This is a genomic window from Shewanella sp. WXL01 (assembly GCF_012263345.1).
Taxonomy (GTDB): Bacteria; Pseudomonadota; Gammaproteobacteria; order Enterobacterales; family Shewanellaceae; genus Shewanella; species Shewanella maritima.
This window is the reverse complement of the sequence record NZ_JAAIKQ010000001.1, coordinates 807,402-865,072: the sequence shown is the minus strand read 5'-3', so window position 1 is coordinate 865,072 and position 57,671 is coordinate 807,402. Positions and strand designations below refer to the sequence as shown.

57 protein-coding genes (2 of these 57 cut by a window edge) are annotated in these 57,671 nt (G+C 44.5%); 22 read left to right on the top strand and 35 right to left on the bottom strand.

Translation table 11 applies throughout. From position 1 onward, the window contains the following. Window positions 1-170, top strand: partial view of a DMT family transporter gene (locus tag G3R49_RS03750; RefSeq protein ID WP_167868675.1) — the 3' end only. It extends 730 nt beyond the left edge of the window; 170 of the gene's 900 nt are visible here — the last part of the coding sequence; its start codon lies beyond the left edge, outside the window; the stop codon is at window positions 168-170. A 213-nt stretch (window positions 171-383) separates the two neighbouring features. Then, window positions 384-707, top strand: coding sequence for a hypothetical protein (locus G3R49_RS03745; protein ID WP_130598199.1), 324 nt, complete (start codon window positions 384-386; stop codon window positions 705-707). A gap of 152 nt (window positions 708-859) precedes the next feature. On the opposite strand, the gene G3R49_RS03740 is transcribed toward G3R49_RS03745, so the two are convergent. From G3R49_RS03740 to G3R49_RS03725, 4 genes are all read right to left on the bottom strand, one after another. Then, on the bottom strand, window positions 860-2,137 hold the full coding sequence (locus G3R49_RS03740; RefSeq protein WP_167868674.1) for a glutamate-5-semialdehyde dehydrogenase: 1,278 nt from the start codon (window positions 2,135-2,137) through the stop codon (window positions 860-862). 18 nt (window positions 2,138-2,155) lie between these two features. Continuing rightward, window positions 2,156-3,271 (bottom strand): glutamate 5-kinase, encoded by a 1,116-nt coding sequence (gene proB, locus G3R49_RS03735; RefSeq protein ID WP_130598201.1) that lies wholly within the window; start codon window positions 3,269-3,271, stop codon window positions 2,156-2,158. Window positions 3,272-3,479: 208 nt separating this feature from the next. After that, entirely contained in the window at window positions 3,480-4,769 is a 1,290-nt protein-coding gene (locus G3R49_RS03730; RefSeq protein ID WP_167868673.1) for an NCS2 family permease, read from the bottom strand. 888 nt (window positions 4,770-5,657) lie between these two features. Next, entirely contained in the window at window positions 5,658-7,214 is a 1,557-nt protein-coding gene (locus G3R49_RS03725) for a leucyl aminopeptidase family protein (RefSeq protein ID WP_167868672.1), read from the bottom strand. A 311-nt stretch (window positions 7,215-7,525) separates the two neighbouring features. Between G3R49_RS03725 and G3R49_RS03720 the strand changes: the two genes are divergently transcribed. Next, window positions 7,526-8,986 carry an aminoacyl-histidine dipeptidase gene (locus G3R49_RS03720; RefSeq protein WP_167868671.1) on the top strand — a complete coding sequence of 487 codons (1,461 nt, stop codon included), beginning with the start codon at window positions 7,526-7,528 and terminating at the stop codon, window positions 8,984-8,986. A 133-nt stretch (window positions 8,987-9,119) separates the two neighbouring features. Here the strand turns inward: G3R49_RS03720 and dinB are convergent, their stop codons facing one another. After that, the gene (gene dinB, locus G3R49_RS03715) at window positions 9,120-10,199 is read right to left on the bottom strand and encodes a DNA polymerase IV (protein ID WP_167868670.1); all 1,080 of its coding nucleotides are present in this window, start codon (window positions 10,197-10,199) and stop codon (window positions 9,120-9,122) included. A 230-nt stretch (window positions 10,200-10,429) separates the two neighbouring features. On the opposite strand from dinB, the gene G3R49_RS03710 reads away from it, so the two are divergent. Next, window positions 10,430-12,352, top strand: coding sequence for a methyl-accepting chemotaxis protein (locus G3R49_RS03710; protein ID WP_167868669.1), 1,923 nt, complete (start codon window positions 10,430-10,432; stop codon window positions 12,350-12,352). 93 nt (window positions 12,353-12,445) lie between these two features. Here G3R49_RS03710 and bfr (G3R49_RS03705) read toward each other — a convergent pair whose 3' ends face one another. The 15 genes from bfr (G3R49_RS03705) to G3R49_RS03635 all read right to left on the bottom strand — a co-directional run bounded on the left by bfr (G3R49_RS03705) (window position 12,446) and on the right by G3R49_RS03635 (window position 26,416). Beyond that, window positions 12,446-12,913, bottom strand: coding sequence for a bacterioferritin (bfr, locus tag G3R49_RS03705; RefSeq protein ID WP_130598204.1), 468 nt, complete (start codon window positions 12,911-12,913; stop codon window positions 12,446-12,448). Between the two features lie 16 nt (window positions 12,914-12,929). Continuing rightward, window positions 12,930-13,394 (bottom strand): bacterioferritin, encoded by a 465-nt coding sequence (bfr, locus tag G3R49_RS03700; RefSeq protein ID WP_167868668.1) that lies wholly within the window; start codon window positions 13,392-13,394, stop codon window positions 12,930-12,932. A 210-nt stretch (window positions 13,395-13,604) separates the two neighbouring features. Then, the gene (nqrM, locus tag G3R49_RS03695) at window positions 13,605-13,826 is read right to left on the bottom strand and encodes a (Na+)-NQR maturation NqrM (protein WP_130598206.1); all 222 of its coding nucleotides are present in this window, start codon (window positions 13,824-13,826) and stop codon (window positions 13,605-13,607) included. 24 nt (window positions 13,827-13,850) lie between these two features. Continuing rightward, window positions 13,851-14,864: an FAD:protein FMN transferase gene (locus G3R49_RS03690; RefSeq protein WP_167868667.1), complete on the bottom strand. Its 1,014-nt coding sequence runs from the start codon at window positions 14,862-14,864 to the stop codon at window positions 13,851-13,853. Between the two features lie 130 nt (window positions 14,865-14,994). After that, on the bottom strand, window positions 14,995-16,242 hold the full coding sequence (nqrF, locus tag G3R49_RS03685; protein WP_130598208.1) for an NADH:ubiquinone reductase (Na(+)-transporting) subunit F: 1,248 nt from the start codon (window positions 16,240-16,242) through the stop codon (window positions 14,995-14,997). Between the two features lie 44 nt (window positions 16,243-16,286). Continuing rightward, window positions 16,287-16,895: an NADH:ubiquinone reductase (Na(+)-transporting) subunit E gene (gene nqrE / locus G3R49_RS03680; RefSeq protein WP_130598209.1), complete on the bottom strand. Its 609-nt coding sequence runs from the start codon at window positions 16,893-16,895 to the stop codon at window positions 16,287-16,289. 5 nt (window positions 16,896-16,900) lie between these two features. Next, window positions 16,901-17,533 (bottom strand): NADH:ubiquinone reductase (Na(+)-transporting) subunit D, encoded by a 633-nt coding sequence (locus G3R49_RS03675; RefSeq protein WP_130598210.1) that lies wholly within the window; start codon window positions 17,531-17,533, stop codon window positions 16,901-16,903. Continuing rightward, window positions 17,533-18,330: a Na(+)-translocating NADH-quinone reductase subunit C gene (locus G3R49_RS03670; protein ID WP_130598211.1), complete on the bottom strand. Its 798-nt coding sequence runs from the start codon at window positions 18,328-18,330 to the stop codon at window positions 17,533-17,535. Before G3R49_RS03670 ends, G3R49_RS03675 begins: the two co-directional genes overlap by 1 nt. Further along, window positions 18,323-19,519: an NADH:ubiquinone reductase (Na(+)-transporting) subunit B gene (locus G3R49_RS03665; RefSeq protein ID WP_130598212.1), complete on the bottom strand. Its 1,197-nt coding sequence runs from the start codon at window positions 19,517-19,519 to the stop codon at window positions 18,323-18,325. The genes G3R49_RS03670 and G3R49_RS03665 overlap by 8 nt, the downstream gene beginning before the upstream one ends. Then, window positions 19,519-20,853: a Na(+)-translocating NADH-quinone reductase subunit A gene (locus tag G3R49_RS03660; protein WP_167868904.1), complete on the bottom strand. Its 1,335-nt coding sequence runs from the start codon at window positions 20,851-20,853 to the stop codon at window positions 19,519-19,521. Before G3R49_RS03660 ends, G3R49_RS03665 begins: the two co-directional genes overlap by 1 nt. 431 nt (window positions 20,854-21,284) lie before the next feature. Further along, on the bottom strand, window positions 21,285-23,348 hold the full coding sequence (locus G3R49_RS03655) for a TonB-dependent receptor (protein ID WP_167868666.1): 2,064 nt from the start codon (window positions 23,346-23,348) through the stop codon (window positions 21,285-21,287). Window positions 23,349-23,548: 200 nt separating this feature from the next. After that, on the bottom strand, window positions 23,549-24,058 hold the full coding sequence (luxS, locus tag G3R49_RS03650; protein ID WP_130598214.1) for an S-ribosylhomocysteine lyase: 510 nt from the start codon (window positions 24,056-24,058) through the stop codon (window positions 23,549-23,551). 109 nt (window positions 24,059-24,167) lie between these two features. After that, complete coding sequence (locus G3R49_RS03645) at window positions 24,168-25,235, bottom strand: TRAP transporter substrate-binding protein (protein WP_245335260.1); 1,068 nt, start codon at window positions 25,233-25,235, stop codon at window positions 24,168-24,170. Between the two features lie 166 nt (window positions 25,236-25,401). Further along, complete coding sequence (locus tag G3R49_RS03640) at window positions 25,402-25,701, bottom strand: BolA family transcriptional regulator (RefSeq protein WP_130598216.1); 300 nt, start codon at window positions 25,699-25,701, stop codon at window positions 25,402-25,404. 115 nt (window positions 25,702-25,816) lie between these two features. Continuing rightward, window positions 25,817-26,416, bottom strand: coding sequence for an alpha-ketoglutarate-dependent dioxygenase AlkB (locus G3R49_RS03635; RefSeq protein ID WP_167868664.1), 600 nt, complete (start codon window positions 26,414-26,416; stop codon window positions 25,817-25,819). 251 nt (window positions 26,417-26,667) lie between these two features. Here G3R49_RS03635 and G3R49_RS03630 point away from each other — a divergent pair, with 251 nt between their 5' ends. The 3 genes from G3R49_RS03630 to G3R49_RS03620 all read left to right on the top strand — a co-directional run bounded on the left by G3R49_RS03630 (window position 26,668) and on the right by G3R49_RS03620 (window position 29,733). Then, window positions 26,668-27,480 carry a PH domain-containing protein gene (locus tag G3R49_RS03630; protein WP_348633902.1) on the top strand — a complete coding sequence of 271 codons (813 nt, stop codon included), beginning with the start codon at window positions 26,668-26,670 and terminating at the stop codon, window positions 27,478-27,480. After that, complete coding sequence (locus G3R49_RS03625; protein WP_167868663.1) at window positions 27,477-29,087, top strand: PH domain-containing protein; 1,611 nt, start codon at window positions 27,477-27,479, stop codon at window positions 29,085-29,087. The genes G3R49_RS03630 and G3R49_RS03625 overlap by 4 nt, the downstream gene beginning before the upstream one ends. Before the next feature lie 97 nt (window positions 29,088-29,184). Continuing rightward, window positions 29,185-29,733 (top strand): DUF924 family protein, encoded by a 549-nt coding sequence (locus G3R49_RS03620; RefSeq protein ID WP_167868662.1) that lies wholly within the window; start codon window positions 29,185-29,187, stop codon window positions 29,731-29,733. 129 nt (window positions 29,734-29,862) lie between these two features. Here the strand turns inward: G3R49_RS03620 and G3R49_RS03615 are convergent, their stop codons facing one another. Then, window positions 29,863-30,294 (bottom strand): universal stress protein, encoded by a 432-nt coding sequence (locus tag G3R49_RS03615; RefSeq protein ID WP_167868661.1) that lies wholly within the window; start codon window positions 30,292-30,294, stop codon window positions 29,863-29,865. A gap of 294 nt (window positions 30,295-30,588) precedes the next feature. Here G3R49_RS03615 and G3R49_RS03610 point away from each other — a divergent pair, with 294 nt between their 5' ends. The 6 genes from G3R49_RS03610 to G3R49_RS03585 all read left to right on the top strand — a co-directional run bounded on the left by G3R49_RS03610 (window position 30,589) and on the right by G3R49_RS03585 (window position 36,524). Continuing rightward, complete coding sequence (locus G3R49_RS03610) at window positions 30,589-32,010, top strand: coniferyl aldehyde dehydrogenase (RefSeq protein WP_167868660.1); 1,422 nt, start codon at window positions 30,589-30,591, stop codon at window positions 32,008-32,010. A gap of 347 nt (window positions 32,011-32,357) precedes the next feature. After that, window positions 32,358-32,972: a TetR/AcrR family transcriptional regulator gene (locus tag G3R49_RS03605; protein WP_130598222.1), complete on the top strand. Its 615-nt coding sequence runs from the start codon at window positions 32,358-32,360 to the stop codon at window positions 32,970-32,972. Between the two features lie 234 nt (window positions 32,973-33,206). Further along, window positions 33,207-34,079 carry a MipA/OmpV family protein gene (locus G3R49_RS03600; protein ID WP_130598223.1) on the top strand — a complete coding sequence of 291 codons (873 nt, stop codon included), beginning with the start codon at window positions 33,207-33,209 and terminating at the stop codon, window positions 34,077-34,079. Further along, a complete protein-coding gene (locus G3R49_RS03595) occupies window positions 34,079-34,501 on the top strand; it encodes a DUF3019 domain-containing protein (RefSeq protein WP_130598224.1) in 423 nt (140 codons plus the stop codon). Before G3R49_RS03600 ends, G3R49_RS03595 begins: the two co-directional genes overlap by 1 nt. Further along, a complete protein-coding gene (locus G3R49_RS03590) occupies window positions 34,501-35,214 on the top strand; it encodes a winged helix-turn-helix domain-containing protein (RefSeq protein WP_130598225.1) in 714 nt (237 codons plus the stop codon). Before G3R49_RS03595 ends, G3R49_RS03590 begins: the two co-directional genes overlap by 1 nt. Window positions 35,215-35,225: 11 nt before the next feature. Then, a complete protein-coding gene (locus G3R49_RS03585; RefSeq protein WP_167868659.1) occupies window positions 35,226-36,524 on the top strand; it encodes an ATP-binding protein in 1,299 nt (432 codons plus the stop codon). Here the strand turns inward: G3R49_RS03585 and G3R49_RS03580 are convergent. Then, a complete protein-coding gene (locus G3R49_RS03580) occupies window positions 36,521-36,826 on the bottom strand; it encodes a DUF1289 domain-containing protein (protein WP_130598227.1) in 306 nt (101 codons plus the stop codon). The two genes, G3R49_RS03585 and G3R49_RS03580, sit on opposite strands and share 4 nt — an antisense overlap. Before the next feature lie 184 nt (window positions 36,827-37,010). Between G3R49_RS03580 and G3R49_RS03575 the strand changes: the two genes are divergently transcribed. Then, window positions 37,011-37,577, top strand: a complete 567-nt coding sequence (locus G3R49_RS03575; protein ID WP_167868658.1) for a DUF4136 domain-containing protein — start codon at window positions 37,011-37,013, stop codon at window positions 37,575-37,577. Window positions 37,578-37,761: 184 nt separating this feature from the next. Here the strand turns inward: G3R49_RS03575 and G3R49_RS03570 are convergent, their stop codons facing one another. Then, entirely contained in the window at window positions 37,762-38,913 is a 1,152-nt protein-coding gene (locus G3R49_RS03570; RefSeq protein ID WP_130598229.1) for an HlyD family secretion protein, read from the bottom strand. A gap of 2 nt (window positions 38,914-38,915) precedes the next feature. Continuing rightward, window positions 38,916-39,332: a DUF3302 domain-containing protein gene (locus tag G3R49_RS03565; RefSeq protein ID WP_130598230.1), complete on the bottom strand. Its 417-nt coding sequence runs from the start codon at window positions 39,330-39,332 to the stop codon at window positions 38,916-38,918. A 431-nt stretch (window positions 39,333-39,763) separates the two neighbouring features. Between G3R49_RS03565 and purT the strand changes: the two genes are divergently transcribed. Continuing rightward, on the top strand, window positions 39,764-40,960 hold the full coding sequence (gene purT, locus G3R49_RS03560) for a formate-dependent phosphoribosylglycinamide formyltransferase (protein ID WP_167868657.1): 1,197 nt from the start codon (window positions 39,764-39,766) through the stop codon (window positions 40,958-40,960). Between the two features lie 129 nt (window positions 40,961-41,089). Here the strand turns inward: purT and G3R49_RS03555 are convergent, their stop codons facing one another. From G3R49_RS03555 to G3R49_RS03530, 6 genes are all read right to left on the bottom strand, one after another. Further along, window positions 41,090-41,521, bottom strand: coding sequence for a hypothetical protein (locus G3R49_RS03555; protein ID WP_167868656.1), 432 nt, complete (start codon window positions 41,519-41,521; stop codon window positions 41,090-41,092). 67 nt (window positions 41,522-41,588) lie between these two features. Beyond that, window positions 41,589-42,551 carry a D-2-hydroxyacid dehydrogenase gene (locus G3R49_RS03550; protein ID WP_167868655.1) on the bottom strand — a complete coding sequence of 321 codons (963 nt, stop codon included), beginning with the start codon at window positions 42,549-42,551 and terminating at the stop codon, window positions 41,589-41,591. Between the two features lie 99 nt (window positions 42,552-42,650). After that, window positions 42,651-43,265 carry an outer membrane protein gene (locus G3R49_RS03545; protein ID WP_167868654.1) on the bottom strand — a complete coding sequence of 205 codons (615 nt, stop codon included), beginning with the start codon at window positions 43,263-43,265 and terminating at the stop codon, window positions 42,651-42,653. Between the two features lie 76 nt (window positions 43,266-43,341). Then, on the bottom strand, window positions 43,342-44,121 hold the full coding sequence (gene djlA, locus G3R49_RS03540) for a co-chaperone DjlA (protein WP_130598234.1): 780 nt from the start codon (window positions 44,119-44,121) through the stop codon (window positions 43,342-43,344). A 64-nt stretch (window positions 44,122-44,185) separates the two neighbouring features. After that, window positions 44,186-44,875 carry an N-acetylmuramate alpha-1-phosphate uridylyltransferase MurU gene (gene murU, locus G3R49_RS03535; RefSeq protein ID WP_167868902.1) on the bottom strand — a complete coding sequence of 230 codons (690 nt, stop codon included), beginning with the start codon at window positions 44,873-44,875 and terminating at the stop codon, window positions 44,186-44,188. Further along, window positions 44,875-46,005, bottom strand: coding sequence for an aminoglycoside phosphotransferase family protein (locus G3R49_RS03530; RefSeq protein WP_167868653.1), 1,131 nt, complete (start codon window positions 46,003-46,005; stop codon window positions 44,875-44,877). The genes murU and G3R49_RS03530 overlap by 1 nt, the downstream gene beginning before the upstream one ends. Before the next feature lie 144 nt (window positions 46,006-46,149). Between G3R49_RS03530 and lptD the strand changes: the two genes are divergently transcribed. The 7 genes from lptD (at window position 46,150) to G3R49_RS03495 (ending at window position 55,150) form a co-directional block, all read left to right on the top strand. Next, window positions 46,150-48,450 (top strand): LPS assembly protein LptD, encoded by a 2,301-nt coding sequence (gene lptD, locus G3R49_RS03525; RefSeq protein WP_167868652.1) that lies wholly within the window; start codon window positions 46,150-46,152, stop codon window positions 48,448-48,450. A 205-nt stretch (window positions 48,451-48,655) separates the two neighbouring features. Next, the gene (gene surA, locus G3R49_RS03520; RefSeq protein ID WP_130598236.1) at window positions 48,656-49,960 is read left to right on the top strand and encodes a peptidylprolyl isomerase SurA; all 1,305 of its coding nucleotides are present in this window, start codon (window positions 48,656-48,658) and stop codon (window positions 49,958-49,960) included. Between the two features lie 9 nt (window positions 49,961-49,969). After that, complete coding sequence (gene pdxA / locus G3R49_RS03515) at window positions 49,970-50,953, top strand: 4-hydroxythreonine-4-phosphate dehydrogenase PdxA (protein ID WP_167868651.1); 984 nt, start codon at window positions 49,970-49,972, stop codon at window positions 50,951-50,953. Window positions 50,954-50,962: 9 nt separating this feature from the next. Beyond that, the gene (gene rsmA, locus G3R49_RS03510; RefSeq protein WP_167868650.1) at window positions 50,963-51,775 is read left to right on the top strand and encodes a 16S rRNA (adenine(1518)-N(6)/adenine(1519)-N(6))-dimethyltransferase RsmA; all 813 of its coding nucleotides are present in this window, start codon (window positions 50,963-50,965) and stop codon (window positions 51,773-51,775) included. Between the two features lie 42 nt (window positions 51,776-51,817). Then, complete coding sequence (apaG, locus tag G3R49_RS03505; RefSeq protein WP_167868649.1) at window positions 51,818-52,195, top strand: Co2+/Mg2+ efflux protein ApaG; 378 nt, start codon at window positions 51,818-51,820, stop codon at window positions 52,193-52,195. A 3-nt stretch (window positions 52,196-52,198) separates the two neighbouring features. After that, window positions 52,199-53,017: a symmetrical bis(5'-nucleosyl)-tetraphosphatase gene (locus G3R49_RS03500; protein WP_167868648.1), complete on the top strand. Its 819-nt coding sequence runs from the start codon at window positions 52,199-52,201 to the stop codon at window positions 53,015-53,017. Window positions 53,018-53,128: 111 nt separating this feature from the next. After that, window positions 53,129-55,150: a methyl-accepting chemotaxis protein gene (locus tag G3R49_RS03495; RefSeq protein WP_167868647.1), complete on the top strand. Its 2,022-nt coding sequence runs from the start codon at window positions 53,129-53,131 to the stop codon at window positions 55,148-55,150. Between the two features lie 246 nt (window positions 55,151-55,396). Here the strand turns inward: G3R49_RS03495 and G3R49_RS03490 are convergent, their stop codons facing one another. From G3R49_RS03490 to cgtA, 5 genes are all read right to left on the bottom strand, one after another. Next, window positions 55,397-55,783 carry a DUF3718 domain-containing protein gene (locus tag G3R49_RS03490; protein ID WP_130598241.1) on the bottom strand — a complete coding sequence of 129 codons (387 nt, stop codon included), beginning with the start codon at window positions 55,781-55,783 and terminating at the stop codon, window positions 55,397-55,399. A gap of 83 nt (window positions 55,784-55,866) precedes the next feature. After that, entirely contained in the window at window positions 55,867-56,349 is a 483-nt protein-coding gene (gene folA / locus G3R49_RS03485; protein ID WP_167868646.1) for a type 3 dihydrofolate reductase, read from the bottom strand. Between the two features lie 28 nt (window positions 56,350-56,377). Further along, complete coding sequence (locus tag G3R49_RS03480) at window positions 56,378-56,830, bottom strand: threonine/serine exporter family protein (RefSeq protein ID WP_130603281.1); 453 nt, start codon at window positions 56,828-56,830, stop codon at window positions 56,378-56,380. Between the two features lie 17 nt (window positions 56,831-56,847). Beyond that, entirely contained in the window at window positions 56,848-57,606 is a 759-nt protein-coding gene (locus G3R49_RS03475) for a threonine/serine exporter family protein (RefSeq protein ID WP_130598243.1), read from the bottom strand. 17 nt (window positions 57,607-57,623) lie between these two features. Further along, window positions 57,624-57,671: the end of an Obg family GTPase CgtA gene (gene cgtA, locus G3R49_RS03470; RefSeq protein ID WP_130598244.1), read on the bottom strand. Its footprint extends 1,119 nt past the window's final position; only the last 48 of its 1,167 coding nucleotides appear in the window; its start codon lies beyond the right edge, outside the window — the gene reads right to left on this strand; it ends in the stop codon at window positions 57,624-57,626.

The window sequence follows — 57,671 nt, the reverse complement described above, 5'->3', positions numbered from 1 at the left end:
CCAATGTCAGCACCATGGCCTTTTTAACCCCTATGCTGTCAGTAGGTTTTATCGCGTTTATTCTTGATGAGCCCATTGAAACGGCCACTTTTTTTGGCTTAGCAATGATTATTAGTGGGCTGATCATCCAACAATTAGGCGGAAAAATTGCTGCAAAACGTAATCAATAAGCGGTTCCATAATGACCTGAAAAGTGTGAATAAAGACGTCGAGTTGGAAGCAATTTAGGCTTGGGCTTACGATTCAAGCAAACGCTTGAGTTTTTTGTTTAACCCTAACCTACAATTAGCAAATACAACTCAGTGTCAAAAGCGAAAAATAACACTATCATCTCTGACTCTGCTCACTGGATGTGACAGATTAAATCAAGCGCTGGAGGGCTTATGGCAATCGGACTGCCAAGATGGAAATTTAAACAGTCAACTTCAAAATGGATGCGCATGGTAGTGCTATTCACCGTAGTATCTGTTCTAGGATTTGAAGCATGTATTGACGAAACCGCTACCCTTTTCCCTGCGATGCATTTTGCATTGTTTGCAATTGTCTCTCTTGCGCTGACCGATAATATTCAAGAGCATTACTTCACCTTTGTCACCGAGTACACCCAAGCTATTCGACTTGTGACCATTTTTCTTACCGGTGCCAGCTTTCTTGTATGGATTGTTACTACCATACAGCGCATTCAAACCTTGCCTTACGTGCAGTAAGCTATAGCAAGATAGTAACAAGGCAAAAGCAAGTGTCGTTTAGTCTTAATAGCAAAAAGAACATCAATGATGTGCTTTGCTACCGCGTGCAACCTATTAGCCTGCCTACTAATCCACATTGAATAGACCAAACTAGCTTCTCAATTTAAAAACTAACTGCGCGGTGTATAGTTTCCCCAAGCTAGCCACTTGTAGGTGGTTAGGGCTTCCAGTGCCATTGGACCACGAGCATGTAATTTTTGAGTACTAACGGCAACTTCAGCGCCTAAGCCAAACTGTGCTCCATCAGTAAAACGCGTGCTAGCGTTAACATATACAGCCGATGAGTCAACCTGATTAACAAACTCAGCCGCAACATGAATATTGTCAGTTAAAATCGCCTCAGAGTGACCACTTGAATGCTTGCGTATGTGGGCTACAGCCTCACTCATATCCGCAACTACCTTTACCCCAAGCGTTAATGACAACCACTCTGTTGAGTATGACTCATCATCAGCATCAGTTACTGCAATACCACAGCAGCCAGCGAGCAAGGCTTTGGTTTGCTGACAGCCAACTAATTTAACTTGTTGTGCACCAAGCTCCTTGGCCAGTTGTGGTAAATAACTACTCGCAACTGACTCATGGATAAGCACAGTATCTAGCGCATTACACACTGTTGGGCGCTGCACCTTGGCGTTTACAATCACATCAGTTGAGCGGCTTAAGTCGGCATCGGCGTCGACATACATATGGCAAATACCAATACCGCCTAAAATCACCGGAATTGTAGCTTGCTCAGCGCAAAGTCGCTGCAGGTTTTGGCCGCCGCGTGGAATAATCATATCTACGTACTGATCAAGCTTTAATAGCTCAGTCACTAAAGCTCTATCTGCAGAGGTGATTAACTGCACCGCATCAGCAGGTAAACCATGCTCGACAATTGCTGCGCGAATGACTTCACTTAGTGCTTTATTGGAGTTAATGGTCTCTTTACCGCCACGCAGAATGACCGCATTACCGGTTTTAAGCGCCAACACAGCAATATCAACGGTTACATTTGGTCGCGCTTCGTAAATCACACCTATCACGCCAAGGGGCACGGCGCGACGAGTTAAACGCAGGCCATTATCAAGGAGCTTGTTGTCGGTCTCTTTCCCGACAGGATCATCAAGGCTTATCACGTTTTCAATATCGCCGATAATGCCATTTAAACGTGACTCGTCTAGCAATAGACGGTCGATTAATGCATCAGTCAAGCCATTGTCTTTCGCCTGTGCAATATCTTTGGCATTAGCTTGTAAAATCAGCTCGATGTTGTCACTTAAACGCGCTTTAATTGTGCTAAGCAGTGCGGATTTTTGCGCAGCAGTAAGGTTGGCCAGAGCAAAACTCGCCTCCTTTGCCTGCTGACCTAGCTGCACTAAACTGATTTGTGAATTATCTGACATGGTATTTCCCCTATTCCTTTAGCTGTTTAGCCCTAGTACAACCATATCGTTGCGATGAATGACCGCACCACCATAGCTATAACCTAATAAATTTTCGATTTGATTTGAGTGCTGAGCTGCAATTTGTGTCATGGCATTTGCGCTGTAGCGCGCCATACCTTTCGCAATCGTTTTGCCTTGTTGATTAAGCACCAAAATGGTTTCTCCACGGGCGAAATGGCCTTCAACTTTAGTTAAGCCTTTTGACAGCAAACTGCGTCCTTGATTGACCACCGCATTAACTGCGCCATCGTCAATCGTGATTTGTCCTTGGGTAGTTGGGCCAGCGAGGATCCATTGCTTGCGGCTTTCAAGTGGGTTTTCAATGGCGCTAAAGTGAGTGCCCACTTGCTCTTTGGCTGCAATCTCAGCAATAACATCGTTATGATGACCCGAAGCAATTACCACCTCAATGCCAGCGCGGCGCGCAATATCAGCAGCTTGCAGCTTAGTCGCCATACCGCCAGTACCTAGCCCTGAAATAGCGCCACCAGCCAACTTGCGTAAACTGTCATCAATATTAACCACTTGCTTAATCAACTTAGCATCTGCATTTGATCGCGGGTCGGCGTCAAATAGCCCTTGCTGGTCGGTTAATAAAATCAGTAAGTCGGCATCACAAAGCAGCGCTGCTCGGGCAGACAAGTTGTCATTGTCGCCCACTTTGATTTCTGTGGTGGCAACAGCATCATTTTCGTTAATGATTGGAATAATGTTGTTATCGAGCAGCGCATTTAAGGTATCGCGAGCATTAAGATAGCGCTCACGGTCTTGCAGATCAGCGCGAGTTAATAGCAACTGCCCTACATGCAGCCCATAAATACTGAAAAGTTGTGACCAGGCCAGAATAAGCTGGCTCTGGCCTACCGCCGCTAATAGCTGCTTATTGGGCATAGTGTCGGGGTAGCTGGGGAAATTTAAATGCTCACGGCCTGCGGCAATCGCGCCCGAGGTGCACAACACAACTTCAACGCCCGCTTTCATTAACGCGGCCATTTGCCTTGCTAACTCCACCATGTGTGCCTTATCAAGCTGTTGACTGCCTGATGTCAGCACACTGGTGCCCAATTTAATCACTACTCGACGGTAACTCATTACACCTACTCTAAAAGCACGAACCTTAACTGACTGAATCTAGCGAAAGTTACATGCATGAAAAAAGATCCAACTATTTTTATAGCGAATTCGTTTTTCAATTGATAGCGAAGATCTGTCATGTAGCGACAAATTGTAGAAGATTTTGAGATATCACATAAAAAAGGGTTATGCATTGCATAACCCTTAAAATACTCAGCGATTTTGCTTAACCATATATAAACTTAATCACAAATAATGCGGCGATCACTAAAATCCCTGCATTGAGGTCTTTTACGCGACCTGTCATCAGTTTGATAGCGGCATATGAGATAAAACCAAAACCAATGGCATTAGCAATTGAGAAGGTCAACGGCATAAGCAAACAGGTCACCACAACCGGTGCTGCTTCAGTAATATCTTCCCACTCAACATTAACCAAACCTGACATCATTAAGATAGCCACATAAAACAAGGTACCCGCTGTTGCATATGGCGGCACCATGCCAGCAAGTGGTGAGATAAACAAACAAGCAATGAACATCAGGCCAACGATGACTGCGGTTAAACCAGTACGTCCACCTGCGCTAACACCAGCTGTGCTTTCAATGTAACTGGTTGTGGTTGAGGTGCCCATGGTGGCACCAGCAATAGTCGCCACACTGTCTGCCGTCAGAGCACGTTTTACCCGTGGTAAACGGCCTTTATCGTCAAGGAAACCACCACGCTGCGCCACTGCAACCAAGGTGCCTGAGGTATCAAATAGATCAACAAATAAGAAGGCAAAAATTACCGAAATCATGCTTATTTCAAGCACACTCGATAAATCCATCTTCATAAAGGTTGGCGCAATAGAAGGCGGCGTAGACACTAAGCCTGCGTACTGCACGTCACCGAAAATCATCCCTAGAATCGTGATAATGATGATGCTCAAAATCACCGCGGCTTTCATACCGCGGTAAACCATAGCAATAATCAAGAAGAAGCCAAGCGCTGCCATTAATGCCGGGAATGAAGTGATATCACCCATTGTCACTAATGTGGCTGGGCTAGCCACCACAATACCGGCACTCTTAAGGCCAATTAACGCCAGGAATAGACCAATACCTGCCGCAATACCAAATCGCAGCGACATAGGAATGGAGTTAACAATCCATTCGCGAATGCGCACTAAGGATAAAATTAAAAAGCACACTCCCGACATAAATACCGCGCCCAGTGCGGTTTCCCAGCTGTAACCCATTTCTCCCACAACTGTGTAGGTAAAAAACGCATTCAGCCCCATGCCTGGCGCCAACGCAATTGGGTAGTTCGCCACTAGCCCCATAATTAAACAACCCAGCGCAGCAGCTAAACAAGTCGCGACAAATACTGCACCTTGGTCCATTCCTGCATCTGCAAGCATCATAGGGTTAACGAAAATAATGTACGCCATAGTCAAGAAGGTGGTTAAACCGGCAACAACTTCTTGCTTTAGCGTGGTGTTGTTTTGTTTAAGTTTAAAAAGTTTTTCTAACATGGAACCATGTTCCTTGGTGTAGGTGATCTAGACAATGATGTATCGCCGACTGTTTTAATTATGAAACGGCAGTACAGAATGTTAAGCAAATTAACAACTTCGCGAGCGGAATTATAGTGATTTATACGCCATATAGCTATTAAATAGCAGCTTATGTTGCGCTGGTACGGTCGCAGTTCTTGTGGACATGTGAACTAGATAAGGTTTGCGTTCTCAGTTGAGAACATAGTGGTGATTCAGGAGAAAAATAACCAAAAAAAAGCCTACTCAAAAGAGTAGGCTGACATATTCATGCGTCCCATTTGGGGAAAGGAATGCAAGCATCACTAATTGTGATGAAGATAACCGACAAGGTCGCTTATCCTAAGTCTAAAAGTCTCTCGACTAACAAAAGGGGTGGAAAGTTGATGATAAAAGGTGGACAAACCTTTACTTCATCGGATACAGACCACGTTGCAGAACTTTCGTATCAAGCCAAAAGTTTTGCCAAAATACATTACGATTACCTAAGTAAGACATAGCTATTCTCCAAAAAAGTTGTTTAAAAACCTAGTAAAGCTTGGCTCGGTTCCTTGGAACTAACTTTTTCTCAATCCATAGAGACAACTTAGTGCTCGGATCCTTGGAGAAGATATCCTTCCTGGATAATACTAGAATCAAGAGTCCCCTCTCGACGAAAACAATTATACAAAAACGTAATTTAATTACAAGAATTATTTTCAAAATTTATTTTTAACGCATAATACAGAAATTATATTACAATTTCGTCATATAAATGAGGTTTTAGTACACAAAATCATCAAAAAAGCCGACATGCGCCTCATTGAGAGTGACATATCGGCTTTTTTATTGTGACACGCTCCATGCTAGCAGGAGCGATAGGTTGTTTTACTTACGACAAATGTATTGATACAGGCTCACTACAGGGTTAGCAGTTGGTTTGCCATAAAGCGGGTCACCTTCAGTGGCGCTGCCGGCAATATCCACATGGGTATAAGCAATTGGCTTGTCACTGCCGACACCATGCTCTGCAATACCTGATGCCTTAATTAAAAATGCTGCAGGGAATTGGTGACCACGCGCCGTGATTGATGAAGGCGCATTGTTTGACGAGATCACATCACAGGCGCCATTTTTATCAGCAATTCTGTCAAAATCATCTGGGCGTAAGTAGGACAGCTCAGCAGGCTCACCCCATAAGGTACCCACTTGCTGTAGCTCGCTTGCCATTTGCATGTTACGTGCAACTGCATTCTCGACCAAAGCTGTGTAGCCGCCATAAGCACGCACCACGTGTCCTGTTAATGTGGCGACACTAAACATTTGCGGTGCAGACTGACTGTCACACTCTAGCGCTTGCTGCTTAAGGTGTGACATCACATCAGCAAGTACTAAACGCCCTTCAGCATCGGTATTACCAATACGCACGCGCACGCCAGCATGGCTAGTAATTATCTCATCGGTAACAAACGCTTCGCTACCTATGCTGTTGCGCACTAATCCAAGCTCTGCAACAACCCGTACTCCCTTAGGTTGGGTGACAGCTAGTGCTTTCATCACACCCGCTACCGCCGCAGCGCCGCCTTTGTCACGACTCATGCCAGCCATGGCGCCGCCAACTTTTAAATCTGCGCCGCCAGTGTCATACACCACACCTTTACCCGCTAAAAAGTACGACTGCTCAATCTCGCCCACACCGACATATTCAAGGCGCACGACCCGAGGATGATGACGCGCAACATCAAACGAGCAGCGACCGACAGCGCTGAGTAACGGATAATCTTTAACTAGTGTGGCTTTATCTTCTATCACACTGCATTTAATTACAGTGTCTTTAAATGCTTGCTGACAATACTCAGCAAACTTAATCGCGCTCATTTGCTCAGGCTCAGTGCCGCATAAGTCACGTGCTAATGACTGACCAAGCGAGATGGCATCAGCCTCTGCGGCCACACTGTCATCTTGCGCTTGCTCAACTAAAAGACCAATCTGCTCGATATTAGGGGTTAGGCCTGTCGCAAGGCGGGTTTCTAGCGGCTGCCATAGGCTTTGATTACAGGCAATGGCTGCTACCGAGCGTGCAAACTGGTAGCGGCTATCACTTGAGCTAGCCACCACGAGTAAAGGTTTTACAGCACCGGCTTGCTCAGCAATTTCAATACCAGCTCGGGCAGCTTTAGCGTATTGGCGCACATCAACATATTCATTATCAATATCTGCCACTGGAGAAATCACTAAGCGGCCACCAGCAAGACCTGGTGCAAATAACAAGGTGGCTGACTTACCTACACGCATATCGACCTGTGCACCATGGGCGGCGAGCAGTTTTATTTCTTGTTGCTCAATGGCATCAATACTTGGCGTAACAACCACTACTGCATCCCACTTATCTTCGGCAAAAATGGCATCGGCTTGGTTTACACCAACAATCGGGCTGTGAAACATGGGCATTCCTTTATCTGGGTTTAAATTTTTTGGCTCACAACTTGGGTCTGAACTGTCACCTAGGTTTGAGCGGGTGAAGTTATATTTACAGAAAATGCGACCCAAACCAATCTCATTTCGATTTTATCGTCACGGTCGTCGATCAGACTGTGAGCGAAGTGTGCTAAAGTGCCTATCCATTAGCGCATGCCAAGTGATTGGCATAAAAGCAAACAATAAATAGCGACGCTATTAACTCCCTGTAGCTAGAATCCATAAACTGGGAGTAGCAAGCGCCGCAGCATAAACAACGACTAATTGAGGGCTCAATCGTGACCGCAATCAACCAATTATATCCTCAACCGCTTTGGCAATGGTTTGAACAAATCTGTGCAATTCCTCACCCATCAAAGTTCGAACAAGCTTTATCACAGCATATTCAAGATTGGGCAAATGCTCAGGGCTTGAATGTAGTTGAAGACAAAGTCGGTAACCTAATCATCAAAAAACCAGCCACACCTGGTATGGAAGATCGCAAAGTTGTTGCCCTGCAAGCCCATATTGATATGGTGCCGCAAAAAAATGCTGACAAAGAGCATGATTTTGAAAAAGACCCAATCGAAGCTTATGTTGATGGAGAGTGGGTAAAAGCTAACGGCACGACACTCGGTGCAGATAACGGTATTGGTATGGCATCGGCGCTGGCTATTTTGGGCAGCAGCGACATTAAACACGGCCCATTAGAAGTATTGCTAACCATTGATGAAGAAGCAGGCATGACAGGCGCATTTGGTCTTGAAGCTGGCATGCTTGATGCTGAGATCCTGATCAACACAGACTCAGAGCAAGAAGGCGAGATCTACATGGGCTGCGCTGGCGGCGTTGACGGTCAAATCTCTGTACCAATGACATGGCAAGCACCTGAGCAAGATAATGCTAGCTACCGCTTAACTTTATCTGGTTTAAAAGGTGGTCACTCGGGTGTCAACATTCACCTAGGCCGCGGTAATGCCAACAAGCAGCTTGCACGCTTCTTATTTGAATATGCTGACAACCTAGCACTTGAGTTAGTCAACTTTACTGGTGGCTCGCTGCGTAATGCTATCCCACGTGAAGCAAACATTAGTTTTATGCTGCCTGCAGATAACGTTGAGTTACTTGAGCAAAACATTGCCCAGTTTCAGGCAACCATTCGCGCAGAGCTAGCCATTGCAGACCCAGATATGACCTTAACTCTACAAGCGATTGACTCGCCTACTAAAGTAATGAGCGAAACTGCGCAGAATAGCTTAATTGATTTACTTAATGCTTGCCCGAACGGCGTGATGCGTATGAGTGATGAAGTTGAAGGCGTAACTGAAACATCACTAAACGTTGGTGTGATTTCTACCGAGGAAGAGCAAGTTCAAATCTTGTGCCTTATCCGCTCGCTTATCAACTCAGGTCGCGACGAAATTGAAGGCATGTTGACGTCACTAGCTCATTTGAGCGGTGCAGGCATCGAGTTTAGCGGTGCTTACCCAGGTTGGAAGCCAGATAATAGCTCACCTGTTATGGAAATTGTGCGCGCAACCTACAACGGCATTTACAAGAAAGACCCTACCATTATGGTTATTCACGCGGGTCTTGAGTGTGGTCTATTTAAAGAGCCGTACCCGAACATGGACATGGTATCCATTGGTCCAACTATCCGCTTCCCACACAGCCCAGATGAAATGGTCAACATCACCACTGTTGGTCAATACTGGGAGTTACTACTTGCGGTGCTAGAGAATATTCCAGCGAAAAGCTAATTCTCATTAGCAAGGTTAAACATCGAAAAGGCTGCATTTGCAGCCTTTTTTTATTGAAAACAGCATTACTGAATGAGTATTAAGACCTAGGTGTTTAGAGGTAAACATTAGTACACCGAGTTGCTGCATTTGCTTACAGCGGCAAATCAAGTTGTGAGCTTTGTGCAACATGAGTTGCTTCTTGGCTTTGCGCCTCACCTGCAAGCCCAACACTCACGCCCAGTAAACGAATACCTCTACCATTGGCACGCTTTAAGGCATCTTCAAGCAAACTCGCGAACAAGTTGACTGACAGCTCATCGCTGCGATGCTCAATCGTAGTTTGCTTAAAATCATTAAACTTAAGCTTGACCACTTGCTTGTTAATGCTTCTATCTTTAGCACTGCGCTGCATTCGCGATGACAACTCTTGAATGAGTTGCGGCATCACCTGCTGACATTGGCTTAGGGTATAAATGTCTTTTGCTAAGGTGGTTTCAACGCCCACCGACTTGCGCACGCGATTAGGGCTAATAGCTCTTTCATCACGCCCATAAGCCCGCTCATGCAATACACTGCCAAACTTACCAAAGCGCTGCACAAGTGCTTGTTTTGGATAATTTTGCACATCCTCACAGGTATTTAATCCAAGGTCAGCAAGCTTCTTCGCTGTAACCTTACCAACGCCGGGGATCTTTTTCAGAGCTAAGGGTTTAATAAACTGCGCTATATCATCAGGGCGAATGACATACTGACCATTGGGTTTATTGAGATCTGAAGCAATCTTGGCAAGAAACTTAACTGGCGCTACACCAGCTGATGCTGTCAGCCCAGTTTGCTGATAAATCTCATCGCGTATCGCCTGTGCCATTAAGGTGGCACTGCCCTTACACAATTGGGTATCTGTGACATCCAGATAGGCTTCATCTAGCGATAAAGGCTCAATAAGGCTGGTATAGCTCTTAAAGATTTCGCGAATTTGCGCCGAAACATCTTTGTAAACTTGCATCCTTCCTGGCACCAAAGTCAGGTCTGGGCACAGCTGCAACGCTTGATGACTACTCATGGCTGAGCGCACCCCAAAAGCACGCGCTTCATAATTACAAGTACTGATCACCCCACGCCTATCACTTCTGCCCCCCACAGCTAATGGCTTCCCCCTTAGTTCGGGGAAGTCACGCATTTCTACAGCGGCGTAGTAACAGTCCATGTCGATATGAATTATTTTTCGCATCTGTTGCTCATATCAGTGACCAAAAAACGATTACCACAATATTACTGTATAAAAAAACAGTATTCAATAAAACCTGTTATTTGGTTAGAGCAGGGAACAGAAACGCCCTCAAAAGCGGCAAGTCACATTTTGTATAACACTGATACAAGAATATTGATGAAGTTAGCAGTTTAATTAGCATACTATCCTTAGAATAATAAAAAGTATAATAATACAATTAGGATAAGCTAATGAAAAAGCTCGGCTTTAAAGCAAGTTTACTCTCTGCTATGACAGGACTGCTGATGTTGTCTCTGCTCATTAGTAGCCTAGTAACCTATGTGCAATTTAAAGACAGTGTGCAAGATGCGCTGGTACAAAACATTCACCATGTGATTGAACAAAAAGTTATCGAGATTAAATCTCGCTTTGAGCGCACAACCAGCGCGGTCACTGAGCTAGCCATGCTCTATCGTCAAGAAAATGGTCAAAGTCAAAATCAACATAGCCACGTGGCTATGACGCAATACACAGCAAAACTGGGCGGCGTGAGCAAAGTGATCATAGGCTTTGATGATGGCAGCAGCTATGTGTCTAAAGCCTCAGAGTCTTTTCCTAATGGTGTGGGTATCGTATCTAAGTATGACCCTCGAACTCGTCCCTGGTATCAAGCAGGTAAGCGCTCTCGTGGCATTAGCCTAAGCGATGTGTTCTTTACCCGCACTGATGCGATACCAATGCTCGGAGTGATGCATCAAATTGATGGCGGCATCATCATGGCTGACCTCCGCTTTGACCAACTTACCTCAGAGCTAAACAAGCTCAATGAAATTGAAGGCGCTACGGGCTTTATCGTCAATAAACAGGGACTAGTACTGGCTTCTACCTCGCCTTTTATCGAGGCAAAACAAAACATCAATGATATAGCCGACTTAAAGCAAGTGTCCCAACAAGCTTTGGGGGTCAACCAAAGTGTGGCAACTCACGAACTCAATGGCGAGGCCACATTAGTTGCCAGCAAACGTATCGAGCTGATTGATAACCAAGAGTGGTACGTCATTGTTACTGTGGATGAGTCCAGCGCGTTTGCCCCGCTATACCAAGCAACGTTTAAATTACTATTGGTCGTGATTCTAGTATTGATTGCTTCGGTAGCGGGATTGCTCGTCGTGCTCAACAAGCTGTACCTACCAATTGCTGAGCTGCGCACTTTAGTGACGGAGCTATCTCAAGGTAACGGCGATCTCACCAAACGTCTTGAAGTTAAATGCAATGACGATATAGGTAAAATTGCCAGTGGCATTAACCAGTTCATTAGCCAGCTACAAAGTATGATGAAAGAGATTAATCAGGCAACTGTTGCACTGTCATCTGGCGTACATTCTCTACAACAATTCAGTGAGCATTCTCAGCAAATTTTAACCTCACACACCAGCGAAACCACACAAATCGTGACCGCGATAGAGCAGCTATCGAATACCGCTGAAATGGTTGAAGCCAATACAGTAGAAGCGGCGAAGCACACTCATGAAGCGCATCACAGCGGCGCCCATTCTTTAAAAACTATCGAGTCGACCCAGCAAGGTATTCTTGCCCTTGCGAGTCAAATCAACGAAACCGCTGGCAAAGTTGAGCATATGAACAATGAGACTAGCTCGATCCAGTCCATTGTTGATGTAATTGGCGCCATTGCCGAGCAAACCAACTTACTGGCACTTAACGCCTCGATTGAAGCAGCTAGAGCCGGCGAGCAAGGCAGAGGCTTTGCAGTGGTCGCTGATGAAGTGCGCGCACTAGCGAGTCGCACCCAAACCAGCACCAGTGAGATTGAGCAGGCGCTCGCACAGCTAAAATCTGAAGCAACCAATGTAGTGGCATCGATTGCCTCAACAGAGCAAGCGTGTGGCACAACCGTTGAAGAAGTGGCGGATACCTCTGCAAGCTTGCAACAGATGAGCGTGATTATGGATGAGATCAATGCGCTAAATAGCCAGAACTCAACCTCAGCTAGCGAGCAAAATCAGGTTATTCAGGCGATTAACCTCAACATGCATCAGATCCACGATATGGTAGAAACCTTGAATGAAGAGGGGCAACTGCAGCAACAAGAAACCGCTAATATTGCCGAAATCAATGACAAGCTGTCAGGCCTGATTGGTCAATTTAAGCTTTAGTCTTAGATAAACACTACGGCCAGAGCAAACAATGCTATAAACAAAAACGCCGCTAATACGTTAGCGGCGTTTTTTGTATAGCAGAGTATGCAATTACATTTGCTTTTGCAGGTAATTTTGCAGACCCACTCGCTCGATTAGGCGTAGTTGCTTCTCAAGCCAGTACATGTGATCCGACTCAGTATCATCGAGTAAAACTTCAAGCAGCTCGCGAGTTTGGTAATCACCCTTTTCTTCACAAAGTGCAATCACCTTACGTAAGTCTTCAGCAACCTTGTATTCGTACTGAAGGTCATTCTCAAGCATCTCTTTAACGTCTTTACCAATGTTTAGCGCTTCGCGGCTAGCAACATCTGGTGTACCTTCTAAAAATAAGATGCGCTGAACCAATTTTGCCGCATGCACTTTCTCATCATCTGACTCATGCAAAATACGGGTATATAATTCGTTCAAGCCCCAATCTTCGTACATGTGGGCGTGAACAAAATACTGATCCATTGCTGATAGCTCGCCAGTCAACAATGAGTTTAATGCGTCGATAACCTCTTGATGGCCTTTCATGATAAATATCCTTAACTTACATTTGTGACTGTAGGTAGTTCTCTAAACCGGTCTTAGCGATGAGATCTTGCTGGGTTTCAATCCAGTCAATGTGCTCTTCTTCATCTTCAAGCAACTCTTCTAGCAAGTCGCGACTCATATAGTCACGCTCATCTTCACACAGCTTGATCGCTTTACGTAGCTCTGCAACTTGCTCTGTTACAGCTTCCATATCGCACTGCAGCATTTCTTCAGTGTCCTCACCAATACGCAGCTTGTCTAGCTGTTGCAGGTTTGGAAGGCCTTCAAGAAACAACACACGCTCAATTAATTTGTCGGCGTGTTTCATGTCTTGAATCGACTTTTTGTACTCTTTGCTGTTGAGCTGGTCTAAACCCCAGTGCTTAAACATACGCGCATGGAGAAAATATTGATTAATGGCGGTTAACTCAAAAGTTAACACGCGATTAAGCTGAGCGATGACGTTTGGCTTGCCTTTCATTATCTTGTCCCTAATCAGTGAACTTGATCTAGATCAATTTCACACAGAATAGTACAGCTGAAGTATAAAGTAAATTTTTTCTTTAATTTCATACACTTAATACTGATAAGCATTCTCATTTTTACTTAGCTTAGTATCTGTTGTACAAAATTAAATCACAAAAAAAGCCTTCAAAATGAAGGCTCTTTACAATGTATTCGCAACAACTGGCTAAATAATACGGTTTTTTTCAAGCTTGGCACGGCGCTCTTCTTCCGCCATTCGGCGCTTGCGCTTGTCACATGGGTCATCACAATCACAGGCTTTTTCGATGCCAAGTACGCCTAGACCACCGCAGCTACCCTCAACGGCTTTCTTTTTGATGATGTAGCCCACAGACATTAATACGAAAAACAGCATTAAAATAACGAATGCGGCAATAAATGTACTCATATACGACTCCGATACAACACGAGGCTATTGCACATATGGCAAAAACGCATCGCTATAATGAATTTGATAACCATGGGGCTGCTTTTCAATCAACATTATCGCCAAATCTAACTCACTGGCAAGCGCTAATGATGCTTCGGTGCCCATTACCATCATGGCAGTTGCGTAACCGTCTGCTGACATACTGCTCGGGTGCAGCACAGTTACCGACGCTAACTTATGGTTGATAGGGTAACCGGTTCGCGGGTCAATAAGATGAGAAAAACGCACACCTTTGTCTTCAAAGTAATTACGATAATCACCCGATGTCGCCATCGCCATATCGTTAAGGCTAATGACTTTCGACACCTCGCGCCCCGTCGCATCAGGTTGCTCAATCGCAACTCGCCAAGGTTGACCATCAAGTTTGTGACCTTTGACACTGATCTCGCCACCAACTTCAACTAAATAACCAGACACTTGGTATTTGTCTAATACAGCTGCAACAACATCTACGCCAAACCCTTTCGCGATAGATGATAAATCGACGTATAAATCTGAGTTATGTTTAACTAAATGCCCTGGTTCAATCGAGACACCTTCTACACCCATTTTTGCTTTAGCAATGTCAATATCGAGCTTACTCGGTACCTTGATCGGCCGTTTTTCTGGACCAAAGCCCCAAAGATTAATCAATGGGCCTAAGGTGACATCTAATGCGCCATCGGTTTGTTCATAGAGCTTAATCGCTTCTTGAAGCACTAAAATCGTATCTTGCGACACACGAGTACGTTGACCAGCCTTAGATAGGTTAAATTGCGACAACTCAGACGCTGGTCGATAAGTCGACATCTGATTGTTCACCCGCTCAAGCGCCATATCGATTTCGGCCTGAAGCAATTGCTCGTCGGGGAGATGTTTATTAGGTACCAACTTAATATGGTAAGTGGTGCCCATAGTACGCCCTGCTAAGCTGACCAATTGTGGCTGACTGCAGGCGCTGACAACAAGGACCAATATCAACAGTGACAACAGCTTGGTTATATATCTCATTATCATTCTTTTTGGTTTATACCAATTGGTATTAGCTCTTTATTAGAGCCGTCAAAATAAAAATTGCAGCTTGTTTAACATGTACCTCCATGTTCAACAAAGCTGCAATTCCGTTTACTTAGATGATGGTTTAGCGTTAACCGCCAAAGTCATCCAGTAGGATGTTCTCATCCTCAACACCTAAGTCTTTAAGCATACCAATTACGGCAGCGTTCATCATTGGTGGGCCACACATGTAGAATTCACAATCTTCTGGCGCTTCATGATCGCGCAGATAGTTCTCATAAAGCACATTGTGAATAAAGCCGGTGTAACCGTCCCAGTTGTCTTCTGGCTGAGGATCAGACAGAGCAACATGCCACTCGAAGTTATCATTGGTTGACGCTAGGCCGTCGAAATCTTCTACATAGAACATTTCACGCTTAGAACGTGCACCGTACCAGAAGCTCATCTTACGCTTAGAGTTAAGACGCTTAAGCTGATCGAAGATATGTGAACGCATTGGCGCCATACCTGCACCACCACCAATAAATACCATTTCAGCGTCAGTGTCTTTTGCGAAGAATTCACCAAATGGACCTGAAATCGTCACTTTATCGCCAGACTTAAGGCTCCAGATGTACGATGACATCTTACCACAAGGTAGACTTAGGTTACGTGGAGGCGGCGTAGCAATACGCACGTTCAACATGATGATACCGAACTCTTCTGGGTAGTTCGCCATCGAGTATGCACGAATGGTTTCTTCATCAACTTTTGACTCCAGGTCAAAGAAGCCGAAGTGTTCCCAGTCGCCACGGTACTCTGCAGGTACATCGAAGTCTGCATACTTAACATGGTGTGCAGGCGCTTCAATTTGGATATAACCACCGGCGCGGAACGGCACTGACTCACCGTCAGGGATCTTAAGTTTAAGCTCTTTAATGAAGGTCGCTTTGTTATCGTTAGAGATAACTTCACATTCCCACTTCTTAATACCAAAGATTTCTTCGTCTAGCTCGATTTCCATGTCAGTTTTAACGTTTACCTGACAAGAAAGACGACAACCTTGACGCGCTTCACCTTTACTAATGTGGTCAAGCTCAGTCGGCAGGATATCACCACCGCCTGACTTTACATTCACACGACACTGACCACATGAGCCACCGCCGCCACACGCGCTTGATACGAAAATACCGTTGCTTGCCAACGCGCCTAGTAGCTTACCGCCAGCTTCGGTTTCAAATGCTTTATCAGCATCACCATTGATGCCAATCTTAATGCTACCACTTGCCACAAGCTTAGACTTAGCGAACAAAATCACTAGTACTAAGATCAAGACAATCGCAGTAAACATGCTCACACCTAGATAAACATCTATTGGTGTAGATTCAAGAATACCCATTTACTTATCCTTAAAGGTTCAAATTAATGCATCTCTAGGCGGTCTTATAAAGACACACCTGAGAACGACATGAAACCTAGTGCCATCAAACCAGCAGTAACGAAGGTAATACCTAAGCCACGCAGTCCATCAGGTACGTCAGAATATTTCATTTTCTCGCGGATACCGGCAAGTAGCACAATTGCAAGTGCCCAACCGATACCTGAGCCAATACCGAATACAAAACTTTCACCTAGGTTGTAATCACGCTCAACCATGAATGAAACCGCACCGAAAATCGCACAGTTCACTGTGATTAGCGGTAGGAAGATACCGAGTGCGTTATACAAAGGAGGGAAGTACTTATCTAAAGTCATTTCCAAAATTTGTACTAGCGCAGCAATCACACCAATAAAAGTAATGAACTTAAGGAAGCTCAAGTCCGCTTCAGGTACTCCTGCCCATGCTAACGCGCCTGGAGCAAGAAAACTTTGATAAATGATTTGGTTAGTTGGTACCGCAATACCAAGCACCACAATTACCGCTACACCTAGACCCATTGAGGTTTTAACCTTCTTAGATACCGCTAAGAAAGTACACATACCTAGGAAGAACGACAGGGCCATGTTTTCAATGAAAACAGAGCGAATTAATAAACTAATATAATGTTCCATTTCGCTTACCCTTTAGCTTCTACTTGATCAGGCTTATAAACACGGATCATCCAGATCAAAGCACCAATTAGGAAGAACGCACTTGGTGGCAGTAGTAATAAACCATTTGGCTGGTACCAACCACCGTCAGAAACCTTAGCTAAGATTTCTACGCCGAAAAGTGAACCATTACCAAATAACTCACGCACAAAGCCAACAGATAACAAGATAACGCCGTAACCTAAACCGTTACCAATACCGTCCATAAAGCTCAGCATTGGTGGCGTTTTCATCGCGTATGCTTCAGCGCGGCCCATCACGATACAGTTGGTAATAATTAGACCAACAAATACCGATAGCTGCTTGGCGACATCGTAAGCAAATGCTTGCAGCACCTGGTCAACAACGATTACTAGCGATGCGATTACCGTCATCTGCACAATAATACGAACACTGCTTGGAATATGTGCACGTAGCATTGAGATAAACAAGTTTGAGAATGCACAAACCGCCGTTAGTGCAATGGTCATTACCAAGGCAGTTTCCATTTTACTGGTTACCGCTAAGGCACTACATACACCCAGGATTTGCAGTGCAATTGGGTTATTACTAACAATTGGTCCGGTTAGAACCTGCTTGACGCTATTAGCTTCAGACATTAGCTCAACCCTCCGTTACGTGCTTTTTCAATAAACTTAGCGAAGCCTTCTTCACCTAACCAGAACTCTAAAGAGTACTGAACGCCGTTACCGGTCAGTGTCGCACCAGATAGTGCATCAACGCCGAACTCAGAGTTAGCGACAGCTGGGTTCTTAGTTACTTGAATCGCTAATTCGCCTTGAGCGTTGTATAGCTTCTTACCTTTCCACTTAGCAATCCATTGTGGATTTTGTACTTCACCACCTAGACCTGGTGTTTCACCAGAGCCAGTAAAGTCGTAGTAAACCAATGAACGAATCGTGTTTAGGTCAGCTTCTACCGCTAGGAAAGCAAACATAGTTGACCACAGACCATAACCCTTAACTGGGATAATCACAGTTTGTAGCTGTGAGCTATCATCACGAATTAAGTAAACCACACCGTGATTAGCAACACGCTTAACCGAAGCGATGTCATTAACAGGTTTGAATGAGGTTTCAGGTGTGCGAGCTGCTTTTTCAACGTCGAAGGTATTGCCGTCAACACCTTCTACCCAGTCGCCAGACTTTAGATCAACAACTTTAGCTTCTACGTACTTGTTGTAGGTGTCGATAATTGTTGCTTTTTCGACTTTGCCTGAACGGGTATCAATCAAGCCTGCTGCTTCTAAAATGTACTTTTGCTTATCTAAAAGCTTGTTCTCTAGTTGCGTTGGCTTAAGCAGTACTGCCGCCGTTGACACCAACATAGAACAGATAAAACAAAGACCGATTACAACGAACAGTGTTTTACCGAAAGATTCTTTAGCATTAGCCACGTGCAATCCTCCGCTTGATATTTGCTTGAACCACGAAGTGGTCGAACAAAGGTGCAAAAAGGTTAGCGAATAGAATTGCTAACATCATACCTTCTGGGAATGCTGGGTTGATAACACGGATAAACACCGCCATCGCACCAATTAAGAAACCGTATGCCCACTTACCTTGGTTAGTAAATGACGCTGAAACAGGGTCAGTTGCCATGAACATCATGCCGAAGGCAAAACCACCTAACACTAGGTGCCAGTGGAATGGCATAGCAAACATTGGGTTAGTATCACTGCCAATCGCGTTAAGCAGTAGCGAAACAGCAATCATACCTGCCATTACACCACCAACAATGCGCCATGAAGCGATGCGAGTGTAAATAATCACTAAGCCACCAAGTAAAATAGCAAAGGTAGAAACCTCACCTACAGAACCTGGAATGAAGCCCATAAACGCAGCCATCCAATCAGCATTAGCGTAATCAAGAGTGCCTTGCGCCGCTTGGCTTAATGCCGTCGCGCCAGAGAAGCCATCTGCAACGACCCAAGTAGTGTCACCTGACATGCTTAGCGGGTAAGCAAAGAATAAGAATGCACGACCTGCAAGCGCTGGGTTAAGGAAGTTACGGCCTGTACCACCAAAGATTTCCTTGGCAACGACCACACCAAAGGTGATACCCAGTGCCACCATCCATAATGGAATGGTTGCCGGCAGGGTGAGTGCGAACAGTACCGAGGTAACGAAGAAACCTTCGTTAACTTCATGGCCACGTACAGAAGCAAATAGCACTTCCCAGAAACCACCGACTGCAAATGTCACAGCATAGATAGGTAGGAAGAAACATGCGCCGTAGAACATTAGCCCAGCAATGCCTGAATCAGCCGTTAGCTGACCACCTAGCATTTCAAACAAGCCAACTTGCCACATATCTGGCGTGCCAAAACCGGCAGCCAATGCAACTTGCGCTTGCAAACCAACGTTGTACATACCGAAGAACATTGCAGGGAAAGTACACGCCCAAACAGTGATCATCATACGCTTAAGGTCTAGGTTATCACGAACATGGGTAGCGCCCTTGTTCACCTTACCTGGAGTATAAAATACAGTAGCAACCGCTTCGTAAAGCGCGTACCACTTTTCGTATTTACCGCCTTTTTCAAATTGCGGTTCAATACGCTCGATAAAATCTTTCAAGCTCATTAGCCTTCCCTCTCGATCGTATCTAAGCAGTCACGTAGGTATGAGCCATAGTCATACTTACCAGGACATACGAAAGTACATAATGCTAGATCTTCTTCATCTAGCTCTAAGGCTCCTAATTGAGCTGCGCCATCATAATCACCAGATACTAAGTCACGCAGTAACATAGTCGGCAAAATATCTAGCGGCATAACACGTTCATAGTTACCAATTGGCACCATAGCGCGGTCAGAGCCGCCAGTGCTGGTTGTCATTTTGAATAAACGTGAAGAGCTTAGGTGACCTAGGAATGCGCGAGTAATTGAGTACTTGTCAGCACCAGGCATAGCCCAGCCAAATAGTTCTTTCTCGGTACCTTCCTCAAGTAGACTCACTTGATTGTGGTAACGACCTAGGTATGCATGTGGGCCATGCGCGTGGCGACCGTTTAATACTGAACCTGAAATAACACGAACTGAGCTGCAATTATGCTCATCTTGGGTCAATTCAGTAAGGCTTGCACCAACATGCGTTTTAACTAAGCGAGGCTTAGTTGCTTCAGGGCCTGCTAGTGCAACAACGCGGTCTGTCGTTAACTCACCAGTAGTAAACAAATGACCAATCGCAATCACATCTTGATAGCCAAGATGCCATACAGTGCGGTTAGCAGAGGCTGGAAGCACATGGTGAATATGAGTACCCACTAAGCCCGCTGGATGTTTACCGGCAAACTCCTTCACCTGCGCATTTGCAGCAGGAATGTCAGCACCAGGCGCCTTACATAGGAATACCTTGCCTTCTGCTAAACGTGAAAGCACAGTCAAACCATTAGCAAAATCATCTTTGTTTGCTGCAATAACTACTTGAGGATCGCCAGCGAGTGGCTGAGTATCAATGGCAGTCACAAACAACGCAGCAGGTTCTGAATCTACCGCTGGGACTTTACTGAAAGGGCGAGTACGCAATGTGGTCCACAAACCCGATTCGATCAGGTTGTCGCGAACAGCTTGCGCGTCGAGAGAGGTGAGTTTATCAGCATCGTATTTAGCAAAAGTGACACTTTCGTCACCTTCAATATCAATAACAACTGATTGAAGTACGCGTTTGGCACCTCGGTTGATTTCTTTAATCGTACCACTGGCTAAAGCTGTATATTTTACGCCTGGGTTCTTTTTGTCTTCAAAAATCACCTGGCCTTTTTGTACTTTATCGCCCACTTTGATCTTCATGGTAGGACGTAAGCCAATATACTCTTCACCCAATGTAGCGACGTGTTTAATGGCCGGGCCATTATGGATAACTTGCTCTGGTCCACCCGCGATAGGGAGTTCCAATCCTTTCTTAATTGTAATCATATCCACAAGCACTACGTTTGAAGGAAAGACAATGCGCCACGTTCCGCAACAAGAATAAGTCATTAGCAAACAAGGCGTTAACAAAATAAATATTCTTGAGCTAGCGCAGATTTAACACGAAAATGCGATCGTAATCACGCTGGTCGCGCGCATTTTACCCCAATTATGAGACTACCGCCACGAAAATTATTTGTATTTTCAAACTGCAAGGGACTCAGGGCGTTAACATTTCAAACAGTTTGGCTCAGGGTAAGGTTTTCACTAAAAATCGGCATACTTTTTCGAGTTCGATTTACTATAGCACTAATTTTTATAGAAAATATTTTGGAAAGACTAATATTTAAACTATTAGTAAAAGCAAATAAAGCTCAAGCTAAAATAGCTTGAGCTTTAACATATTTAAAACAAATAGATAGATTGGATGTCAGCAGTTAAAAGCGACCTTGGTAGCCTAAAAGCGCTTTTTGCTCCGCCCCAGCGACGACACCTAAGTGCGAGTTGTGAGCCACAAGATCTTGATTAAGCGCGTTTTCTACTCGAAGATAAACTTGATGCTGCGCGCTAAAGTCATAGCTAGCTGCCACGTTTAGCTTCCACTGTGAATCAATTAAATAATCTTCAACTTGGTCATACATGTAACCTATCTCAGATTGATATAGAGCCTGCGCCATTAACGAGAAATCACCCACTACGATACCGGTACTAACAAAAGCTTGATGCTCTGGGGTCCAAGGTAAACGCGTTTCAGTGTCTGGGCAGCTACCGTTTGCGCAGGCACTATCATCAAGCTCTGTCTTTGCATAGAGATAGTTAGCAATAATTGGCATTGAGAAACTGTCGAATGCGAGTTGATAGTTAACACTCACATCGGCGCCATACACTTTCACATCTTCGATATTTTCTTGCAGAGTGTGGCCTTCATAACCACACACGACTCCCCACATGCAGCTGAAATGCATGTTATTAAAGTCATGGTAATAAGTGGCTGCATCTAAATGCATCGCGCCGAGAGTATATGCAGCGCTTAGCTCATACTGCATAGCCTCTTGGGCTTTTTGCAGTTTGTTGCCTGCTGATGCTGCCGTCCAGGCACGCTTAGCGTTTGCTTCAAAACGCCAGCTATCACCTTGATACACTGCGGCAAGTGAAGGTATCCAGCCGTCATCAGAAAAGTCGACATTAGTAATGTCATGGCTCGTAATAGAAACCTCACGGGTCACGTTAACGGTTTCGTATGACACGCCAGCTAAAATCTGCCATTTACCATAATTTAACTCGGTATCGACGCCAGCTAGAATGGCAGTAGCATCGTCTGTGTATGTCTCAACTGCGCTAAAGCTATTACCTGGGGTAAAGCTTAAGTCTTGCCCATAGATCCAATCTTGGTAGCCTAAGCGCATTTCAGCTTTATCATGGTGATAACGCCCATGATAAATAACCTTATGCTGGCCATATTGGTTAACGCCTTTAGTTTGAATACCAAAGCCATCAAACTCATTATCTTGTGCCATCGCCCCCAAAGTAAGGTCGACACCCAAAGGTTGACGCTCAAATAGCGCGAGCCCTGCTAGTAGCGATTTATCAATCACATCACCATTTAAGTACGCCATTTGTGACGTTTTCTGAGACATACTTTGATAGTAAAGATCGGTGTACATCTGGTTACTTGGTGATAACGTTACCTCGTGGGCTAAGGCATAGCGAGTGCGGCGTTGAGTTTCATTGTCAAACTGCGCTACTTGATAACGTTTTTGTGGCTCAAGCTCAAAATCAGCATCAGTCAAACCCAGCAATCCAGCGTCATTATCTTTATCAGAAAATTGAAAACTAAACTCAGTCTTTTGTGGATTTCGCGCCCCAAGTAGGCTGCCAGCACCAATCTTAAACATGATATCGGTATGGCTATACTGCGCATCTAAGTCACGCGCAATCCCCACATCTTGTTCGGCCTTTTGGTAGTCCACACCCAGCAACATAGTATATTGCTTAGATGTACCGCTCATAATAATGCCACCAGCGAGCTCACTATTTTGCCCAGCTTCCAGATTCACTATGGTCGCAGTATCGGCGCTACTAACTCGTTTTGACTGGTAGTCAACAACACCATAACTGCCTTCGCTGCCGATGCCAGCAGTAGTCGACTGCTCGACATTGACACTTTGTTGAAAAAATAGATTAGGTGCGATAACAAGATCGGCTGAGTAAGGGGCTGGTGAGAAGAAAATGCCATCTTGAGTTTGCGCAACACCATTTACTGCGCCGCGATTGACCACAGTATTGGCTTGATAGGAGCTTGCAGGCAACACAACCACACCAGATTGCGCCAGTGCCATTTCGGTGCTGCGGTATTGAAATGCTCCCATATCTTGGGTGACATCTACATCTGCGCGGCTCACTTGTTCTTTTTGTTGCTCTGCGGAATGCGCTAAGGGGGAGTTCACTAATGCCAAAATGGCACACGCGACTGTAGTAAGGCTAAACGGGCGACTAGACATGATTATCTCCATATATGTGTCTTTACGCTAAAAGCTTTGAAATTAGAACAATTCTATGAGATTAACCCTAATACAACAATGGTTTCAAACACATATTACAAACTAAAATGCTACATTTGAATAACCATTTACCCGCAGTCGCTCACTATGGTTTTTAAAGGGCACAAAAAAAGCGGCTTTCGCCGCTTTTAGGTTTTAGGCTACAGCCCTTTTAAAATATCATCACTAAGCTTTAAATCGTCATTGCGATTCACGTTAATACCTGATGCGATAATACTTCGAGCAATATCTTGTGCTTGCTCTAGCGAGTGCATTTCAAAAGTTCCACATTGATACTCGTTTAGCTCTGGAATTTGTGATTGCTCGACTACTTTAAGTACGTCTTCCATCGCTGCTAGCCAGGCTTCTGCAACGTCAGTTTCAGCAGGCGTGCCGATTAGGCTCATATAAAAACCAGTGCGGCATCCCATAGGAGAAATATCAATAATCTCCACATGGTCACCATTTAAATGATCACGCATAAAACCGGCAAAAAGGTGCTCCAAAGTATGAATCCCACGCTCACTCAGAATGTCTTGGTTTGGGATACAAAAGCGTAAGTCGAACACTGTAATAGTATCGCCTTTAGGCGTACTCATGTGTTTGGCAACGCGCACTGCCGGTGCACTCATCCTAGTATGATCAACAGTAAAGCTATCAAGTAACGGCATTGGATTCTCCCAAAAAGTTTTAGTTATTATCCGGATTTAGGTGCTTGCTGCCTTAATTTTTAGGCAGGTAAGATAATAACACTAACGTCTGCTTAGACTATTACAAATTCTATTCATCTAGCTCAACCATAGCGCCATGAGTGTAATCATAAAACTGTTTAAATAGCTTTTCATGGTGCAAGTATGATTCGCGAACTTTTGCAAACGGCGCATCACCGCGTCCAACCTTATCTAAAACACCACTGCGTGCTTGTTTAAGCTCGCGTATCACCTCAACCGGAAAAGGTTTAACAATAACATTGTAACGGTTGATAAGCTCAGGCATCGATTGTACGTGTCCATAGGTATAATCGTTTAACATATCCTGATTAATCGCTCTTGTGGCAATTGTCACTATAACTTGCAAATCTTCAGGCAGCTCATTAAAAGCTTGTTCATTTACTAAAAACTCCATTGCGCCGCTCGGCTCATGCCAACCAGGGTAATAATAATATTTAGCGACCTTATACAAACCCAACCTTTTATCATTATATGGCCCAACCCACTCAGCAGCATCAATCACACCTGTTTGCAATGCTGAAAACAGTTCGCGACCAGCCAAATTATCATAGGGAATACCGCCAACAGCGCGAAGCACCTCACCACCAAGACCCGGCAGTCGCATCTTTAATCCCTGAAGATCTTCAATCGAATTAATCTCTTTATTGAACCATCCCCCCATTTGCATACCGGTAAAACCACCGGCAAAAGGGATAACACCGTACGGTTCATAAGTCTCGCGCCACAGTTCCATACCGCCACCATAGAACAGCCAGGTATTCATTTGATCGGCGTTCATACCAAATGGGATTGAAGAGAAAAACTGCGCGGCAGGGATCTTCTCTTTCCAATAATATGCGGCGCTGTGCCCCATTTGTACCTCACCGTTGCTTACACCATCAAACACTTTGAGTGCAGGCATCACCTCACCCGCGCCATATACCTGAATGTTTAAACGGCCGTTAGACATTTGATTGACCAGCGTGGCAAAGTTTTCAGCTGCCATACCTAGACCAGGTAAATTTTTAGGCCAAGAAGTAACCAGTCGCCATTCAATTGCAGGCTCTTTGGTCTCGGTTGCAACTAACACAGGCGCTTTTTGTGGCTTGCAAGACGCTAACAAACCCAGCGCTAGCATTAATGCAATAAACGGTAACCGTGACATCCATAATCCTTGGAAGTGGTACATGAAATTAACATAACGCTATTTTCGCCAAACACCAATTTTTAGTCATCATTTTGCATAAAAAAACCTCACATAATGTGAGGTTAGTTAACTAAAGGCGATACAATTACTAATTAAATTAGCCTTTGCAATTTGGTGTACGTGGCACACTTTCTAGCTGCTGCCATTCTTGACTGGTGTATGTGTTGATGGACAAAGCGTGTACCCCATTAGCAAGTTCATGTGCCAAGGTGCCGTTTACATCGCGATGACGTGCAATTAAACGCTTACCATCAAATGATTCACTGACAATCACCACTTTAAAGTGGGTCTCAGAATTAGGGGGAACGTGATGGCGATTGCTTTCGTTGATCACTTCAAGGTGAGTAGGAGAAAACGCTTGGTTTAACTTATCAGTAATTTTTTGCTCTACCGACATAACTAACTCTTTTATTCGTCGTTGCAAGAGCAGGCAGGGTAAATCTTTCAACTTTAAAGATCAAACTTGTAACCTTATTTAACCTGATAAAAGTGTGAGGAAGCGCCGCTTTTTCTTAGTTAAATTTTTGATAAAAATCAGGCTTTATATGCCTAAAGGTATAGTTAAGCCGCGGCGAATTTACCCGTGCCCGCTTGGGTAATGCATGCTCCCAAGCTTGCTGCATACCGCCATGCATGATCAGTAAGTCTCCTTCAGCTAACAGATAATTAAATTTCTGCTTAGTCACTTTGTGTCGCACCACAAAATCTCGCGCCGCGCCAAGAGTTAATGACAAAATGGCTGAATCTTTGACTATTTCAGGTTCATTATCACTATGCCACCCCATGCAGTCTTGACCATCAACATAATGATTAACCAACACCCCATTGATATGGGTTGCATACTCAGGGAGCTTCTGTGTAAGCATTAATCGAATTTTTGCTAACTCTTGCGGCCAAGGCAAAGCGCGGATAAGTGAGCCCGAGTATTTGTAATCACAGCCGCTATCTGCAAACCAAACTTGAGTGCGCGGTATTGGGTGATATTTGCCAAATACCTGAATCACGATTTTCTCTAACGGGTAACCCTGACTTTCTTGCCACAGCTGCAGACACAACTTTGGCGGCAGAAACTGTTTTATCAAGGTTAAGGGCGGGGATTCATGTTGGGTCAATGTAGACTCACTTAGGTCATTCGCTGCTTTTAAGTTCAGTACGAGCCGCAGTTGCGCTAAGCGAACTGCTTTGGAATTAAGTTACCCGTGACATAAATTGTCAATTTATGTTTCAGTCTATAGTTGCTAATGGCAAAGCGCTATATAGTTTTAAATTAGCATGGGTTAATTTTGTTGTGTGATGCCTAATTAGGTCTTAGTGCCACTAATTAACTGTGCATGAGCAACTATTTCAAAGGAGTGACTTGAGCGTGGAAACCAAAATACCTAACGCACCTGAATCGGCAAACATGTCAGCACAAGCTGAGTCAAATAATGACACCACCGCGCAAATAGATATTGCTGAAGCTAACCACGTGTCTGAGCCTGTCGCTGCTGAGATATATGACCATGGACATTTGCAAGCGAGCGGCGAATGGAGCCAATTAGCCGAGCTGCAACTAACACCTGTTGACAGCCAATATGCCAAGTCGGTCCTACTCACCACTGCACCAATTGCGCTGCTAGTGTTAGTTATCATTGGCGCAATTTTAGTTGCGGCTCAACCTCCACTAATTATGGCAATGATTATCGCTAGCTGCGCTTTCATACTGGCACTGCTTGTTACAACGGCCATTTATAAACAAGCAAAAACCTATTGCTATGGCGTGTTTAACAAAGAGTTCGTTATGCGCGAAGGGTTATTCTGGATAAGTACCACAGCCCTTCCCTATACGCGCTTACAACATGCAAACATTAGCCAAGGACCAATCGAGCGCAAGTTTAACCTAGTTACGCTAAAGTGCTTTAGCGCCGGCAGTGGCTCTGCAGAAATCGACCTTCCAGGCCTAAACGCACAAGAGGCCGAGCATCTACGCCAACATATATTGCACTGCGCTACAGCTCAAGCGCCTGCAACCGAAGAGGCTTATATATCACCAGCGAGCATTTGTACCAGCGAACCTAACACAACGGCAGATAAAGCTACAGACAACCTGCTTGAAGACGATCTCGATCCCCTCCAAGTTATTGAAATCGATCATAGTGAGACTAAACGTACAGATACTTCTAAGGAGGGTAAATGAACCCTCAGGTTTCTAGCAAAAACGACTCTACTCAAGAGCCTTTAACCGACAAAAACGACGCCTATCAGCAGCCACCAGAAAAGAGCACTCAGTGGCAAGCACTGTCAGCATGGTCAATTATTAGCAATGTGGTTTCCACACTTAAAGTCTTGCTATCTAATGGTTACGCCATCATTCCTATTGTTTATACCGGTTGGCAAAAGGGCTTTAGTTTACAATGGTCAATCGCGGTAATTAGTGTACTAACGCTGTTAATTACCCTGTCTGCGCTCATTGAATGGCGCAAATTTCGTTATCGCATTCAAGGCAATCAATTAGAAGTTAAAAAAGGCTTATTGTTTACTAAGAAAAACGAAATACCACTTAATAAAATCCAGAACGTGCGCTTTGAGCAGCCTTTTTACTTTAGGCCAATGGATCTCGCTACCTTAGTGGTGGAGACGGCTGGGTCGAAAAAAGATGAAGCAACACTAGCTGCACTTGATCGCAAGTTAGCGCAAAGTTTAAAAGCGCGGCTACTGAAAAAGCCATCAATAACAAACGACACCCATCAAGTAGGCACACAAGACAACAGTGCTGACGATCAAGCGCGCGACTTGCAAGATGGTAAGCTCATTGCGACCCGCAGTTTAAAGCAACTTGTAACTTATGGCTTATACCAGAACAACTTCATCTGGTTTGCAATTGTAGCAGGCCCTATCGCTGGGCAAATTCAATGGGAAGAAGTCGCTAAGAACCCGCTAGTGGGTGAGGTATTTTCCTGGTTTGCTTTACATACCTCGCATAATGTGGGCTTGCAGCTGCTAACCTTCTTTGGTCTGTTATTTATGTTTTACGCGGTGATTTCGTTAATTTCGGTGATTGCTGCGGTACTAAAATACCATCCTTATCAGCTAAAGCTGCTAAACAGAACATTGCAACGCAGTGGTGGCGTTATTTCTCACCAGCAAGATGCGCTAAAAACTCACCGAATTCAGGTTATTCAATTTGAACAACCAGCGCTTGCTAGGGTGATTGGTCGCTGGACCTTGTTTTTTAAACAGGTTGCAGGTCAAGAGATAGAGGAGAGAACCAAGCAAAATATGCTAGTGCCATGTGTGAGTAATAGCGAGATTGCTCCGCTTATCGCCAACCTACCTGAAGTTAAAGATCAAAAAATTACTATTCCCGAGCGGTTTATTGGCATTCATATCACCTGGTTTTATCGCCGTGTTCAACTAGCCATAATCCCTGCCACCATCTTTTCAATGTTTCATTTATTTATTCCCGATGGTCCACCTATATTCAACTGGTTTTGGGGCGCCACAATAGTTGTAATTGGTTTGCTTTACCTGCGATACCGCCAATGGGGATACTGGATTAATGACAATGTTGTCTGGCAGCACACAGGTTTAATCGGCCAAAACTGGAAACGCATTCCGTATAATAAGATTCAGAGTGTCAAAGTGACCCAAACTCGCACTCAAAAACGCGCAGGTTTGGCTTACATCGAACTTGGTCTCGCTAGTGGCACGCTAACCTTGCCATATGTACCAGAGAGCGTTGCCCAAACAATCGTCACGCGATCGCTAAGCAAAACCGTAAATGATCACAATAACTGGATTTAACCTGGTCAGCTTGTACGAGATTTAGGGTAAGTATAAGGCTAATACTGCCAACCCTGTTCAGCGAAAGTAACCAAAACAAGAAAGAGACAACTGTAAAATGAATAACTCAATGACTGCCCAACACATTATTGATTTTTGGTTCAAGCAAATCACCCCTGCGCAATGGTGGCAAAAAGATGATGAATTCGATAAAGCCATCATTAGGCAATTTGGATCACTGTTAGCGCAAGCTGAAGCAGGGGAATTGGCCCACTGGCGAGAGTCTGTTATTGGCCGCTTAGCTGAAGTGATTGTGCTAGATCAGTTCTCGCGCAACGCTTATCGAGACACACCTAAAGCATTCGCCAACGACCCAATGGCACTAACTCTGGCGCAATATGCAATAGCGCAAGACGACTTAATGGCACTAAGCAGTGAGCAAGCCCCTTTTTTAATCATGCCTTATATGCACAGCGAGTCTGCACTTATCCATGAGCAAGCCGTGCCATTGTTCGAGAAATACGCTAAGGGCAATCTTGATTTTGAATTGAAGCATAAAGTGATTATTGATGAATTTGGCCGTTACCCGCACCGCAATCAAATCCTTGGCCGTGAATCTTCAGCTGCTGAGGTGAGCTTTTTAACTCAGCCTGGTTCGAGCTTTTAGCGCCTAGCTTTTAACACCTAGTCTCTATCGCCTAACAGTCTGGGCACGAATAATAAGAGCAGCCAATTGGCTGCTCTTTGTTTAACGGTTACTAGGGCCTGCTTTTCAACAAAGCTGCAGGATTGTGGTTTACTTAACGACCAGTACCGGGCATTTTGCTTGGTTTGCCACAGCTTCCGCGACATTGTCATGCAGAAAATGCGCTAAGCCGCTACGCCCATGGCTGGCTATCACCACCATACCAATATCGCCACCATTAGCCTCAGCCACAATTTCCTCAGTTGCATCGCCGCGACGGATCAAAGTTTCCACCTTAAGATCTGTGTTTAGCTCCGCAAGTAAAGCATGCATTTTTTCGGCTGCAGCCTTCTCCATACTGGCTGCGAGCTCTTCTGGCGTAATCGCCAAAATCATGTAGTTCTCATCACCTAATGGCTGGTCAACCACATGCAAAATACGGATCCCAACTTGATAAAGGTTAGCCATTTCAATTGCATAACGCAGCGCATGTGAAGCCGTCTCTGAGAAGTCAGTAGGCCATAAAATTGTCTTAGTACGCATACACCCTCCTTAAGTTCAACCGCTTGTCTATCATCAGTGTAGTAGGCATTTCAGCATTCCACTGTGATCTAGCTCAAAGCAGGTTGACATGTTCAAAAAAAACACACAAACTAAACCGACTAATCAGTCGGTTTTATGTTTTTACGCATTAATAGCTTGTAGCTACCTGCTTAAAAGCAAAGCTTGCAACAGAGCATAAACCTAAGACTGTCATCGCGCCGACTATTGTAATCAATGGTGCACATAACTCTTGTATCCACCAATGCGGATACCTAGCAGAAACAGGGTCTTACTATGAACATGGCTATTGATCACTCCAAAACTCAGTCGCTTTCCGGCATACTTGCCAACCAGAAACAGGCATTCTCGTCAACGCCTTACCCTAGTTACCAGCAACGTATCGATAAGCTACAAGCTCTCAAGCAAGCTTTACTCAAGCACCATGAGTCTGCCATAGCCGCATTAAAGCAAGATTACGGTCATAGACCTGACAGTGACACCACCATCGCTGACATCATGCCTTGTGTGAATAACATCAATTACACCTGTAAAAAGCTCAAATCCTGGATGAAGCCAAGTAAGCGCCATGCAGGATTATTGTTATCCCCATCAAAAGTTGCCGTTGAGTATCAACCTAAAGGCGTAATTGGCATTATTGTGCCGTGGAACTTCCCAGTACAACTGGCGATTAGCCCACTACTTACAGCGATTGCTGCTGGTAACCGTGCTATGTTGAAAATGTCAGAGTTTACTCCAGCAACCAATCAGGTTGTGCGGACTATGCTTGCCGAAGTATTTAGTGAAGATGAAGTTGCGGTGATTGAAGGCGAAGCAGATGTGGCAGCAGAGTTTTCATCACTAGCATTTGACCATTTAATGTTTACTGGCTCTACAGCTGTAGGTAAGCATGTTATGCGCGCCGCAGCAGATAATCTCACACCAGTCACCCTAGAGCTTGGCGGCAAATCTCCAGCAGTTATCGCCCCAGATATGGATATCGACACCGCAGTTGAGCGTCTTATCTATGGTAAATGCCTCAACGCCGGACAAATCTGTGTATCCCCCGACTATGTATTTTGCCCGCAACACAAAGTAGATGAGTTTATATCCGCATATCAAGCCAGATTCCAAAATATGTACCCTGAGTTTGACACCAATGATGATTACGGCAACGTGATTAACGACCGTCAACACCAACGCTTGCAGGGCTTACTTGAAGATGCAAAAGCAAAAGGCGCGCAGATAACCGCCGCCAATGCACAGCCTATGACCTCAACGCGTAAAATGGCAACGCAATTAGTAACTAACGTCAATGACGATATGGCCGTGATGCAAAGTGAGATCTTTGGCCCAATCTTGCCAATCATGGGCTACGACTCGCTTGATCAAGCAATTGATTACATCAAGTCACACGACCGTCCATTGGCACTGTATTTAATGAGTTTTGACACTGCGACACAACAACACGTAATCAAGCAGACTCACGCTGGCGGTATGGGGATTAACGAAACAGTTTTCCACGTTGCAGCCGACGATGCACCGTTTGGTGGCATAGGTCCTTCAGGTATGGGGCATTACCATGGTAAAGAAGGTTTTTTAACCTTTAGCCATGCCAAAACAATCTTAAAAAGCGGTAAGCTTAATTCTGGTAAATTAGTTCACCCTCCTTATGGTAATGGCATTCAGCGTGCTTTAACCTCTTTCTTCCTACGCTAGGCGTATGTTGGAAAAGCACTAGGGCCTGTTAATCTTTGCTGATTAGAATTTGTTCGAATTAAAAGCACTTTAATCGAGGCGTGAGCGGTGACGTCTAATCACCTACACAAATTCGATCACAACAAACTAGCTCTTTGCTAAGGGCGTAGGTGCTTTTAAACGAACCTTTCAGGCTGCGCTTGTTGTCATTTCTACTGCGTTAACGACTTATCATGTGGAACAACCACACATCAAAGTCGTTGCCTTGTATAAATTTCCAACAAGCTGCTGCAAAAATAATCTTGAAAGGTCAACAGGCCCTAGCTAAGGGTTTAAGAACAAAATAGATAGGATGAGTTGGAGTTGTCATGAATCAAGCCATTGCTCAGAGCAAAACAAACAAGCAAAAACGAAACAAACTAGATAAACGTCAAGCAGTACTCGATGCGGCGCTGACACTGTTTGTTGAAAATGGCTTTCATGGCACTTCAACCGCATCAATTGCCAAACATGCAGGTGTCGCAACCGGCACCTTATTTCATCATTTCGCCACTAAAGACGCGATACTCACCGAACTGTTTGTTACCATAAAAACCCGCTTTGCCAGCGAAATTACCAGCAAAGCCGCCCTAAATGGCGACTTTGAGCATGATGCTAATGCCCTATGGCAACAAGCTATCGACTGGGCGCTAGCAAATCCACTGCAACAAGCATTTTTCTTACATTTTTCGCTCTCAAGCGAGATACCTAGTAATACCCGCAATATGGCAATGCACGACATTCTTGGCTTTTTAGTCGATATGCTCAAGCAAGGTCAGCAGCAGGGTGAGCTATGCCAATACCCCATTGAGCTGATGTTAGAGAATTGTCATGGTCAATATTTGGCTGCGATTCGCTTCTTTACCGATAATCCTCAGTTGGGTATTGATCCAAATCATCGTAATGCCAGTTTTCAACTGTTTTGGCGTGCAATTAAGGCGTAATTCCTTAAGATACCCTTGTTATAGAATAAACTGATAACAATGTTTAACAAAGGCAGCGATTTCGACGGCATGTTGTAATCATGTTTTCGGTATTCTTGACGCATTAAAACCGTGTTTCAATTAACAGTTATCACATTCTCTGCATCAGTTTGTAACACCAACACCTTTTCTGATTACTTAATAAATCGCTGATGTTAAGATTACCCATTGTTTGTAATTATTACCTAATATCATATGCATAAAACAATTCTGCAGTTTTTGATTGTCTTTTTAGCTGTGCATACTCAGGTTTTTGCTGAGGAGTCTTGCAAACAAAGTCAAAACTGTATCGACATCGACCGCTGGGACTTAGCCCTTGCCATCGGCTTAGGCTCGCGTTCAAATCCACTTTCAGACTACGAAAACATCCCCGTTTACGTTGTACCTTCGATCGCCTATTACGGTGACAACTGGTTTTTTGACAACGGCAACCTTGGTTATAGTTTGATCGAGTCTGAGCGATTTACTATCAATCTTGCGACAACTTACAGTGACGATAGCGGCTTTTTTAATAAGTGGGATCCATCAAACATTTTTATGTTAGCTAATGGCTACCAGCGCAGCAGTGTAAGCGCGAGCTCCGCACAGCAAGCTGAAATGGTTGATAAAACCATTGATTTTGATGAGTTGGGTGACCGTAACTTTACTATGCTTGCTACCATCGAAGGCTTTTATTTTAGCCGCTTCGGTGTACTCAAAGCGGCTATTGGTCATGATATGTTCAATGTCCACAACGGCGCCCAAGCCGATTTTAAATGGAACTATTCTATTGCTGTGGATAATTGGGTGTTCGATACTGGCGTATCGGCAACCTGGAAAAGTGAAGATCTAGTTGATTACTATTACGGCATTCGCGTGACAGAAAATACCTTTTGGCATCAGCAATATCGTGCATCGTCTGCATGGAATTTTGGCGCTGAACTAACTGCCCGCTATTTAATAGCTACCCACTGGGATGCCTTGCTAGCTCTACGTTACACGAAGTTTGCAAAAGCTATCAGCGATAGCCCTTTGTTATCAGATGATTACTCTTCAACTTATTTTGTTGGAATGGCTTATAGATTCTGATGCAATTACGTCAACCAATACGCTGCATTTTTCAGCTAGCTATCATTTCCTTACTCTTTTTGGGTATTGCGTCCCCTAAAGCTGATACACTTTCAGCGCAAGTGGAGCTTACGGCTACACCGCACATGTGTCTGACTGATACACAAAGCCAACTTTGTGAAACAGACATTACCCTAAATTGGGAGATGGACAGCGATGAGCTGGTCTGCATAATCTCAGATTATCCAGATATGCCGCGTTGGTGTTCTGAGGATCCTAACACCCAGTCTCTTAGTCTAAAAATTAAATCCGATAAAGACATTCAGTTTGTCTTGGTGCAAAAAAATAATAACAACACCCTTGCAGGGGTAAAAGTTAAAGTCACCACGGCGTCTAGCACCAAAGTGAGACGTCGCTATCGCAACCCTTGGAGCTTTTTTTAATGGCTACAGTTCAATCGACTCATCGAGTGCTATTGGTTGAAGATGACATTCGACTGGCAAACTTAATCGTGGACTATTTGAAATCTCACGATATGCACGTAGAAGTAGAGCGTCGTGGCGACACTGTATTGACCCGACTAATCAGTTATAAGCCCGACATTATCCTGCTAGATATCATGCTTCCAGGCCTAGATGGCTTAAGTTTATGTGAGAAGCTGCCTGACTATTTTGCTGGCCCAGTGCTGCTAATGAGTGCATTAGGATCAAATGAAGATCAAATTAAAGGTCTTGAATTGGGTGCAGATGATTACATCGTCAAACCTGTTGATCCGGCGCTGCTAGTTGCTCGCATCAACAACTTACTTCGCCGTCAAGCACAACCAGCTAAAGCAGAGTCGCACTGCTTAAGCTTTGGTAAACTCAACATTGACCCACACACTCAAGCTATTCGCTTAGGTAATACTGAAATTGACTTAACAAGTCATGAGTTTGAATTACTCTGGTTACTTGCATCTCAAGCTGGACAAGTGCTTAGTCGTCAGTATATTTATCAGTACTTACTTAACATTGATTTTGATGGCAAAGATCGTAAGATCGACGTTCGTATCTCACGCCTACGCAAAAAGCTAGGTGATAGCATCGAAACGCCATTTAGGATCAAAACCGTATGGGGACAAGGTTACTTATTCGCGCCAGAAGCCTGGAATAACTAACCCGCACACGCTTGAAACGTTTATTTATCAGCTTATACCTGCTGTTAAGCCTAAGCTTCTTAGGTATCGGCTGGAGTTTAGACACCCTTTGGCAACGCAATGTTGATGACAGTGGCGAATTCAATTCGCCACTGATTGCTTTTGCCTTATTGTTAGGTGAGATACCTAAGCAAGACCGCCTTCATCATTTAAGAAATATTCAGGCAAACCACCCTATTCCATTGGCACTGCATGAGCGCGACCAAATTGCCCTTGCTGGTGACATCGAGCTCGCCCCCAATGAAGTCCTTTCAACGATTACCGAAAACAAACACGAGCTGTTTTTTATTGCTGTTGGTGATCAAGTTTTGGTTGCTGGCCCGATTGATGTTGACCCAAGAGAAGAACTACGCGGCTTATTCACACTGTTTTTCTACTTATCTCTTGCACTAGTCTCACTGGTTTGGGTATGGCCGTTATCGCGAGATTTAAAAAATCTGCGCCAGGCTACCGCCGCCTTCGGTAAAGCTAATTGGGACACCCGCATTAAGCTGGCAAAAAGCTCTCAAGTATCGCCGTTAGCGAGCACGTTCAATGATATGGCCAACCATATCTCAGAGTTGATTGATAACCAGAAGCATCTCACTAACGCCATCTCCCATGAAATTCGCACGCCACTCGGGCGGCTGAAGTTTGCGCTAGCATTACTGCCGCAGTACTTTGAGCCCAATACGCAAGTGAGTAAACGTGACGATTTTCTTAATGCAATGCAGGCTGACATTGAGGAAATGGAAACCCTACTGCAAGAGCTACTTACATACGCCAGCCTAGAAACCCAATACGTCGAGCCAGAGTTTGAGAACTGTGAGCTGGTAAATACCAGTCAACAGCTGATTAAACGCTTGCAGCCACTCAGTCCCACTACAATTAATTGGGAATGTAACTTTGAAGAAGTGTATGTAAAAGGTGAAGTTGCATTGATTGAAAGAGCTATCCAGAACCTTATCACCAATGCACAGCGATATGGCGACAGTACCATCATCGTCACTTTAAACATCTTAGGTGAACATATAAGACTGTCTGTCACCAACGACGGGCCAGAGATCCCATTGGAGGATCAACCGCATATTTTTAAGCCGTTTTTCCGCTCTAAATTACAACATCATGCAAACAAAGGACACGGGTTAGGATTGGCCATTATTAGTCGAGTGATGAACCGTCACCGCGGCCGGATCACCGTAAGTAGCAACCCAAACCAAACTACGTTTAGCTTGTTATGGCCAAAAGACTCCTTGAGGACAAAAGAATCAGGCGATGGTCAGGCAAGCTAATCTTTAGATTGTGACTCATCAATTGCAGGCAAAGCATCGTCATCGTCAAAATCAAACTGAGGATTAACCTGAGCTTGCTGTTGATGTAATTGCTGTTGCTTTGCTTTATACAGTGCATATTGCCGACGGCGTTTGCGGGCGCGACACAAGCGCACCACATCTTGCTTTTGCACTTCAGACAAATTCATCCAGTTAAACCTTTCATCACGGCTGCGAAAACAACCCATGCAATAGCCCCGAGCATCTGTCTGACAGATCCCGACACAAGGGCTAGGTACACTGAAAAAACTTAACTGTTCCATGATTTCCTAAACTAACGCGAGCTAGTACAAATTAAAAGCCTAGACCACTTAGAATTAAATATAATTTAATCAACAACTAGTGGCTTTGTCTTGTGTAAAAGTCGACAACTGCCTATGGGCACCGTAGACTCAAAGCATAGTTAATTTTTAGTTTTTTGACGTTTTCATTTCTCTGGAGCTCACCATGGCCTTATCTAATACATCCTGCTGGGTACAAAAACTTAGCTTTGGCTTTATTGCCACTTCTCTACTGCTGCTTGCCGGTTGTAAATCGACTCCGCAATCAGACTACGACACTAACTACGATTTTAATCAGCTAAAAAGTTACAGCCATCTTGTGCTTGAAGAGGCAACCGATACCATTAGTGCCGAGCGTATTAAACAGGCAATTGATACTCAGCTGCAGGCGCAGGGTTTTAAACTAAAACAAGGTGATAGTGACTTTTTGGTTAGCTATCGCTTTATCACTCAGGAAAAACCCAAAAGCTCTGGTATGTCGATTGGCTTAGGCACAGGAACCAGTGGTCGCCATGGTTCTATTGGCATAGGCACGTCAATTCCAGTTGGCGAAGAAATGGTAACTGAGCAAAGTATTCAAATTGATGTTGTCGACAGTAAAACCAACCGCCTAATTTGGCGTGGCAGTGACAAATTTGATTTCGATAAAGGTGGCGAAGCGAAACTTGAAAGCACCAATGCGACTGTCGCGAATATCTTAAGTGTGTTCCCACCGCAAAAGGTAAGCAATTAATAGCAGATGGCTCTTCGAGAATAGAACTTTGCAAATAGCTCTTTGCGAATAGCTCGTGACGAATGGTGCTCAAAGATAGTTCTTGTTAAAATTCAATAACAAAACAGCCCGCTGACGCGGGCTGTATTATTTCTTACTCAATTGTAACCTACTCAGTTACAACATTAACGCGCTCAGTAAGCGGCTAGTGCCCTTCTCCGAACAGGTAATTTAACCAGCTTTGCATTCTCAGTAGCACGCGTCGAATAATCGATACGTGACTAAAGTGCTCGGTGTAAACCGCTGCCTGCCCTGCAACACCTGCAGGTAAATTACGCAAAGTTTCATGTTGCTCATGATCAATATCAATCAACACTAATGCACGGCCGCGTTGGAACAACCTGCTAGATGATTGCAGCGTGCCGCCAAACTGAATTTCACCCTCTGCCATCGCCGGTAATACTGCAGACACCTTACCTTTAAACACCTTGCCCGGCACGGCATCTAAAATCACTTCGGCTTCATCACCGACCTTTAACCTTAACAGTGAGTTTTGCCAAAACGCTCCTGCAAAGTAACGGTCTTCATCAGGAATAAAGCTCATTGCAGGTCTAAGCGGTAGCGGAACTGCCATCGCACCTTCACGCAGCGCTAATTGCGTAACCACACCATCTGCAGGTGCTCGCACAACAGTTCGTTCCAAGTCGTACCTGGCTTGGTCAAGCTGAGCTTGCAGGCCCGCAACCTTAGTATTTACACCATCAATATTTGACTCAAACGCCAGACGTGATCTTAACTCGTCAGCTTTTGCGGCCTCTAAGCGCGCTGCTGATGCATAAAATAGCTGGCGTTTGTTATCTAATTCAAGCTCAGTAAAGGGTGAATTACGGCCGCCCTTTTTGCGCCCTTCTTCATAACGCTTATAAGCGGATTCAGTTCGGTCTTTGTCAGCTTGCGCCTGGGCAACAGCTGCTGTGGCAATCTCAACAGCGGCTTGTAGCTGTGGTACTTGCTGCTCAGCTTCTTTTAATGCTGCCAGTTTTTGTTTAACTGCAGCTTCAAAAGGCACGGGGTCAATTTTAAAAAGCACATCCCCCTTTTTAACCGGCTCATTTGGCTTAACACTGACTTCTGTGACAATGCCACGTACTGCAGGAGTGATAGGCACAGATGCAAAGTACTCGCGGCTAAATTTGGTATAAGGATGGTTATAATTCATCAACAGCAACAAGGTGCCGATAAGCGCAATACCACCTAAAATGGCCGTAGGTACCGTCCACTTTGTTAACGGGATTTTGAAAATCTTAAAAATGGCGACACAAAATGCGGTATAGGTAAGAATAAGCAGTAAATCCATGATTATCCCTCCTTGTTATCTTGGTTTGATTGCGGCGTGTCTTCGGCGACAGCAACCTCTGACTTAACAGCTTCTAACTTAGCTACCTTATTGGTTAACTCGCTGAGCTGCTGTGTAAGCTGTTTCACCTGCAGCTCAAGTTGCTCTTCTTTTTGCTCCAGCTGCTGCTCTTTTTGTTCAAGCTGAGAGAAACCCCAACCTCTGTCTTCGCGATATAAAGTTGCCCATATCCATAAAAACGGCCAAATGGCATGCAAAGTAAAAAGGCTTACCCAGCCAGCAATATGAATGGCATCTTGCTGCGGATGATTACGATGTTTAGCAATCTCGTAGGGGATATCGTGAATGGCAATAATGCCGTAGAAAATCACCAATGCGACAAAGAACAATAACGCCAAGGCGAAATAGTCTAAGAACATGAACGACTCCTTGTTAAGTAACCTGAACTCGGGATAATAAATTGGTTTCTAACGGCTATTTTTGTCTATTTCTGTGTTGAAGCTAATTGCAATAGACTAACTATTGACGCGTAGCTTCGCCTTGAACTAAACAAAACTATCTCGCTAGAAACTTAATGCTAGGTATAACTCTGGACGAGAGAGTCATTGGCACTTTCTAATCCCGAGTTCAAATTAGCAAACATATTGATAACAGTTGGTTAGTATTACACCAAACCTAGATGAGCGATAGCAGTAATTTGTGGATTGTATAAAATTTGAAATTAAGTTTTCCCTAACTTAGTAGTGATCTTAACCACACTTCTTATGCAATTTGCCATCTATATCGTCTCTGCACAGGTAAAATAGCAACCGTTCCCTACCCGACATAATCAATAGCAAATAGGCCAAATATGACAGTCAAAACCATCACAACTTTTGGTACACCTCATTCAAAAAGCACGAAAAAAGCCATGCTTCTAGGTTGTGGCGAACTCGGTAAAGAAGTTGCCATTGAACTGCAACGCTATGGCGTTGAAGTGATTGGTGTTGACCGCTACCCAAATGCTCCTGCGATGCAGGTTGCACATCGTTTTCACACGATAAACATGCTTGACGCTGATGCACTAAAAGCCATCATAGAGCAAGAAAAGCCGGATTTAATTATCCCTGAAATCGAAGCTATCGCCACCCAAGCATTGGTTGAGTTAGAAGCCCAAGGCCTGCACGTCGTACCGACGGCAAAAGCCACCCAGCTCACCATGGACCGTGAAGGTATTCGCCGCCTAGCTGCGGAAACATTAGGTGTACCAACCTCGCCTTATTTCTTCTGTGATACTAAAGCTGAGTTTGATGAAGCCGTGGCAAAAATTGGTATGCCTTGTGTGGTGAAGCCGGTAATGAGCTCATCAGGTAAAGGCCAAAGCGTGGTAAAAGCCACAGCTGATATTGATAGCGCCTGGAATTATGCCCAAGAAGGCGGCCGTGCAGGTAAAGGCCGAGTGATTGTTGAAGGGTTTGTTAAGTTCGACTACGAAATCACCTTGCTAACGGTAAGTGCAGTCAACGGTATTCACTATTGCGCACCAATTGGTCATCGCCAAGAAGATGGTGACTACCGTGAGTCTTGGCAACCACAAGCTATGCCAGCTCACGTGCTAGAAAAAGCACAAGCTATGAGTAAAAAAGTGGTTGAGGCACTTGGTGGCTATGGTCTGTTTGGCGTTGAATTATTCATTCAAGGTGATGAAGTTTACTTCTCTGAAGTATCACCTCGCCCACACGATACAGGTTTAGTCACCCTGATCAGCCAGGATGTATCTGAGTTTGCCCTACATGCACGTGCTATTTTAGGGCTGCCAATCACACCTATTACCCAATTTGGCGCTAGTGCCAGTGCAGTAGTCCTTGCAGAGGGCACCTCGACTGATATTCGTTATGAAGGCCTAGCTCAAGCACTTGAAGCGCCGCTGACTCAGCTACGTATTTTTGGAAAGCCAGACATTGATGGCCGCCGCCGCTTAGGTGTCGCCCTTGCTCGTGATAACTCAATTGACGCTGCGATTGAAAAAGCCAAACACAGCGCGGCTCAAGTAAAAGTGATTTTCTAATCATCAACGACGAACGTTGATGAATAATAAAAAAACCAGTGAGCAATCACTGGTTTTTTATTAATTTCACTATTGGTATCGAGCTTGAAATACATGTTAGTAAACTGCATTGAGAGATAGCCAGCTAGGCTATTTTGACGGTAAGCCTTTACCATTTAGATGAAAATGCACTAAAAGCAAAAATCTCAGCAGCGACTTGAGTTTCAGCCCAGTGATACCTGTTGGCGACTTTTTGATAAGCTTAATGCGCTGGTACGCATCACATACTAACTGATAACTGTCTCGTCCCACATAGCGGTTAAACTCAGCATAGCCGGCAATTTGCTGAGCTTTCAACATCTCATTATTAAAGCTAAAACCCTGAGATAAAATAGTATCGAACGTCTGTGATTCTAATTTGTCCGCAATCAGCAACAGCTGTGATTCTTGCTGACCACTGCTTGCAACAAAGCGAATATTAGCCTCTAACTCAAATTGCAGTGCCCTGAGCTGACCGCGCTGCTTTTCCACACGACTGCGCTCTTTATCAAACACATCATAAAGTGACTTCCATATCGCCACATTTATCTCCCTATTTCATTAAACCCTTGTTGCGCTTGTATTACGATCTTACCTTTAGCAAACCCAGTTACACACAATTTATGGACTTACCATCAAGAAATCCGTGTACATTATCAACGGCTATCGACAGCAAGTTTCTGCGCGCCTCAAATGTTGCCCAGGCAATATGAGGTGTTATTGTCACATTACTAGCCGACAAAAGCGGATTATCTGCACTTGGCGGCTCAGTTGATAACACGTCTAATCCGGCAAAACCTTTGCCGCTGTTTAGCCAATGGGCTAATGCAGCCTCATCAATTAAATCGCCTCTGGCGGTATTAATCAGCAAGCAGCCCGGCTTTAACTTATCTAAGCTGGTTGGATTAATAAGCTGCTTAGTGTCATCCGTTAACGGGCAATGCAGTGATAATATGTCAGCTTGGGTAAGCACTGAGTCTAACTCACTCCAACTAATGCCTTGTGGTAGATCTGTTTTAGGCGTGGGCGTGCTAATTATCACGCGCATACCGAAAGCAAGCGCGATATTTGCAACCTGCTGACCAATATCTCCGTAGCCGACTAGCCCTAAGACTTTATCTTTAAGCGAGGTAAGCGGCGCTAAAGTAAAACAAAAATCGCGCCCGCGGCTCCAGACACCTTGTTTGACGGCGTTGTCGTGCAGACTGACCTGTTGGCAATGCTGTAAAATATGCGCAAACACCATTTGCGCCACAGCATCTGGGCCATAAGCGGGTACATTGGTGACCACTATGCCTTGCTGTTTCGCAGCCTTGCTATCAACCACATTAGTGCCAGTGGCTAGCACACCAATGTATTTAAGCTGAGGTAACTGGGCTATACATTGTCTATCAATCACAGTCTTATTGGTTAGTAACAGCTGTGCCCCTTGAGCGCGCGCTAATAAGTCACCAGCCGCCGTATGTTCATAAACCTCAACTTCAGCACACTCTGACAATACCTGCCAATCTAAATCACCCGGATTTAGGGTGTGGCCATCGAGTACCACTAATTTTGGCTTAGCTTTTGACATGTCTTTTTACTTACCTACTTGTTTAGATGGCGCATTAACAGTTTTCTCACCTGACAGATTGCTCAAATATGACTACTTTTGCAGGTCATTGACTACGATTTAAAACCTAAATGACACGCCTGCATTCGCCTGACTTTGCCACATCACATTACCCTTGATATTCCACGCACAACGTGTGCTATCACAAAACAAGGTTGAGCTAGAATTGAACAGGGTGGCAAACCCTTTAACTTCAGCAAAAACCGAGAAGTTATCAGTTAAGTCATAAGTTAAGCCACCGCCAATCGCCATCGAAAAGCGCGTCTCATTTGAAAACCCCTGATCAGGAGAGAGCTGAGTAGCACCTGCGCTGGCAGTGACGTAAGGTTTAAATGCATCACGACCTAAGAATAAGGTGCCACCTAGGTGGTAATAGCTAACGTCAACTTTATTAACTGGTGACGGGGTTTGCGAGAAAGTCGCTATTTCACTATTTTGCCTACTGTATAAGAAATACATGTTGCCAGGATGGTTGGTTGTGGTACCTAGCATTACGCCATAATTGTTCGACTCTTTTAATTTTAACGTCGAAGTAACATTGCCATCGTTATCAACAACATCGAGGTCACTGGTGCCAAAGCTATAGCCGCCAAAAGGAGCAACAAAAATATCCGCGTAGCTAACGCCTGGAGACATAATTAATGCGGCTATCAACAGCTTAGAAAAAGACTTCATAAATCATCCTTATATAAATAAAACCCTGAGAAATTTTTACAATGCGAACAGCTCATAAGTCACTTAATCGTATCACCTAACGCATACCCCGATCGGCTTTGACGCTATCGTAGGCAGACTGAATATCTTGCGCCTTGTCTTTAGCAAGTTTCATCATTTCTTCTGGTAAGCCTTTGGCAACCAACTTATCTGGATGGTGCTCATTCATCAAACGCCTGTAGGCACGTTTTATGGTTTGGTCACTGTCGCTTTGCTTAACACCGAGAATCGAATAAGCATCAGCAGTCGCCATCTTGTTACTTTGGCTACGATTAGCCTGATGGTACTTATGCTCGGCTTGCATACTGGCAATAGTGGCATCAAGTTGACGAGCGAGCCCAAGCTCATCTGCGATCAAGCGTAAAATAGCAAGTTCACTCGCGTGCAGTTCACCATCATGCAGAGCCATCTGCACCTGAATTTCAAGAAACATTTTTCTAAGGTCGTTAACACCTTGAGTGGCACGATGAAACTCTCGCAGCTGCGCCTTAACATCAAAGTCGGCGCGTTTGCCATCTCTGAAAGCTTGCTGGGCATCACTTCGTGCTTGGCCATGCAGCTTAAGTTGATCCATCAACATGGTCGCGACCATGATGTCTGATTCTGTCACTCGACCATTGGCTTTGGCTATTCGTCCAAGCAGCGCAAACGTTGTCCGTGAGAATTGACTTTGAATATGCTGCACCCTTGAAGCATATTGCTTGATAAAACGACTTTTATCATATTGATGCCCAAGATAAGCACCAACAAGCGCGCCAAGAAATCGGCCAAACATAAAGCCAATGAGCGCACCAAAAACCTTACCCCAAATCTGCATTAAAAACCCTAGCTCTGTCTATGTAGTCGAGTTGTATTTATATAATCTAAGTGTGTATGTGGAGCTAACTTTCATTTTTTAGCATTTGAATGTGCGCTGCTACTTCCGCTAGACGTGCAGTAGTACCAACATCGCACCAGTAACCGCTATGTAGCTGTCCAATAACCTGTTTCTGATCCATCGCGACTCGCATCAGCGGCCCAAGGGGTGCTTTACCTGCTTCAAGAGAATCAAAAGCACACGGATGATAGATACCCATACCAGAAAAGGTAAACTTGTTGTCAGCCTGGTAGCTCAATGCTCCTTCGTTAACCGAAAAATCACCACTAGGATGATGCTCAGGATTAGTGACTAGCCACAAGAACATTTGCTTACCTTGCTGATTAAGCATCGTCAGCGCACGATCAAAATCTGGCAAGTCATCAATATAGATATCTCCATTTATCACCAAAAATGGCTCAGCACCTAACAAAGGCAAAGCTTGTTTTATTCCACCTGCGGTTTCAAGAGCTTGTGACTCATGACTGTATTGAATCGACAACCCCCAGCGACTGCCATCCCCCAAGGTTTCAGGCAGCATATGACCTTGCCAGGCGCAGTTAATGACCACTTCGGCGACACCCGCTTTGGCCAGCTTTTCAAGATGATATTCAATCAAGGGTTTGCCGTTTACCTCGACTAAAGGTTTTGGGCAGCTATCTGTTAACGGCCTTAAACGCTCACCTCGTCCTGCAGCTAAAATCATCACCTTGATCATACTGATGCCTCATCTGCAATAGATTTGCTGTTTTCCAAGCATACTTGCTCTTTAGCACAAGCAAAGCGAGGCAAAATGTTGTCAGCAACCCACTGTCCAAACTCTGCTAACTCGACATAACGCGCGCTGATATCAACAATATATTGCAACGTGAGCGGAATATCTTTGATATAGCCAGTTTTACCATCACGATGTTTTAACCTGGTAAAAATACCTGCCGCCTTAATGTGGCGCTGAAGTCCCATTAAATCAAACCAGCGCTGATAGCGACTAAACGTCGTCTGCTTTTCAATAACGCCTGCGGCCTGCATGGCGTCAAAATGGCTTTGCATCAAAGGGTTAACTAATTCATCTGGCCAACGAATATAGCAGTCGCGCAGCAATGACACTGCGTCATAAGTCACAGGACCGATCACCGCATCTTGAAAGTCAATTACCGCAAGTTTGCTGTCACTACTTTCTTGTTCAGTCAGTAATAAGTTGCGGCTATGAAAGTCTCGATGCATGCCAACTTGCGGCTGCTCAAGGGCGCTTGCTATTAACACCTTGTTGGTGTTTTCAATCAGTGTCGACTCCTGGTCACTTGGTTGGTAATTGAGATGACACTCAAGTAACCACTCGGTAAAAATACCCAACTCGCGGCGTAAGAATGCTTCATCAAATTGAGCGAGCTCACCTTGGGCTGTTTGGGTAACGCCAGCGATAGACGGCAACAACGCGAGTGCTTGTTGGTAATATTGAGTCACGGTTTGCGGCGTTAAATGGCTCAGTAGTTGTTCGTCACCCAAGTCGGTTTGTAACACAAACCCTTGCGGTGCATCACTGGCAATAACCTCTGGGACCAATAACCCGGCCTGCTTATAAGCCTCTGCCATCGCAATAAATGGCTCGATAGGCACAAGTTCAACAGGCGAGTCAGCGACAATATAACTAGTCGCATTTAACCTAGCTTGCTCAACATGATGAGGGGATGCCTGAGATATTTGATTTTGCTGTGCTGTGAGCGTGACACGAAAATATCTTCTGAAGCTGGCATCTCCGCTGATAAGCCGAATTGCAAATGGTTGTTCAAATAACGGCGTTAACCACGCCTGAAGGGCAACAAATCTTTGATCTGATTGGCTCATCTCATTAGCTCTTGCTGGAAAATTGTTTTATTATAACCAGCAAAATTAGTGGAATCAGCTAAATTATGGATAGATTCATTGAGCTGGGTATCCTTTTCTCCCCAACATATTTCCAAAATAAGAAATCATAACTAATTGATAACAATGCAGATTCGTTATTTTATGGCATATTGCCTACTCGCCAATGGGTTGATTAACTCCCAACAAGTAATGGCGAGTGAGGCATTAGGACACTGTGCCATCATCCCACCTGTATCTCCAACAGCCAACGACCGCGATGCTGTAGCAGGTATCCAAGCTGATGATATTGTAATTATTTCTGACTCGTCTTATGCCGAGATGGATAACACTGCACACTTTACTGGGGATGTGAGTTTCAGTCAGGGCAGTCGTCATATTTCTGCCGACAACGCCTCGGTTAACCAACCAAAGCAACAACTAAACGCATCTGGCAATCTAGTGTTTAAAGACGACATGTTTACCGTCACTGCTGATTCGTTAGTCGCGCAAATGGCATCAAATAGTGCCACCCTTTCAGGTGCTAAGTACTGGCTACATGGTCAACAAGTCAATGGTGACGCCGAAGAGTTAGAGATCACTAAAGATAACAACCTAGTGTTGTCTGGCACCAACTTCACAACATGCCCACCAGAGTCTCAGTCTTGGCTGCTCGAGGCGCGAAAAATTCGCATCGACAGTGAAGAAGAATGGGGTGAAGTGTGGGATGCAAAATTACGTGTAGCAGATATCCCAATTATGTATATCCCCTACATGACAGTACCGATTTCAGACAAACGTAAATCGGGCTTTTTATTTCCAGAATTTAGCACCAGTACCACTAATGGTGTTCAGATAAGCACGCCGTACTACTGGAATATTGCACCTGAGTACGATTTAACCTTTACCCCTGATTATATGTCAGCCCGTGGCTTATTCCTCAAAACAGAGTTTCGCTACATGAACTCGCCTGAGCAGTCGGGACAATTTAATGTAGAGTATCTAGCAGACGACAGAAAGCTTGCCAACAGCCCAGATCGCTATCTTTATCACTGGAATCACAGTGGCAAAATTAATGACAATTGGCGCGTTCAAGCCAACTACACCGATGTGTCAGACAACAACTACTTCAATGATTTGAACTCACAAGTTGCGCGCGCGACGGACAATCAATTATCGCGCATTGGTGAAGCTAGCTACTTCGACCAAGATTGGGACTTTAGTGTCCGAGTGCAGGACATTAAGGTGCTTGGCGAAGAAGAAAAACCTTATCAAGTAATGCCACAGCTAAACTTTAACTATTACAACAAAGACTTCTGGCAAAACTTAGACTTCACCTTTGGCACGGAAGTGACTAACTTCCGTCATCAAGACGCACTTTATGGCAGTGCGACTCGCGTGCATATGGAGCCTAGTATTGCCCTGCCTATTCATGCACCATTTGGCTCGTTAACCAGTGAGATAAAGCTACTGCAAACCAATTACTGGCAAGATGAATCAAGTTTGCAACCAGAGCTTGATAAAACCGTCAATCGTACAATCCCGCAGCTGCAAATTAACGGTCAAATTAATTTTGAACGACAAACTCAGTTTTTGTCGACGCCAATGCGCCAAACCTTTGAGCCGCAATTTCAGTACCTATTTGTCGGCTATGAAGATCAATCTGGCATTGGTATCTATGATAGTGCTCAGTTACAAGAGGACTATTTCGGCCTATTTAGAGACCGCCGTTTCTCAGGTCTCGACCGTGTTGCCGATGCTAACCAAATGACGCTTGGTTTCACTACGCGCCTCTACAACGACAACAACCGAGAACAAATGAAGTTCAGCGTTGGTCAAATCTTGTATTTCCAGGAATCAAAAGTCCTCAAAGCGCAATCGGTGACAACTCAAGAACAATCAACTTCTGTATTGGCAGCTGAGTTAGATACCCGCGTATATGACGACTGGTTTGTGAGTGCGTCGGTGCAGCATGATACTGAGCATGGCGAAAACAAAAAGAGTCAAGCAACGCTAGATTACCGCCCAGGCAGCGGTAAACTACTGCAATTCAGTTACCGCTACATTCCAGATCTGGTCAATAATAACACCAACGATAAGGTCAACATTTCTCAAGCTGGTTTACGTACAACCTGGCCAATTTCAGACGATTTGTACTTTGTTGGTAACTGGTACTATGACATCAATGAGCGCCGAAATATCGAAAACTATGCCGGTATTCAATATGAATCTTGCTGCTGGGCAGTACGCTTTAGTTATCACTACCGCATCAAAACCAATTATGACGATGATTTAAACCCAGGTATTGATACTCGTGAAGAGTTTGAAAGCGGCTTTTATCTCAACTTTGTCATCAAAGGTTTAGGCGGCTCAGGGCCATTGGGTGTCGACGATATGCTCAACGAAGGACTATTTAACTACCGCAAACCACTTTACTTGAGGAATTAGCCCCCAAGTGTGGTAGATTGCCAAGGTTAACAAAACAACGACAAATTTTTGCTGAACCAAGCGCTAAAGAAACAGTCATACAATAACCAGCTTAGGTTTAGTGAGATGTTCACAATGAGATTAAATAAAATCACCAGCTGATCATCTCGATACGGGTAACCGTAAATAGTTAAAGCACACCAATTAATGCCAAGGATTTTTTTGGATGAGACACAGTAAGAAATTGATGTTTGCATTGATGGCACTATTCGCTAGCCACCAAAGCATCGCAGCACCGCAACAACTCGACAGCGTAGCGGTACAGATTAACGATGGCATTATTTTAGAAAGTGAAATCGACAACATGATCCGCACCGTCAAAGCAAATGCTCAGGCTGCGAATCAAACCTTGCCTTCAGAGAGCGCGCTAAGAACTCAGGTTATTGAGCGCTTAATCCTTACTCACCTACAAATGCAAATGGCTGAACGTATTGGTCTGCAAATTGGTGACTTACAGCTTGACCAAACCATCGAAAACATTGCTCGCGAGCAGAAAATGACCGTGTCACAAATGCGCGATCAAATCGAAAAAGATGGCATGAGCTTCAATCAATACCGCGAACAACTACGTGAAGAAATCACCCTAGGTGAAATACAGCGTATTCAAGTTCAGCGTCGTATTCAGGTATCTCCGCAGGAGATTAATAACCTAGTAAGAATGATTGAAGAGCAAGGCTTAAAGGACGTTGAATTCCAGGTTGGACATATCTTAATTGATGTACCAAGTAACCCAAGCAGTGAGCAGCTAGAAAGCGCGAGCAAGCGCGCTGATGCAGTATTGAAGCGCCTCAACGACGGTAAAGACTTTAAAAGTACAGCCATCGCTTCATCTTCAGGCCCTAAAGCCCTTGAAGGTGGTGTTTGGGATTTCATGAACATCAACGAAATGCCAACGCTGTTTGCTGAAGTAATAAGTGGTGCAAAAAAAGGCGACATCATAGGCCCAATTAAGTCTGGCTCTGGTTTCCATATCATCAAAGTGATGGACACCCGCGGCATGCAAACTCAAGAAATTGACGAAGTTAAATCTCGCCATATTCTGCTAAAACCATCACCTATTTTGTCTGAAGAGCGTGCGAAAGCCATGCTAGACAACTTCTTAAAGCAAGTGCGCGCCGGCGAAGCTGACTTTGCTGATCTTGCTCGTCAATATTCAGAAGACCCAGGCTCTGGTGCCAAAGGCGGTGAGCTTGGCTGGGCAGAACCAAGCCTATATGTACCCGAATTTGCTAACACCCTAATGAGCCTAGAACCAGGTGAAATTAGTGAGCCGTTCAGAACAACCCACGGCTGGCATATTGCTCAACTTGAAGCTAAGCGTAAGACTGATGCCACGGACAAATTTAACAGCAACCGTGCTCACCAGCTTATTTTCCGTCGTAAATTTAATGAAGAGCTACAAAACTGGTTAGATGAAATGCGCAGCGACGCATATATCGAAATCTTCGACGTAGCTAGCTCTCGAGGCTAAACCAACTTAATGACCAAACGTATTGCAATTACCCCGGGTGATCCCGCTGGTATTGGCCCAGATCTCGTTATCGAACTCGCTCAGCAGGCTTGGCCTGCTGAGCTTGTCGTTTGTGCAGATCCGCAATTATTAACCACGCGAGCCAAAATTCTCGGGCTGCCACTGCAGCTGCGCCCATATCAACCAACGCAAGAGCCCAAACCACAAGACGCTGGAACGTTAACAATTGTTCCATTTACGCTCGCTGAAGAAGCGGTATGTGGCAGACTCAACGAAGCCAATAGTGCTTACGTGGTTGATACCCTGCGCTATGCAGGCGAAAAGAACATGTCTAATGAATTCGACGCTGTGGTAACAGGGCCGGTTCACAAAGGCATCATCAACCAAGCAGGAATTCCATTTAGTGGTCACACTGAGTTTTTCGCTGTGCAAGCTAACTGCTCAGACGTTGTAATGATGTTAGCCGCGCCAGGCTTGCAAGTTGCGTTAGTAACTACTCACATCCCGCTTGCATATGTATCTAAAGCCATCACACATGAGCGCTTAAATCACATCATCACGATATTACATCGCGAGTTGGTCAATAAGTTTGGTATTGACGATCCAAAGATATACGTTTGTGGCTTAAATCCACATGCGGGCGAAGACGGTCACTTAGGTCGTGAAGAAATCGATGTGATGATCCCTGCGCTAAATGAGCTGCGCGATGAAGGCATGAGTATTGTCGGACCGCTTCCGGCAGACACTCTATTCCAACCTAAGTATCTAGAGCAAGCTGATGTGGTACTGGCTATGTATCACGATCAAGGCCTACCTGTGTTAAAATCCCTCGGTTTTGGTAAATCAGTCAACATTACATTGGGTTTACCTTATATTCGTACCTCAGTAGACCATGGAACGGCGCTTGAGCTAGCAGGCACTGGCGAAGCAGATTGCGGCAGCCTTACCTGTGCATTGAACAAAGCCATTGAACTGGCGAATAAGAGTAAGTAGCAAAATTTCATGAGTAATAAAGTACATTTAGGCCATACAGCGCGTAAGCGCTTTGGACAAAACTTCTTAACCAATGAGAGCATCATTAGCCGTATCGTGGGTGCAATTTCACCTGACAACGATCATGTAATGGTTGAAATTGGTCCAGGCCTTGGCGCAATTACTGAGCCTGTAGCAGAGTCAGTTGACAACTTGTGTGTTGTCGAACTCGACCGAGACCTTGTTGAGCGTTTAGAGTCACACCCTTTCCTAAAAGACAAATTAACCATTCACCAAGGTGATGCACTGCAATTTGATTTTGCCCAGCTAAAACAGCCAGGCAAAGAAATGAAGGTATTTGGTAACCTGCCTTATAACATCTCTACGCCGCTTATGTTCCATCTTTTCGAATATGCCGAAGAGATTGCAACCATGCACTTTATGCTGCAAAAAGAAGTGGTGCTGCGCCTATCTGCAAGCCCAGGCACCAAAGCCTATGGCAAGTTAACAGTGATGGCTCAATATTATTGCCAAGTAGTACCAGTGCTTGAAGTACCACCCACGGCATTTACTCCACCACCGAAAGTGGACTCTGCCGTTGTACGTTTACTGCCATATAAGAATAAGCCTTGGCCATGTGATGATGTTGATATGCTGCGCCACGTGTGTACAACCGCCTTTAACATGCGCCGTAAAACCTTGCGTAACAACTTAAAAACCTTGGTGACAGACGATGAGTTTGCCAACCTAGGCATTGACGCTAGCCTGCGCCCAGAGCAAATTACTGTTGAGCAATATGTTGCCATTGCTAACCATCTTTGCCGCAAGCCATCTCAGGACTAATTATTAACTGGGCGTGACTTAAACACGTCCGAAACGGAACTTTTGGACGTGAATTCACAAATAAAAATCAAAGTTGAAACTGAATTTATCGAACAGCAATCAGATATTGCTGACGATAAGTATGTATTTACTTACACCATTACCATTATCAACTTAGGTCAGCGCTCCGTTACCTTGAAAGACCGTCACTGGATCATCACCAATGCTGACGGTAAAGAGTCTGAGGTAAAAGGCACTGGTGTTGTTGGAGAAACACCGACAATTAAACCTGATACAGCCTATCAATACACTAGCGGCACCGTGTTAGAAACCCCTGTAGGCTTTATGCAAGGCAGCTATGGCATGGTCGATGAAAGCGGCCACAAATTCAAAGCGCAAATCCCAATGTTTCGTTTAGCCCAACCTGGGTTGATTCAATAACCCATGGCGCACTATTTTGTCGGTGATATTCAGGGGTGTTTTGACGAACTACAACTGCTACTAGCAAAAGTAGACTTTAACCCATCGAAAGATGAGCTTTGGTGCGTCGGCGATCTTGTTGCCCGCGGTCAAGGCTCTCTCGCCACACTACGCTATTTAAAACAGTTAGACAGCGCAGCAAAAATCGTCCTGGGTAACCACGACCTTCATTTGCTTGCACTGCATGGCAAAATAAAAAAGCCCAATCCAAAGGACAATCTCACTCAGTTACTGGGCGCAGCGGATATTCAGGTATTAGTCGACTGGTTACGTGAGCAGCCTTTGATGCGCCAGCTACCTCAGCACAAAATAGTCATGACCCATGCCGGCGTGCCACCACACTGGGACTTAGCCAGACTTGAAATTGAGGCAGAGCTTGTCAGCCAAGCGCTGCAGCAACCAGACTATCTCGATGCATTGATTGCTAATATGTATACCGATGAGGCTGAAAACTGGTTACCACAAGCCCAAGGGCTCACTCGACTTCGCTATTGTATCAACGCGCTTACACGAATGAGATACCTACATTTAGATGGTCGACTCGACTTTGCGTGCAAAGACTCCCCCTCGAAAGTAGATAAGACTAAACTCCAACCTTGGTTTGAGTTCCCCAGAAAAATTGACAACGATGTCACTCTGGTATTTGGTCATTGGGCAGCGCTTATGGGTAAGGTTGAACAACCTAATCTACAAGCGTTAGACACAGGATGCTGCTGGGGTAACAATTTGACACTTTGGCACGTTGAAAATAATGAAAAAATTACCCAAAAAAGGTTAAGATAGCGTTAAACTAAAGTTGTTAATTGCCGATAGCTAATAATAGAATTTGTCTACTTTTGACTGAGTACACGCAGTTAGGCCGATTCAAACTAAAAATAATAGTCGGAGTACCCTATGAAAATTAATGTAGCGAAAAGAGTGATTGGCGGCTTTGCCATTGTCACTTTGTTGTTATTTGTATTTGGTGTGGTCACCTCAATGAGTAATAGCCGCATCAAAGATGGCGCTATCACACTGCAGCAAATTAGTCTGCCTGCGCTAGAAGCAACTAGCTTACTAAACGAAAACCTCAGTCAGCAAAAAATTCAAGGCTTAGAGGGCTATCACAGTCAATCATCTAGTCAAATCCCACCAGTGCAATCGAATCAAAAGCAGCTTGATAATCGCTTTAAGTCCGAGCTAAACAGCTTGTCGTCGCTGCTGCGTGATAACCAAAGCTTATCTGGTCGTATCAATCAACTTGAGTCAAGCTACAACACCTTCCACAACATGGTTGTAGACATGCTCAATGAAAAAGAGCAAGCGCTAAGCAAACAAGAATTACTCGTGAAAAAGCGTGAAGAGCTTGAAGAGGCAGCGGACGACGCTTCGTCTATTCTGCTCGACTTTATTGATCTTGAAATGAGTGAAGACACCACGGAGCAAAGTATTGCCGCTTCAGCCAGTGTGGTAGACAACACCTTTATTAATCTCATCACCACCGTATATGACCTTGTTGCAGCGACAGATGAAAGCAAATACAAGTTAATTGCTCAAGAACTTGAGTATATGGTAAACGAGGCAAGGACTAAGCTTGAGCACATAAACCGCCAAGGCGAGGGATTACTTGACCAAGATCTCCTTGATGACTTACAAACTGAAACTAGTAAAGTATTCAGCTTGCTCAATGGTAATCAATCAGTCATCGCAATTAAAAAGCAGCAGCTTGCAAATGCCAAACGTGCACAAAGCCTGTTGACTCAAAATGCCAAGCATTCTGATGACATTAGCCAAATAATGACTGCGCTCGCAAAAGATATCGATGCCTACGCAGCAGAAATTAGTGCCAACGCTATTGAAACTATCGACTCTGCAGCATTTAAAACCTGGGCAGTGGTACTTATTGCCATCGGAGTTGCGATAGCAGTGAGCATTATGGTGGTTAAACCACTAACACGCTCATTAGATAAGATTAACCAGGCATTAAATGTATTGGCGTCCGGTGATTTGACCCACAAGCTGGATGACAGCGGGCACGATGAATTTGCAGAGCTATCTAAAAACTGTAACCGCTTAGTCGACAGCTTAAGTAGCTTAATTGTCGGTATTCTTGATCGCTCTAATCAGCTTGCAGCGGCAGCCGAAGAAACATCAGCTATCACGGCACAAACTACAACTGGTATTCAAGAGCAGAAGAGTCAAGTTGACCAGGTAGCCACAGCGACTACCCAGCTTAGCTCAAGCGCCCAACAAGTTTCAGCTAGCGCCGATGAAGCACTTGCACAGATTAAGCAAGCTGACGAAGAAACCAATCATATGCATCAGCTAGCTGAAGAGAACAAAAGAACAATCCTTGCTCTCGCTGACGAAGTGACCAAAGCGGGTAAAGTGATTAATAAACTCCACGCTGACAGTGCTTCAATTGGCTCTATTTTGGATGTGATCCGCGGTATTGCAGAGCAAACCAACCTACTTGCCCTTAACGCTGCAATTGAGGCTGCTCGCGCCGGTGAGCAAGGTCGTGGTTTTGCAGTAGTAGCTGATGAAGTACGTAGTCTCGCTTCCCGTACTCAGGACTCTACTCAAGAGATTCAGCAAATGATTGAAGTCTTACAGCAAGGCGCACAAGAAGCAGTATCAGTCATGGAACTTGGACGCTCACAAGCCAATAGCTGTGTAGAGAAAACCGAGCAAGCCAACTTGGCATTAGAAACCATTTCTAACTCAGTACATAGCGCCTTTGATTCAGGAACCCACATTGCCCAAGCTGCTCAAGAGCAAAATCTTGTGAGTCAGCAGGTGTCAGAGAAGCTTGAACACATTGCAGCGATTTCTGAAGAAACCTCTATTGGTGCGGATCAAACAGCAGAGTCTAGCCAACAAGTCGCTGAGCTTGCAGAGGAGCTTCAAAGCTCTGTAGGTGAGTTTAAGGTTTAATGTAAACCTCATCCATTTCCAAAGTAAAAAAGGGCCTTAACGGCCCTTTTTTGTTGCTCTAAACGTTATTGTAATGTGTTTCACATGCTAGAAATTAAGATAGCCTAAATCTGAAAATAAGTACCGTTTACAGCTTCTCTGTAATTACTATCTGGAGCTATAAGTAAGAACTAGAGCGCTTCAACAAAGTTAAATTTCAGGCATAAAAAATGCCGGATAAACCGGCATTTTTAGTTTAATGACAAATTAGCCACCCACTTTTTCTTTAATAGCTGCAGTAATAGAATGGCCACCATGACCATTTGCATCTGCCCATTGAAGAATCGTGCTACCATCTGCTTCCGCAGCGTTTAGCTCTTTCGAAGATAGACGTTTCGCAATAAACTCACCAACTGATGAAGCATTTGCATTGTAGGCAGTACGAAGAAGGCTGCTGCCATCACAAGAAACACCCGAATAGATGTTGCGTAATTTAACGCGACTCTCTTTCAGTTTTTTACGAAGACGATTTTTGTCATCTGATTGTACGTAGTTACAGATATTCGCCACTAATTGGTCAGTATTTGCGACAACAGGGGCTGACACAGAAGATGCAACAATCGCGGCTGCAACAGCCACAGGTAATAAACGCATCTGACACTCCTTTATCTTATTATTTGTATCACTACACGTCCGCTTTGGGGCCGTAAGTTAATCAGGGTCAAACGCTGTATAATTTAACACTTTTTTATGAAAGTGTTAAACGTATATTGCAATCCTTTGTCGCTTGTTGCAGTTTCTGAGTTTTCATTTTGCCAACTACCGTCTTCCCAATCAGGGAAATAGGTATCTCCTTCAACTTCAAGGTTAATTTGCGTCAGATACAACACCTCTGCACGTGGCAATAACTCAGCATATAACTGACCGCCACCAATAATGACCACTTCATCGACATCTTGAGTTAGAGCAAAAGCTTCATCTACTGAGCTCACCACTGTGATGCCTTCTGCTTGATAATCTTGCTGTCGAGTAATGACAATATTGTGTCGTCCCGGTAATGGCCTTCCAATAGACTCGAAGGTCTTACGCCCCATGACCACAGGTTTAGACATGGTCATCGCTTTAAAGTGGCGTAAATCTTCCGGCAGGTGCCATGGCATCTGATTGTCTTTGCCAATCACACGGTTATTTGCCATAGCGGCGATCATCGCGATGCGCATCATCTCTCCTTGTTAGTTGTTATATTTTTTAGATCACAGGTTTATTACGATAAAACAGTAGGTTAGGTATTGCTAACCCCACAGCTAACGCACCTAGAATAAATACAGTTTTAAGACCATTGAGCACCACTTGGGCGGTAAGCTCTGGGCTAATTTCATTGGCTGCTGTCAACTGAATCAATGCAATTACAGTGTTAAATGCATAGGTACCGGGCACCATAGGAATAATCGCGGCAACCGCGTACATTAACGGCGGGGCTAAGTGCATTTTGGCAAATCGAATCGTTACAAACCCAACTAGCGCGGCTGCAGCAAAGGTCGCCCACTCGATCGGCATATCAAAATGCATCAGCAAGGTACGCATACTATGCCCTATTGCACCGGCTAACGCACAATAAGGCAAAAATCGCTTAGGTACATTAAATACCATCGCAAAACCCACTGCAGGAATAGCCGAAAAAAAGGCGTCATGTAGCAACATAAAAATCAGCGAGTCGGTCAAAAGATCCCTCCTAGCTGCATTGCGATTGTAATTCCGATCACTGAGGCAAGCGTTAACAAAGTTGCGTTACCCCAGCGTGAAATACCAACATTCATGTGGCCTTTCACCATATCAGAGATAGCATTAATCAGCGGAAACCCTGGCACCAATAATAATACACTCGCTGCCATAGCGATTTGTGGTGTGTCCGTGATCGGAAATAAGTAACCAAGTTGAGCTATCACATTGATACAAAAAGCCGTAATCGCAAAATTGACCAGCAAATTATAATGTCGCTTAGCAAAGAACAACCTTACACTCATGCCGATCGCAGATGCAAAAAAGGTCAAAACGCATGCCATAAGATCGCCGCCAAACAGGTGGCAGAAACTCGCGCACGACAGACCTATCATAGGCACAACGGCTTTAGCTGGATAACTGCGAGGTTCAATTTTAGATAACCGGCGACGGACTTCATTAGCTGTATACAAGCCTTTTTCGGCCAACAGACAAATACGCTGTAACTCGCATACCACCATCATATTAATGCCGTGGGCGCGAATGCGTCGGGTGGTAGTAATACAACGCCCGTGAACCAATGAGGTTAACACGAGCGAATTAGAGGAAATGGACAGCTCAACACTGGCAAGTCCGAGGGCTTTACCTAGGCGCTGACTGATCTCTTCAACAAGCTCAGATTCAGCACCGTAGGCTAATAGCAGTTGTGCACATTGCACAACTAAACGCGTAATATCATTCTGACTTTCGGCGTACACGTTACTTCCAAATTAAATTAACGCTGATAAATCACTTCAACATCATAGTCATCATCGTCAAAGTC

Coding starts and splice junctions, on each gene's coding strand:
- G3R49_RS03595 (WP_130598224.1), top strand. CDS start 34,079: ATGCAATTACGTCAACCAATACGCTGCATTTTTCAGCTAGCTATCATT.
- G3R49_RS03590 (WP_130598225.1), top strand. CDS start 34,501: ATGGCTACAGTTCAATCGACTCATCGAGTGCTATTGGTTGAAGATGAC.
- nqrF (WP_130598208.1), bottom strand. CDS start 16,242: ATGGGTATTCTTGAATCTACACCAATAGATGTTTATCTAGGTGTGAGC.
- dinB (WP_167868670.1), bottom strand. CDS start 10,199: ATGCGAAAAATAATTCATATCGACATGGACTGTTACTACGCCGCTGTA.
- G3R49_RS03575 (WP_167868658.1), top strand. CDS start 37,011: ATGGCCTTATCTAATACATCCTGCTGGGTACAAAAACTTAGCTTTGGC.
- djlA (WP_130598234.1), bottom strand. CDS start 44,121: ATGCAGATTTGGGGTAAGGTTTTTGGTGCGCTCATTGGCTTTATGTTT.
- G3R49_RS03645 (WP_245335260.1), bottom strand. CDS start 25,235: ATGCTAGCGCTGGGTTTGTTAGCGTCTTGCAAGCCACAAAAAGCGCCT.
- G3R49_RS03710 (WP_167868669.1), top strand. CDS start 10,430: ATGAAAAAGCTCGGCTTTAAAGCAAGTTTACTCTCTGCTATGACAGGA.
- proB (WP_130598201.1), bottom strand. CDS start 3,271: ATGAGTTACCGTCGAGTAGTGATTAAATTGGGCACCAGTGTGCTGACA.
- pdxA (WP_167868651.1), top strand. CDS start 49,970: ATGACCAAACGTATTGCAATTACCCCGGGTGATCCCGCTGGTATTGGC.
- rsmA (WP_167868650.1), top strand. CDS start 50,963: ATGAGTAATAAAGTACATTTAGGCCATACAGCGCGTAAGCGCTTTGGA.
- G3R49_RS03545 (WP_167868654.1), bottom strand. CDS start 43,265: ATGAAGTCTTTTTCTAAGCTGTTGATAGCCGCATTAATTATGTCTCCA.
- G3R49_RS03500 (WP_167868648.1), top strand. CDS start 52,199: ATGGCGCACTATTTTGTCGGTGATATTCAGGGGTGTTTTGACGAACTA.
- G3R49_RS03570 (WP_130598229.1), bottom strand. CDS start 38,913: ATGGATTTACTGCTTATTCTTACCTATACCGCATTTTGTGTCGCCATT.
- G3R49_RS03625 (WP_167868663.1), top strand. CDS start 27,477: ATGAACCCTCAGGTTTCTAGCAAAAACGACTCTACTCAAGAGCCTTTA.
- G3R49_RS03690 (WP_167868667.1), bottom strand. CDS start 14,864: ATGATAATGAGATATATAACCAAGCTGTTGTCACTGTTGATATTGGTC.
- G3R49_RS03725 (WP_167868672.1), bottom strand. CDS start 7,214: ATGTTTCACAGCCCGATTGTTGGTGTAAACCAAGCCGATGCCATTTTT.
- G3R49_RS03565 (WP_130598230.1), bottom strand. CDS start 39,332: ATGTTCTTAGACTATTTCGCCTTGGCGTTATTGTTCTTTGTCGCATTG.
- G3R49_RS03580 (WP_130598227.1), bottom strand. CDS start 36,826: ATGGAACAGTTAAGTTTTTTCAGTGTACCTAGCCCTTGTGTCGGGATC.
- G3R49_RS03745 (WP_130598199.1), top strand. CDS start 384: ATGGCAATCGGACTGCCAAGATGGAAATTTAAACAGTCAACTTCAAAA.
- G3R49_RS03640 (WP_130598216.1), bottom strand. CDS start 25,701: ATGTCGGTAGAGCAAAAAATTACTGATAAGTTAAACCAAGCGTTTTCT.
- bfr (WP_167868668.1), bottom strand. CDS start 13,394: ATGAAAGGCAAGCCAAACGTCATCGCTCAGCTTAATCGCGTGTTAACT.
- G3R49_RS03615 (WP_167868661.1), bottom strand. CDS start 30,294: ATGCGTACTAAGACAATTTTATGGCCTACTGACTTCTCAGAGACGGCT.
- G3R49_RS03740 (WP_167868674.1), bottom strand. CDS start 2,137: ATGTCAGATAATTCACAAATCAGTTTAGTGCAGCTAGGTCAGCAGGCA.
- G3R49_RS03665 (WP_130598212.1), bottom strand. CDS start 19,519: ATGAGCTTGAAAGATTTTATCGAGCGTATTGAACCGCAATTTGAAAAA.
- G3R49_RS03730 (WP_167868673.1), bottom strand. CDS start 4,769: ATGTTAGAAAAACTTTTTAAACTTAAACAAAACAACACCACGCTAAAG.
- purT (WP_167868657.1), top strand. CDS start 39,764: ATGACAGTCAAAACCATCACAACTTTTGGTACACCTCATTCAAAAAGC.
- G3R49_RS03620 (WP_167868662.1), top strand. CDS start 29,185: ATGAATAACTCAATGACTGCCCAACACATTATTGATTTTTGGTTCAAG.
- luxS (WP_130598214.1), bottom strand. CDS start 24,058: ATGCCGTTACTTGATAGCTTTACTGTTGATCATACTAGGATGAGTGCA.
- G3R49_RS03605 (WP_130598222.1), top strand. CDS start 32,358: ATGAATCAAGCCATTGCTCAGAGCAAAACAAACAAGCAAAAACGAAAC.
- nqrE (WP_130598209.1), bottom strand. CDS start 16,895: ATGGAACATTATATTAGTTTATTAATTCGCTCTGTTTTCATTGAAAAC.
- G3R49_RS03490 (WP_130598241.1), bottom strand. CDS start 55,783: ATGCGTTTATTACCTGTGGCTGTTGCAGCCGCGATTGTTGCATCTTCT.
- G3R49_RS03610 (WP_167868660.1), top strand. CDS start 30,589: ATGAACATGGCTATTGATCACTCCAAAACTCAGTCGCTTTCCGGCATA.
- G3R49_RS03480 (WP_130603281.1), bottom strand. CDS start 56,830: ATGTTGCTACATGACGCCTTTTTTTCGGCTATTCCTGCAGTGGGTTTT.
- lptD (WP_167868652.1), top strand. CDS start 46,150: ATGCAGATTCGTTATTTTATGGCATATTGCCTACTCGCCAATGGGTTG.
- G3R49_RS03655 (WP_167868666.1), bottom strand. CDS start 23,348: ATGTCTAGTCGCCCGTTTAGCCTTACTACAGTCGCGTGTGCCATTTTG.
- surA (WP_130598236.1), top strand. CDS start 48,656: ATGAGACACAGTAAGAAATTGATGTTTGCATTGATGGCACTATTCGCT.
- G3R49_RS03675 (WP_130598210.1), bottom strand. CDS start 17,533: ATGTCTGAAGCTAATAGCGTCAAGCAGGTTCTAACCGGACCAATTGTT.
- nqrM (WP_130598206.1), bottom strand. CDS start 13,826: ATGAGTACATTTATTGCCGCATTCGTTATTTTAATGCTGTTTTTCGTA.
- G3R49_RS03550 (WP_167868655.1), bottom strand. CDS start 42,551: ATGTCAAAAGCTAAGCCAAAATTAGTGGTACTCGATGGCCACACCCTA.
- G3R49_RS03600 (WP_130598223.1), top strand. CDS start 33,207: ATGCATAAAACAATTCTGCAGTTTTTGATTGTCTTTTTAGCTGTGCAT.
- G3R49_RS03660 (WP_167868904.1), bottom strand. CDS start 20,853: ATGATTACAATTAAGAAAGGATTGGAACTCCCTATCGCGGGTGGACCA.
- bfr (WP_130598204.1), bottom strand. CDS start 12,913: ATGAAAGGCCATCAAGAGGTTATCGACGCATTAAACTCATTGTTGACT.
- folA (WP_167868646.1), bottom strand. CDS start 56,349: ATGCGCATCGCGATGATCGCCGCTATGGCAAATAACCGTGTGATTGGC.
- G3R49_RS03495 (WP_167868647.1), top strand. CDS start 53,129: ATGAAAATTAATGTAGCGAAAAGAGTGATTGGCGGCTTTGCCATTGTC.
- G3R49_RS03530 (WP_167868653.1), bottom strand. CDS start 46,005: ATGAGCCAATCAGATCAAAGATTTGTTGCCCTTCAGGCGTGGTTAACG.